Consider the following 57329-nt stretch of genomic DNA (forward strand, 5'->3'; position numbering starts at 1 on the left):
TCGCCCCCCATCTGCACAGGGGGTGCCCTTGGCGCGCCACCACCGCGCGGGCCCGGCCCGCCGGGGCCCGGCGGGCCGGGGTCCGGCGGCCGACGGGAACGCCGGGCCCGGCGTTCCCGTCGCGGCGGTGCTGGTCAGCCGGTGAAGCGCCGCGGGTGGTGCGGGTCAGCCGGTGAAGCGCCGCACGAAGGCGAGCGCGGTGTCGGCGACCTCGCGCCAGCCGCTGTCGATGGTGAGGGCGTGGCCGCGGCCCGCCATCTCGGTGATCTCGGTGACCGCGTGCTCGTTGCGGGCCTGCTTCTTGTACGAGGCGTTCGCGATGGCCCACGGCACGGTGTGATCCTTCTCGCCGGAGATCACCAGCAGCGGTCCGCGCTCGGGGTTGAGGGTGTCGACCTTCACCTCCGTCCACGGGTTGATGTTGGCGACGGCCGCCTGGAACAGCGGCTCGCCCGGCGCGGGTACGGCGAACCGCTCGTACAGCGTCCTGGCCTCCTCCTCGCTCACCGCGTTGGCGAAGGAATAGCGGAACTGGTCATAGGTCAGGGGCACCGCGCGGTGGTAGTTGGCGGGGTTGCCGAGGACGGCGCTCGCGGCGCGCAGCGAGGAGAACGGCAGCGGCAGCACACCGCGGAACGGCGCCGGGTCGATGGCGACGGACGCCGCGGCGAGTCCGCGGCCGGCGATCATCTGGGTGATGAGGCCGCCGAAGGAGTGCCCGATGACGACGGGCTTGCGCTCCAGGCGGCCGATCAGGTCGGCGAAGTGGTCGGCGACCTGACCGACGCTCTTGCCCGCGAACACCTCGGGGTGGGCGTTGGCCTCGGCGACGGTGTCGGGGTCGTCGGGCCAGCCCGGGGTCAGCGGCGCGTACCCGGCCTCGTCGAAGACGGCGGCCCAGCGGTCCCAGCTGCTGGGCAGCAGCCACAGGCCGTGGACGAAGACGACGGGGGTGCGGTCCTCGGCGTTGACGCGGGCTATGCGGTCGAGGTCGTGGGGTGTCGGCATGAAGGGTCCTCACAGGGGACGGCGCCGCACGGGTCCGGCGGCGGAAGGGCTGTCAACGGCACGCTAGACAGGAGGAGTTCGGCCGGGGTGACCACGCGCGCAGAGCCGTGTGCCAGGGGTGCACGGCGGCGGGCCGTCGATGCCAGGAATGCACGGCGGCGGGTCGGCAGTCCTAAAGGGTGTTGCAGAAGGCTTGGTGGCGGGCATTTTGGCTGTATGGGTGGGGTGTTGCGGGCCGAGCCGGTGTGGGTGGAGACGTTCACCGGGTTGCGGATGGGGCGCTTCGAGAAGCTGCTGCGGGTGGTGCGCGAGCGGGGCGGAAACGGCCCCGGTGGTGGTCGGCCGTGGTGTCTTCCGCTGGCTGAGCGGGTGCTGCTGGTGGCCGTGTACTACCGCACGAACCTCACCATGCGGCAGCTCGCCCCGCTCTTCGGCTGCTCACCCGCCACCGTCTGCCGGGTCATCCAGCGCCTGGGACCGCTGCTTGCACTGGAGCCGGCGCCCGGGCCGGTGCCGGGCGCCGACCGGTTGTGGATCGTGGACGGCACCCTGATCCCGGTGCGCGACCGGCAGGTCGCAGCCTCGTCACGCAACTACCGGTTCTCGGCGAATGTGCAGGTCATCGTCGACGCCGACAGCCGCCGCGTGGGCGACTTCCTGTGGGAGCCGCGGGGAGTCCGCCCGCTCCCACGAACGTGGCCGTACTGCGGACGCGACTCCGCGCGCGGGTCGTGCCCGAACCCGATCGAGGCGTAGCACCAGGGGCAGCACCGGCGTTCCTGCACGGCCTGCCTCCGCCTGCCGTGTCACACCGTCCCCGAGGTTGACCGCCCCTGCGCCGATGACCCCGACGACGACGTACGGGACGTACGGACTGGGCTCAGGCCCCGTCCGCCTCCAGCGAGCGGAGCAACGCGTGCTGGCGCCTCACCTGGTCGCGGCCTCGGCCGGGCTCGCGGCGGCCTTCGTACTCGCTGGAGAGCCAGCCCTGCCAGCCGGCGGTTCGCAGGGTGGTCATGATGTCCCGCCAGGGCACGTGCAGGTCGGTGAGCGAGTCGTCGATCTCGAAGAACTTGGCCTGGATGAAGTGGACGTGCGGGAGGACGTCGGTGAGGTCGGACATCGGGACGGCGAGGGGTTCGAGGAACGCCGGGCGCTTCTTGCCCTCGAAGCCTTCGTGGCCGTCGTCGACCGGGGCGGTCTGGAAGATGCCGGTGTCGATGAGCAGCTTGAAGTGGCGGCTGCCGGTGCGCTCGATGAAGTCGAGGTAGCCCTGGGTGACGGGATGCTTGATGGGGGTCGGGCTGTGGATCTCAGGGCAGATCACGATGTCGAGGTCGGCGGCCAGGTCGAGGACGCCTTCGACGGCGGGCTGCCAGATGGGGTGCGGGTCGAGGTCGGGCGTGACCACGCCGAACTTGGGGCGGACGGAGGTGAAGCCGAGCAGCTTGGCCAGGCGGAGATCGCGTTCGAGCTGCGCCCGCCCCTCCTCCGCGGTGAGGTCGCGGTCGTGCCACATCGCCGTGTCCACCCAGGCGCCGTAGTTCGTGGCGGTGAGGCCGTGCCGGTCGAGCAGTGCGTGCCAGGTGTCGATCCAGGCGGTGTCCGGGTGCGGGTAGCCGGGGATGTTGCCCTCGCCGAGGATCTCGATGCCGGTCGCGCCGAGGTCGGCGATGTCGGCCATGGCGTCCTCCAGTGTCATGGAGGTGTTGAGGTCGCCGGAGTAGCTGTAGAGGGAGACTCCGTAGCGCGGTCCGCCGTCCGCGCCGCTGTCCGGGACGATCGTGGCGGTGGTCGCGGACCGGAACACCGAGGGGCCGGCGACGGCGGGGATGTAGGGGCGGCGCAGGTGGACGGCGACCTCGACCCGGTGGGTTCCGGCGGTCAGGCCGCCCGGCCGGGGCACGTGCACCGTGGCGACCTCGTCGAGCTGCCACCGTACGTCCGTGGCGGAGCGCAGCTCGGCGAGCGTGAACGTGCGTCCCTGGAGGGTCCAGCGGACCGACTCGCGCGGGAAGGTCTCGCCGTCGACGGTGATCTCGACGCCCTCGACGAGGCTGCCGGCGATGCCGCGGTAGTTGGGATTGCGCAGGCGCAGCTCGAACCCGGTGACCCCGGTCTCGTCGGCGGTGTTGCGGAAGCCGCGCTGCTGGATGATCGTGCGTTCGAGCATGGTGAGGTCCCTCGGTGTGCGGGGGGTGCGGGGGGTGCGGGTGTGCGGGGGGTGCGGGTGTGCTGGGGGTGCCGAGTGTGTGGCGGGCGGCGCTGCGTGAATGTCGGTGGGCGGTGCGTCAGCCGGCGGCAGGGGCGGGCGCCGGCCGCTTGCGCTCCAGGCCGTAGGCGGTCATGCACGCGGCCTGCGCCAGGCAGAGCAGCACGGGCAGGCCGATGAAGGCCCACTCGATCGCGCCGGCAGCCTCGGCGGAGACGTGGTCGGCCTGATAGCCGCCCCAGGCCAGGGCCCAGGCGAAGAGCGAGCCGCCGAGCGCGGTGCCGACCTTCGTGGCGAAGCTGTAGCCGGCGTAGAGCAGGCCCTCGTCGCGGCGGCCGGTCAGGGTCTCCTGGTGGTCGATGGTGTCGGAGACGAGGGCCGGCGCGGCCACCAGGCCGAAGCCGCCGAGGAGGTTGGCGATCAGGAAGACGGCCAGGAACAGCAGCGGCTGCCCGTCGAGGAAGAACAGCGCCAGGTAGAGCGCGGCGGTGGCGAACAGGCCCAGATTGATGCCGCGGCGCTTGCCCGTGCGGCGCAGGACCAGCGGGGTGAGCAGGGAGCCGACGAGGGCGGAGGAGGAGAAGGCGAGCAGGATGTAGCTGGTGGCCCAGGCGTCGTCGAGGACCTCGCGGGCGTAGTAGACGGCGCCGGCGGTGACGATGCCGAGGCGTACGAAGGCCATCAGGGAGGCGCTGCTCACGCCGAGCCAGTGGCGGTTGCGCAGCAGCGCGGCGAGGGCGTCACGGGTGGCCGTCCGTTGTGTCGTCGACGGCGCCGGGCGTTCCTTGCACCGCAGCGCGACCACCCAGTAGAGCAGGGTGCCGACGACACCGAAGACGATCGCCATGGCGGTGAAGCCGCGGCCGCGGTCGCCGCCGCCGAGGGCGCCGACCAGGGGCATCACGGCGACCGCGACGGCGATCATGCCCACCGACGCGCCGACGAAGCGGTAGCCGCTCATCCGCAGCCGGGTGTCGGCGTCGTCGGTGAGCATCGGCAGCATCGCGCCGTAGGGGACGTTGACGAGCGAGTGGCTGACGCCGACCGCGATGAAGGTGACGGCCGCCCAGGCGACGGCCGCGCCGCCGGTGAAAGGCGCGGTGAAGGCCAGGGCGAAGAGGACGCCGAGGAGCGGGCCGGCGAAGATCAGGTACGGCCGGGCGCGGCCGAAGCGGCTGCGGGTGCGGTCGACGGCCAGTCCGACGACCGGGTCGATGATCGCGTCCGCGACCCGGCCGATCAGCAGGATCGTTCCGGCGGCGGCCGCGGTGAGCGCGGCGACGTCGGTGTAGAAGAACAGCAGGAACGCCGTCAGCGTGGTCCACGTCAGGTTGGACGCGAGGTCGCCCAGACCGTAGGCGAACTGGGCGGACCGGGGCGGGAGGTGCGGCGGGGCGGTGCGGGCGGAGGTGAGCCCGGTCGGGGAGGAGGGCACGGCACTCATCGTCGAGTCCCTTCGAAGACTGAGGGCGTGCCGCCACGAGGCGCGGGCCGGGGACAGGCGTGGCGCGGAGGGGTGGGCGGCTGCCGTTGACTACGGCGGACCTCGTCCAGGTCCGCTCGTTGTCGACGGAACTTATGTTCGCCACAGACATAAGTCAATGCCCTCTTGCCGACCTCTGTCCGCAGTGTGCGTTTCCGGCGTCCGTGACCCGCACCGGGTCAGGAGCGCTCGGTGAGCCGCTCGGGGCCGACGGATCCCGGGTGCCCGCCGGGCGTCCAGGCGGCGAGGGCGTCGGGGGAGAGCAGCGCGTCCACGGCGAGATGGGCACCGCCCGCGACACCGCCCAGATCGCCCAGGGAGGAGGCGCGGATGACGAGATCCGACGAGGCCAGCGGCAGGGCGCGGCTGCGCACGGTGTGGTCGACCACACGCAGGAAGGTGTCGCCGCCCGTCACGGCTCCGCCGCCGAAGACCAGGCTGTCGGGGTTGTAGAAGTTGACCAGCGCCGCCATCAGGCTGCCGATGCGTTCGGCCGCCCGCGCCACGGCGGTGACGCACCAGGCGTCCCCGAGCACGACTCCCTGCCCGATGTCGGCCGGAGTGATCTCGCCGTGCGCCTGGTGGAGGTCCGCCAGGTAGCGGCTGCGGCCCTCGTGCACGGCGGTGACCGCGTCGCGGGCCAGCGCCCAGCCGCCCGCCAGCGCCTCCAGGCAGCCGGTCCGCCCGCACCGGCACATCACCGAGTTGTCCTCGAGGATGCGCGCGTGGCCGATGTCGCCCGCCGAGCCCCGGCTGCCTCGGTGGACGTGTCCGCCGCTGACGATGCCGGCGCCGATGCCGGTGCCCGCCTTCACGAAGATCAGGTGGTGGTCGTCGTCGACGGCGCTGCTGCGCGCCTCGCCCAGCGCCAGCAGATTGGCGTCGTTGTCGACCCAGACCGGCACCGCGAGGCGGTCCTGGAGCCGGCCGCGGACGTCGAAGCCGTCCCAGCCCGGCATGATCGGCGGCTGGGAGGGCCGTCCGGTGGCGAACTCCACCGGCCCCGGCACGCCGACGGTGGCCGCCCAGAGCAGATCCGTGTCCCGGCCCTTGAGCAGCGCGGCGAACTGCTCGCCGAGGAAGTCGAGCGTCTCCTCCGGGCCGCGCGAGACGGGCCACTCCAGATGCCGGTGGTCCAGCACCCGGGCGTCCAGGTCGCAGACCGCCACGTCCACCGCGGCGACACCGAGGACCGCGGCCAGCACGAGCCCCCGCTCGGCCCGAAACCGCAGCCGCCGGGGCGCCCGGCCGCCGCTGGACGGACCGATGTCGGCGTCCTCCAGCAGACCGAGTTCGATGGCCTCCTCCACACGCTGGGAGATCACCGTGCGGCCCAGCATCGAGGCGGCGCCCAGCTCCGGCCGGGTCCGGGCGCGGCCGGAGCGGACGAGGCGGACGACGGTGGACAGGGCGTCGAACTGGTCGACGGCGGTGGGTGGACGTCGTGTCATGGCCGCCATCCTCTCGTACTTCCGTCCTGGCCGACCTCATCCTTGACGACTTTTGCATGTCACGTGCAATAGTGGTCGGCGACAGCGCTCCCAGCGCGCACTGCGGCTCCGGACGCGCACCGCCGAGCCTCCCCACTCCGAGACGAAAGCTGAGTCAGCCATGCCATCACCGGTCCACGCCGCCCTCGTCGGCACCGGCTTCATGGGCGCCGTGCACGCGCGGGCCATCACCGCGGCGGGCGGCCGGGTACGGCTGGTCGCCGGCAGCTCACCGGACCGGTCCCGCTCCCTCGCCGACACGCTGCCGGGAGCCGCCGCCGCGGACTTCGCCGACGTACTCGCCTCCGACGTGGACGTGGTGCACATCTGCACCCCCAACCATCTGCATCACACCATGGCGCTCCAGGCGATCGAGGCGGGCAAGCACGTGGTGTGCGAGAAACCCCTCGCCCTCACCTCCGCCGAAGCCACCGAACTCGCCGCCGCGGCCGACCGGTCGGGCCTGGTGGCGACGGTCCCCTTCGTCTACCGCTTCCACGCCTCCGTACGACGGGCCCGCGCACTCGTCGCCGCCGACGGCCACACCCCGTGGCTGCTGCACGGCTCCTACACCCAGGACTGGCTGGCCCGCGCGGACCACACCGACTGGCGTGTCGACGCGGCGCTCGGCGGCGGCAGCCGCGCCTTCGGTGACATCGGCATCCACTGGTGCGACCTGATGGAGTTCGTCACCGGACAGCGCATCACCACCCTCCAGGCCACCCTCGGCACCGCCCACCCCGTCCGCGCCGGACACCCCGTCACCACCGAGGACGGCGGCGTCATCACCTTCCGCACCGACGCGGGTGCACTCGGCTCCCTGGTGATCAGCCAGTCCAGCGCCGGACGCAAGAACCGCCTGTGGTTCTCCTTCGACGGCCCCGACGCCACCTACACCTTCGACCAGGAGGACCCCGAACGGCTGTGGATCGGCGGCATCGACGGCAACCGCGTCCTCCTGCGCGACCCTGCCGCTGCGGGCGGCCGGCCGGACGCGCTGCCCGCCGGCCACCCGCAGGGTTACCGCGACTGCTTCGCCGACTTCGTCGCCGACACCTACGAGGCCGTCCGCGGCGGAAAGCCCGACGGCCTGCCCACCTTCCACGACGGGCTGCGCGCGGCCCGGCTCACCGAGGCCGTCCTCACCTCGGCCTCCCACCACGGCACCTGGACGGAGATCCCCGAATGAAGCTCGGCATGCTCACCGCCTGCCTGCCCACCTGGCCCCTGGACCGGATCGCCGCCTGGGCCGCCGAGGCCGGCTACGAACGCCTGGAGGTCGCCGTCTGGCCCGGTACCGGCGGCCGCGACTTCGAGGCCTCCCACATCGACGTCACCACCCTCGACCGGGCCCGCGCCGACGACATCCGGCAGTCGCTGGACCGCCACGGGCTGGAGATCTCCGCGCTGGCCTACTACGAGAACAACCTGCACCCCGACCCCGCCCGGCGAACCGAGATCCGGACCCACCTCAAGCACGCCGTCGACGCCGCCCAGGCACTCGACGTCCCCTACGTCGGCACCTTCATCGGTCGCGACCCGGCCCGCAGCGTGCCCGACAACCAGCGCGAGGCCGAACGCGTCCTGCCCGAACTCGTCGACTACGCCGGTGAGCGCGGAGTACGGCTCATCGTCGAGAACTGCGTGATGGAGGGCTGGCATCCCGACGGCGGCCCCGGCAACATCGCCTACTCGCCCGAGCTGTGGGAGTGGATGTTCTCGCTCGGCCTGTACCTCAACTGGGACCCCTCCCACCTGATGTGGCTCGGCATCGACCCGCTGACGACCATCGCCCCGTACGCCGACCGCATCGCCCACGCCCAGGCCAAGGACATCGAGATCGACACCGCGGCCCGCAACCGCTACGGCTTCTTCGGGACCACCGACAAGAAGGGCGACCCCTGGGCCACGGGCTGGTGGCGCTACCGCGTCCCCGGCCGCGGCCAGGTCGACTGGCCCCGCGTCGTCGACCGCCTCTACGAGGCCGGCTTCACCGGCACCCTCTCCGTCGAGCACGAGGACCCCCTCTGGGGCGGCACCCCCGACAAGGTGTGCCAGGGCCTCACCATCGCCCACCACACCCTGCGCCCCCTCGTCATCGCCTGACCCTCCAAGGAGCCCCCATGCCCCTCCCCTCGGCGCCCGACTACGACGTCATCGTCGTCGGCAGCGGCCCCACCGGCAGCACCTACGTCCGTGAGGTCTTCGACCGGCACCCCGGCGCGCGGATCCTCCTCGCCGAGGCCGGACCGAAGCTCACCGACCCGCCCGGCGGCCACGTGAAGAACATCGCCGACGACACCCTGCGCACCCGCGCGCAGCGAGCCTCCGAAGGACCCGCGCCCGCCCCGGCCGGCCGCCCCGGAACCCGGCTCCTCGGCGCCCCGGACATGCCCGCCGCCGCCCTCTCCACCAACGTCGGCGGCATGGGCGCGCACTGGACCGCGGCCTGCCCCCGGCCCGGCGACAGCGAACGCATCCCCTTCGTCCCGGCCGACGAGATGGACCGGCACCTGACCCGCGCCGAAGAACTCCTGCACGTCAGCGCCCACGCCTTCGACGACGCCCCCTTCGCCGACGAGGTCCGGCGCAGACTGGCGGACCTCTTCGACGCCGGCCGCCCCGCCTCCCGCCGGGTCGCGCCCATGCCGCTGGCCGTCACCACCCGCCCCGACGGCACCCACGTCTGGAGCGGCACCGACGTCATCCTCGGCCCCGCCGCCCACGACCCCCGCGTCGAGATCGCCGACCGCTGCCTGTGCCTGCGCGTCCTGCACGACGACGGCACCGTCACCGGCGTCGCCGTACGCGACCTCGACAGCGGACGCGAGACGACACTCACCGCCCGCGCGGTCGTCGTCGCCGCCGACGCCCTGCGCACCCCGCAGATCCTCTACGCCTCCGGCATCCGCCCCGCCGCCCTCGGCCGCCACCTCAACGACCAGCCCCAGATCGTCTACGCCGTGCAACTCCCCGACGACCTGGTGGCCGAACACCGCGCCGTCACCGACCGCACCCGGCACGCGGACGGCGGCATCATCCCGCAGAGCGGTGTCAGCTGGGTGCCGTTCACCGCCGACCGGCCCTTCCACGGCCAGGTCATGCAACTCGACGCCTCACCGCTCCCGCTCGCCCAGGACGCGCCCGTGGAGCCCGGCTCCATCGTCGGCCTCGGCTGGTTCTGCGCGAAGGACATCACCGCCGACGACCGGGTCACGTTCAGCGACACGGAACAGGACGCGTTCGGCATGCCCGCCATCACCGTCCACTACCGCTACACCGACCGCGACCTCGCCACCGTCGAGGCGGCCAAGAAGGCCGTCGCCGAAGCCGGAGCGTGCCTCGGCGTCCCCCTCGACGAAGCCCCCTTCCTGCTGCCCGCGGGCAGTTCGCTGCACTACCAGGGCACCACCCGCATGGGCCCCGCCGACGACGGCACGAGCGTCTGCGACACCCACAGCCGGGTCTGGGGCACCTCGGGCCTCTGGGTGGCCGGCAACAACGTCATCCCGACGGCCACCGCCTGCAACCCCACCCTCACCTCGGTCGCCCTGGCGTCGCGGGGCGCGCTCTCCCTGCTGCGGCACCTCGCCGCCTGACGGCACGGCCGACGCGGTCGTCAGTCGAGCGTGAGGTGCGGCGCCGGCGCGCGCAGGAAGTCCGGCGCGTCGAAGATCTCCCCCGCGGAGGCGACGCCGACCGTCCTGGTCCGGCCGGTGAGGATGCGCTGGAGCGCTTCGACCGCCAGCGGCGCGGTGACGGCGTAGATGTCCTGCCCACGGGCCACCATGCGCCGCTCGGCGCCGCCGGAGCGTACGACGACGTCGACGAGGAAGGTCTGCGCGGACCGCCCGTGCTCGTCGACCGCGGCCGGCGTCGGCGTCTCGGGCGCCGACAGGTCCCGGGCCCTTTCCCTCGTCATACAGGTGCGGACGCGCGGGATGGACAGGTGGCTCGGGATGGTGACGACGTCCGCCATGGTGAACTCCCCGATGACCGTCCGCGGGCCCATCGGAGCGGGGAAGGACCAGGTCTCGGTGGTCGGGTCGTCGCGGCGGTAGCTCAGCTTCCCGTCGCGGTGGACGACGCGCCGGCCGCCACGCCGCTCCCGCGAGACCGCGCCGGCGACCCGCGTGCCGCCCGTCGGATGCCAGCTGCTCAGCCGGGCCCGGCCGCCCCAGGACCCGGCCCGAGCGGGTCGCCGCGGACAAGGGCCACTCGTCCACGAAGATCCGCTCCTACCTGCGCAGGCGCGGCATCAAGGCCGCCGTCCCCGAGCGGATCGACCAGATCAACGGCCGCATCCGCCGGGGCGAGAGCCTGTGCCGGCTCGACCGGGCGGCCTACCGGCGCCGCAATGTCGTCGAGCGCTGCTTCAACAGGCTCAAGCACAACAAGGCCCTGGCCACTCGATACGACAAACTCGCCCGCCACTACCAAGCCCTGGTCACCATCGCCTGCCTACGACTCTGGCTGCCCAGACTTTGCGGACACGACCTAGGGGTGCACGGCGGCGGGCCGTCAGCCCCAGGAATGCACGGTGGCGGGCCGTCAGTGCCAGGGGTGCAGGGCGGTGTGCAGGGTGTCCATCACCTGGGTCCGGGCGGCCTTCGAGGCGTCGCTGCCGCGCAGGGCGCCGAACAGGGGGAAGCCGTGCACGGTGCCGTGGTAGCGCACCGACACGACGGACACCCCGGCCTGCCGCAGCCGGGCCGCGTAGCTCTCCCCTTCGTCGCGCAGGACGTCGGCCTCGGCGGTGACGACCAGGGCGGGCGGCAGACCGGCGAGTTCGGCGTCCGTCGCCCGCAGCGGTGCGGCGGTGCTGCGCAGCCGGTCGGCGGGGTCGGGCACGTACTGCTCCCAGAAGTCGCGCATGGCCCGGCCGCCGAGGAAGAAGCCCTCGCCGTAGTCCCGGTAGGACCGGGTGTCCATGGCCGCGTCCGTGACGGGGCAGACGAGGACCTGGTGGACCAGGTCGACGCCGCCGCGCTCGCGTGCCAGGAGGGTGAGGGCCGCGGCGAGGTTGCCGCCCGCCGAGGTGCCGAGGACGGCGATCCGCTGCCCGTCCAGCCCGCGGTCCAGGCCGTGTTCGGTGAGCCAGCGGGCCACCGCGTGGACCTGTTCGACGGCCACCGGGTAGCGGGCCTCGGGTGCGCGGGCGTACTCCGGCACCACGACCGCCGCGTCGGCGCCGAGCGCGAGGTCGGTGAGGAGCGCGCCGTGCGCGGAGGCGTCCGACAGGGTCCAGCCGAGGCCGTGCAGGAACAGCACCACGGGCAGCGGCCGGCCGGCGCCGGCCGGCCGCAGGATGCGCACGGCGACCCGGTGCGGGCCGGACGCGGGCAGGGACAGCCACTCCTCGCTCACCTGCTCGTCCCGGTGCTCCCGGTCCAGCAGGGCGGCGACGTCCGCCCGCGCCGGCCCCGGATCGGCGCCCCGGGGCACCGACGGGCAGACGTGGTCGCGGACGAACTCCCGCGCCCGCGGCTCCAGTACGAGCGGCGGATGCGGCACCGGGCCGGAAGGGGACACGCGAACTCCTGGTGGGTGACGGCGTCCTGCGAGGTCGGCCGCCTCCGGGGTACCGGTGATCGCGCGCGGCACCGGGACGACGGTAGGGGTGATCGAGGCGGCGCGCATGCCTGCGGGTGCACCTCGGCATGACCGTCCGCGCACCACCGCGCGGGGCGGCCGCGGCCCGCGCGGTCCGGCCGTTCCCGGCACACCCGTCAAATGACCTAACCGCTGTGGCGCGGCCCTTCCGAGACTGGTCGGAGAGGGGCGCGGACCAGGCCGGACGGTTCGGGCGGCGCGCCCGGTGGACAGCGGACCGAGGAGCGGATGTGCAGTCCGTGGTGAGTACGGCGACCCTGCCCGACGCGGAGCGGGCCGCGGCCTGGGAGCGGGCCGTGCGGCACTGGCTGGCACCGCTGCGGGTGGCCGTCCCGCAGGGGGTGCGGTCCTTCGAGGGGACGTTGTGGTCGAGCGATCTGGGCTATGTCCGGGTCCTGTCGATGACGGCCGGTCCGGTGCGGCTGAGCCGCACCACCCGGCTGGTGTCGGCGGCTCCGGACGACCATGTGGTGCTGGCCGTGCAGGCGGCGGGCACGGCCGCCCTCCACCAGGACGGACGCGGCGCGACCCTGCGCCCCGGCGAGCTGGCCCTGTGCGACCTGCGCCGCCCGTTCTCCTTCGAGCAGCGCGACACGTTCCGGCTGCATCTGCTGCGGGTGCCGGCGCACGCGCTCGGTCTGTCGCCGGCCCGTGCCCGGCAGGTGACGGGGCGGGCCGTGCCCGGCACGGACGGGGTGGCGGCGCTGCTGGGGCCGTTCGTGTCGGCGCTGGCTGCGGAGGCGGACCGGGCGGCGGCGCCGGTCGCGGACCGGCTGGCCGGGAACATCACGGACCTGCTCGCCACGCTGATCGACGAGCAGAGCCCCCGGCAGTGCTCGGCGGCCGACACCGCCCGGGAGCATCTGCGCACGGTGGTCCGCCGGTACGTCGACGAGAACCTGCGCGATCCGGACCTGTCGCCGGCGGGCATCGCGCGGGCGCACCGCATCTCCGTCCGCTATCTGCATCTGCTCTTCCAGGGCGAGGAGACCACCGTCGGCAAGCTGATCCTGCGGCGGCGGGTCGAGGAGTGCGCGCGGGAACTCGGGCGCCGCGCGGCCGTGGCACTGACGATCTCGGCGGTGGCGCGCGGCTGGGGGTTCCGGAACGTGGCCCACTTCAGCCGGTCGTTCAAGGCGGTGTACGGGTACTCGCCCCGCGACTGGCGGGACGCGGGACCTCACGCGCCGGGAGCGGTACCGGTGGCGCGGTGACCGCGGTCCGCCGTGCCGGTGCGGATCCGGTGCCACTCGCCCGGTGAGACGCCGTACGCGGCGCGGAAACTCCGGCTGAAGTGGGCGGCGTTGGCGAAGCCCCACCGCCGTGCCACGGCCGCCAGGGAGGCGGCGTCGGCGCGGTCCGGCCGGGCGAGTTCGCGCCGGCACTCCTGGAGCCGGCGCTGCCGGATCCACCGGCCGAGGGTGGTTCCCTCGGCGGCGAACACCTTGTGCACGTACCGCACGGACACATGGTGGCGTGCCGCGATGTACTCCGGGCTCAGCCTGCGGTCGGCGAGGTTCTCGTTGACGAAGCGGCGGATCGCCCGGGCCGTCACGGCCCGCCGGTCCGGTCCGGCCGCGGCGTCGGCGGCGACCGTGGTGCCGGGGGCGGTCGGGGCCGTGGTGCGCCGCTCGGTGGCCAGGGTGCCGAGCAGCTCGGCCAGGCTGCCGGCGATGCCGTGCGCGGTGGCCGGGGCGTAGTCGGGGGCGGACTCGGCGACGGTGGTCAGCAGGGGCACGAGCAGCCGGGTGACACCGCCGCCGGACCGCCCGTGCACACCCCGCAGGGCGGTGAGGTCGGCGTCCGGCAGGCCGAGCAGGTCCCGCGGGAACACGAAGAGGTGCAGCCGGAAGTCGTCCCGTGCGCGCAGCTCCCAGGGCTGTGCCGGATCGGCCACGAAGACCTCGCCGGGCGCGCACGGCAGGAGCGTGGCGCCGTACGCGAGGACGGCGTGCCCTTCCGGCTGGGTGCCGACGTACAGCGGCGCGGTGTCGTCCGCCGGGTCCGGCGGCGGCGTCCGCAGCACGTTCCCGGCGGCGCCGGCGTGGGTGGTGATGCGCAGGGCGCCGAGCCGGTGGCGGACGGGGATGCCGCCGGAGGTGCCGGCCGAGCCGGTCTGCCTCATGTCTCCTCCTGGCGGCCCAGGGCCCGGGCCAGGCCGGCCCGGCTGGTGATGCCGAGCTTGGGATAGATCTTGTACAGGTGGCCCGCGACGGTTCTGGGCGACAGATGCAGGCGCGTGCCGATGTCCCGGTTGGTGAGTCCCTGCGCGACCAGGTCCGCGATGCGCCGCTCCTGGGGTGTCAGACGCTCGGTGGGGGCGGCGGCGGGGGCGGGCTCGGCGCAGACCCGGAGTTCCTGACGGGCGCGGTCCGCCCACGGGTCGGCCTTCAGGCCGGCGAACGCCCGGTGCGCCGCGTCCAGTTGGTGCCGGGCCTCGACGCGCCGGCCCTGGCGGCGCAGCCAGGCTCCGTGGTGCAGCCGCACCCGGGCCAGTTCGAACGGCCATCCCGAGGCGCCCGGCGTCGCGTACACGGCGGAACTCGCCGCGTCGACGTCGTCGGCCGCCAGCGCCTGCGCGGCGCGCAGCACGAAGCGGTGGTGGTCGGAGATCCGGTCCATGCGCACGGCCAGGCCCGCCGCCACGTGCCGGCGGGCCTCCTCGCGCCGGCCGGTGCGCACGGCCGCCTCGACGAGGTCGAGGAAGACCAGGTTGAGCTTGGGGACGTCGGCGGGGAAGGTGCCCGGGGGCATGACGGCCGAGGCGTGGGTGTACGCCGTCTCGTAGTCGCCGTGGGCGAGGGCGCACAGGGCCTGCATGGCGCGCAGCCGCTGGACGACGAAGGCGAGGCCGCGGGCGGCGGCCCAGGGGCGCAGGTCGGCGACGAGGTCGTCGACGGCCTGCCGCCGGCCCCGGGCGGCGGTGACGTAGCCCTCCGTGTACCGCTGGACGGCCTCGTTGAGGCGGAACGCCCGTGCGCGGGAGGCGGCGGCCTGCCGGCGGGCCCGTTCCACGCACCGGTCCCAGTGGCCGCGCAGGAAGTCCCCGTAGGCGGCGACGCTGCCGATGAAGGCCTGGGTGGCGTAGGAGTGGTGGTGGGTCAGCCGCCGGAAGAGCGGGGTGTCGTCGTCGATGCCGTCGAGTCCGGCCGCCGCCCACAGCAGCAGCCAGACCTGGCCCGGCTCGTCGTCGGCGGAGAAGTCGCGCAGCGCGGCGTCGAGGCGGTCCTGGGCGCCCTGGGCGTGCCTGGCCGGGTCGTTCCAGATGTCGTGGCCGAGCCGGGCGAGGGGCCCCGCGCCGTCCAGCCGGGCCGCCAGCGCCTGCCAGACCAGCGGGTCGGCGGTGTAGCCGGCGGCCAGGTAGAGCATGAACAGGCTCGGCAGGCGCAGGCCGGTGTCCGCCGCGCCGGAGAGCCGGTCGAGCACGGCGGGCAGCAGCTCCACGGCGGGCCCGACGTCGCCGTCCCCGTGCAGCCGCACCAGGGCACGGGCGAAGTCGAGCAGGTGGCGGCTGTCCGCCGGCACTCCGTGGGTGACGGCCTGGTCGAGGAGCCCGGACGCCAGGTCGAGGTGGCCGCCGGAGGCGGCGGCGCAGGAGGCGACCACGAGCCGGTGCCCGCGCCCGGCGGCGGTGCCGCTCAGGCCGGCGGCCCGGGCGAGGAGGTGGGCGGCGTCGGTGGCGCCGCCGCGGGCCTGGGTGCGGGCCGCCGCCTCGTCCAGTGCCGCGGCCAGTGCCTCGTCGGCGCCCACGGTGGCGGCGGCCCGGTGGGTGAGCGCGCGCAGGTCCCCTTCGGGCAGTACGTCCGCCAGGGCGGCGTGCGCCCTTCGCAGTTCGGCGCCCGAGGCGGCCTCCACCAGTGCCGACCGCACCAGCGGGTGGCGGAACCCGAAGCGCGCGGTCCGCGGGTCGAGGTGCGCCAGACCGCTGTGCGCCGCCTCCGCCAGGTCCTCCTCGGTGGTGTCCGTGCCGGCGGCCCGGGCGGCGGCCCCCACCAGGTCCAGGGGGTGTCCCTCGCGGCCGGCCAGGGCGCACAGCAGCAGGGTGAACCGGGTGGCGGGCGGCAGGGCCGCCACCCGCTGGGCGAACATCCCGCCCAGCCGCTCACCCAGGGGCAGGTGGTCGGGGAGGGGCAGCCGGCCGGTGCGTTGTGCCTCGCCGAGCTGGGCGGGCAGTTCGGCGAGGGCGAGCGGGTTGCCCGCCGCCTCCTGGAGGACGCGGCGGCGGGCCGTGGACGACAGCCTGGGGTGGAGCCGGTGCAGCAGCCGCTCGGCGCTCTCGTCAGCGAGCGGTGCCAGGTCGAGGGTCCGGGCGCCGGTGGGGTCCAGCGCGGCGACGTCCTCCGCTCGCACGGTGGCGAGCAGGACGACCGGGAGCGCGCCGAGCCCGCGCTGCAGCAGGTGCAGGACCTCGGCGCTGGAGGCGTCCACCCAGTGCAGGTCGTCGACGAGCAGCACCACGGGCTGCCGGCGGGACACGACGGCCAGCAGCTCGGCGACGGCCGCCGAGACCGTGCACGGGTCGCCGGCCTCGTCCGCGCCGAGGCCCAGCGCCCGGTCCAGGGCCGCCCTGGCTCCGGGTGACAGCTGCCGTGTCTCCTCGCGCAGCGGCCAGACCCACTGGTGCAGCGCGGCGAACGGCAGGTTCCGCTCCCCCTCGGCGCCGCTGACGCGCAGCACGCGCAGTCCGCGCCGCGCGGCGAGGTCACCGGCCTGCGCCAGCAGGACCGTCTTGCCGATCCCGGCCTCACCGCACAGCCAGACGGCGCGGCCCGCGTCGGTCACCGTCTCGACCGCCTCGCGCAACAGCCGCCATTCGGCGCCCCGTCCGAGCGTGTCCGCGTCCAGCAAGCCCGGCGTCCTCCCCTCCCCCTCCGTCACCGCACCGCCCCTCTCCTCGCTCACCGCCACCGCCACCGCCACCGCCACCGCCACCGCCGCCGACGGCGACGGCGACGGCGACATCGACGGCGTACGGCCATCCTGGTCGCTCCGTTCGGCTCCGCGAACCGCGGCCGGGCAGTCGTGCACCCTGCGGCAGGTGCTCGTCCCCGCACGTCAAGTGCGCGAGCGGCACGCGCCGGGGTGCGGTCCGGGCCGCGGCACGGCCCGCCGGACGACCACGCCCAGCCTCCGGTCCGGCGGCGGCCGGGGCATCGGCACAATGACTGCGCATTGACCGTGCGCGGCGGGCCGCCGGCCGTGCACGGGCCGGTGCGCCGCCTGGTCGCGGGTTCGGCACCGCCATGGCGGCGGCACCGGCGAACGCGCGCGCCACCGCGCGCTCGGTCCGGCGCGTCGAACGCGCGGCCGTCCACCTGGGACGCCTGGGCCCCCTGGGACACCTGGGACCCCTCGGCGGCCTCGGCGGCCTCGGCGGCCTCGGCGACGGGTGTCCCCCGGGCGTGGATAGAATGCTCCTTTCGTACAAATGCGCTGGTGGCGGGGGGTCATCGGGTGTCCGGCGACGAGCTGTTCGGCAGGGCTCGGGAGCTCACCGCTCTCGACGCGTTCGTCGGCGGTCTGCCGGGCGAGGGCTCCGTCCTGCTGCTGCGCGGCTCCCCCGGCATCGGCAAGTCCGCACTGCTGTCCCGGGCCGCCCGCGCGGCGGAGCGGTCGGGCTGCACGGTGCTCACCGCTTCCGGTGTGCAGGCGGAGACCCATCTGCCGTTCGCCGGGCTGCACCAGCTCACCCGGGGCCTGCTGGACCGCGTGCCGCAGCTGCCGCCGGCCCAGTCGGCGGCGCTGCTGGCCGCGTTCGGGATGGTGGGGACGTATCCGGAGGAGCCGGCGTCGGCGGCCGGGCACGCGCCCGCGTTCTTCATGATCGCGCTGGCCACGCTCAACCTGTTCGGCGACGCCGCGGGCGAGGCCCCGGTGCTGCTGGCCGTCGACGACGCGCAGTGGCTCGACACCCCGACCCTGGACGTCCTCGCGTTCCTCGCCCGGCGCCTCGGCGCCGAGCCGCTCGGCATGCTGGTCGGCATCCGCGACGGCCACGCGACCCCGCTGGACACCCTGGCGCTGCCCGAGCTCGTGCTCCGGCCGCTGGCGCCGAAGGACGCGGAGAGCGTGCTGGACGCCGTGGCACCGCGGCTGGAGCCGCCGCTACGGCGGCGGGTGATGGACGCCGCGGCGGGCAATCCGCTGGCCCTGATCGAACTGCCCACCGCCCTGCGCGCCCAGGGCCCCTCCGCCGACGCCCTGACGTCCCCGGCGATCCCGCTCACCGCCCGCCTGGAGCACGCCTTCGCGGCCCGGCTGCCCGATCTGCCGCCGGCGACGCGGCAGGTGCTGCTCGTCGCGGCGACCGACGACGAGGGCACCCTCAGCGAGGTCCTGGCGGCCGCGTCGGAGGCGGCGGGTGCGGCTCTCACGGCGGACGCGCTGGATCCGGCCGTCGCGAACGGCCTGGTCACGGCCGACGCCCAGCGGCTCAGGTTCTGTCATCCGCTGGTGCGCTCGGCGGTCCTCCAGGCGGCGTCGCTCGCCGAACGGCTCGCCGCGCACCGCGCGCTGGCCGCCGTGCTCGACGGGCAGTCCGACCGTCGGACGTGGCATCGGGCCGCGGCCAGCGGACAGCGCGACGAGTCGGTCGCCATGGCGCTGGAGGGGACGGCGGCCCGCGCCGAGGCGCGCGGGGCGCCGGCGGTGGCGCTCGCGGCCCTGGAGCGGGCCGTCTCGCTCGGCGAACGTGCCTCGGCCCGAGGCACCCGGCTGCTCAAGGCGGCGGAGCTGTGCCTCGAACTCGGCCGCACCGAGCGGGCCGCGACCCTCCTCCAGCTCGCCGCCCCGCTGGAACTGGGTGTCCTGGAGCGGGCCCGCATGGTGCTGCTGCGCGAGGGGCTGGAGACGGACGTGTCCGCCAGCGTCCCCCGGCTGCGGCTGCTCATCGGCACCGCGGAGGCGGCGGCCGGCGCCGGCGACCCGGAACTCGCGCTCCGTATCCTGCGGGCGGCGGCGCGCCGCTGCTGGTGGTCGGACCCGGGGCGGGAACTGCGCGAGCGCGTGGTGGCCGCCGCCGAACGGCTGCCGGTGCCCGAGCTCCACCCCGATCTGGTGTTCGTCCTGGCCGCGGCGACTCCGCTGGAGCGGGGCGCGACGGTGGTCGAGCGACTGGAGCGGCTGGAGTACGAGGGCGCGTACGACGCCCTGGGCGCCGCCACGCTGGGGACGTCCGCCACCATGGCCGGCGCCTACGACCTGGCCCCGGCCTTCCTGCGCCACGCCGCCGCCGGACTGCGCGCCCAGGGCCGGCTCGGGCTGCTCTCCCAGGTGCTGGTGTCCCTGTCGTTCACCGCGGCCCACGTCGTCGACTGGGAGTCGGGCCTGCCCAGCGTGGCCGAGGCGCTGCGGCTGGCGGAGGAGAGCGCGCTGCCCCGCTGGCTCACCGGCGCCCGGATCGCGAAGGCGCAGTTCGCGGCCGTACTCGGCGATCTGGACACGGCCCGCGCGGCCGTCAACGAGGCCGAACGCCAGGGACTGGCCGTGGCGAACCCCTCCAACCTCGCCTTCGTGCAGATCACGCGCGGTCTGATCGGGCTGGCGGCGGGCCGGCACGCGGAGGCGTTCGGCTGTGTCCGGCGGGTCTTCGACCCGGCCGACCCCGCCTGCCACCCCTGTCTCCAGTCCGTCGCGATCACGGTGCTCGCCGAGGCGGCGGTGAGCGACGAGCACCGGGCGCTGGCCCGCGACGCGTTGGGCCGGCTGGACAAGGCGGCGGCCGCCACCACCGCCCGGATGGTCAAGGCGAACCTGGGCTTCGCGCACGCCCTGCTGGCCGACGAGGACGCCGAGGCACGGTTCCGGTCGGCCCTTGCTCTGGACCTGTCCCAGGAGCCTTTCACCCGGGCCCGCCTGCTGCTCGCCCACGGCTCCTGGCTGCGGCGCAGGCGCCGCGTCATGGAGTCCCGTACGCCGCTGCGGATCGCCCGGGAGTCCTTCGCGTCCCTCGGGGCGAAGCCGTGGCACGAGCGCGCGGGCCAGGAGCTGCGGTCCGCCGGCGAGGGCGGCGCGCCGCAGCCGCCGGCGAGCTGGGATCTGCTCACCCCGCAGGAGCTGCAGATCGCCCAGCTCGCCGCGACCGGGCTGTCCAACCGGGAGATCGGACAGCAGCTGTACCTGTCCCCGCGCACCATCGGGGCGCATCTGTACCGGATCTATCCCAAGCTCGGCATCACCTCCCGCGGTCAGCTGCGGGAGAGGCTCGGCCCGCCGGGCTGACCCCGGCAGGCCGCGCGGCCCGGTGAACCGGTCACCCGGCCGGTGAACCGGTCAGGCTCCCACGTAGGCCGCCAGGTGCTCGCCCGTGATGGTCGAGCGGGCCGTGATCAGGTCCTCGGGGGTGCCCTCGAAGACGACTCGGCCGCCCTCGTGGCCGGCGCCGGGGCCGAGGTCGATGATCCAGTCCGCGTGGGCCATGACCGCCTGGTGGTGCTCGATGACGATGACCGACTTGCCGGAGTCGACGAGCCGGTCGAGCAGCCCCAGCAGTTGTTCGACGTCGGCGAGGTGGAGGCCGGTGGTCGGCTCGTCGAGGACGTAGACGCCGCCCTTGTCGCCCATGTGCGTGGCGAGCTTCAGGCGCTGCCGCTCGCCGCCGGACAGGGTGGTGAGCGGCTGGCCGAGGGTGAGGTAGCCGAGGCCGACGTCGGCGAGCCGGTCGAGGATGCGGTGCGCGGCCGGGGTGTGCGCCTCGCCGCCGCCGAAGAACTCCTCGGCCTCGGCGACCGACATCGCCAGCACCTCGCTGATGTCCTTGCCGCCGAGCCGGTACTCCAGCACCGACGCCTGGAACCGCCTGCCCTCGCAGTCCTCGCAGGGGGTGGCGACCCCGGCCATCATCGCCAGGTCGGTGTAGATGACGCCGGCGCCGTTGCAGGTGGGGCAGGCGCCCTCGGAGTTCGCGCTGAACAGCGCCGGCTTCACGTCGTTGGCCTTGGCGAAGGCCTTGCGGATCGGGTCGAGCAGTCCGGTGTACGTCGCCGGGTTGCTGCGCCGGGAGCCGCGGATCGGCGCCTGGTCCACCGAGACCACGCCCGCGTCGGCGGGCATCGAGCCGTGCAGCAGCGAGCTCTTCCCGGAGCCCGCCACACCGGTGACCACGCAGAGCACGCCGAGGGGGATGTCGACGTCGACGTCGCGCAGGTTGTTCGCCGTCGCGCCGCGGATCTCCAGCGCGCCGGTGGGCTTGCGCACGCCGTCCTTGACGGTGGCCCGGTCGTCGAGGTGCCGGCCGGTGACGGTGCCGCTGCTCCGCAGGCCCTCCAGGGTGCCCTCGAAGCACACGGTGCCGCCGGCCGAGCCGGCGCCGGGGCCGAGGTCGACGACGTGGTCGGCGATGGCGATCATCTCCGGCTTGTGCTCCACGACCAGCACGGTGTTGCCCTTGTCCCGCAGCCGCAGCAGCAGGTCGTTCATGCGCTGGATGTCATGGGGGTGCAGGCCGGCGGTGGGCTCGTCGAAGACGTACGTGGTGTCGGTGAGCGAGGAGCCGAGGTGGCGGATCATCTTGACGCGCTGCGCCTCGCCGCCGGACAGCGAGCCCGCCGACCGGTCGAGCGCGAGATAGCCGAGGCCGATCTCCACGAACGAGTCGAGGGTCTGCCGCAGCGCGGTGAGCAGCGGCGCCACCGAGGGCTCGTCGAGGCCGCGGACCCACTCGGCCAGGTCGCGGATCTCCATCGCGCAGGCGTCGGCGATGCTGATCTTCCCGATCCTCGACGAGCGGGCGCCCTCGCTGAGCCGGGTGCCGTCGCACTCGGGGCAGGTGTCGAACGTGACCGCCCGCTCCACGAACGCCCGGATGTGCGGCTGCATCGCCTCCTTGTCCTTGGACAGGAACGACTTCTGGATCTTGGGGATCAGGCCTTCGTAGGTGAGGTTGACGCCGTTGACCTTGACCTTGGTCGGTTCACGGTAGAGGAAGTCGTGCATCTCCTTCTTGGTGAACCGGCGGATCGGCTTGTCCGGGTCGAGGAAGCCGGACTGGGCGTACAGACCGACCGTCCACACGTTGTCCGACTTCCAGCCGGGGATGGTGAACGCGCCCTCCGCGATGGACTTGGAGTCGTCGTAGAGCTGGGTGAGGTCGATGTCGGAGACCTTGCCGCGGCCCTCGCAGTGATTGCACATGCCGCCGGTGCGCTCGAAGGTCGCCTTCTGCGCCTTGGTCCTGGCGCCGCGCTCGACCGTGATCGCGCCGCTGGCGCGGACCGAGGCGGTGTTGAAGGAGTACGCGCTGGGCGGGCCGATGTGCGGCTCGCCGAGCCGGCTGAAGAGGATGCGCAGCATCGCGTTGGCGTCGGTGGCGGTGCCGACCGTGGAGCGCGGGTCGGCGCCCATCCGCTGCTGGTCGACGATGATCGCCGTGGTCAGCCCGTCGAGGACGTCGACCTCGGGCCGGGCCAGCGTCGGCATGAAGCCCTGGACGAAGGCGCTGTAGGTCTCGTTGATCAGCCGCTGCGACTCGGCGGCGATCGTGTCGAAGACCAGCGAGCTCTTGCCGGAGCCGGAGACACCGGTGAACACCGTCAGCCGGCGCTTCGGGATCTCGATGCTGACGTCCTTGAGGTTGTTCTCGCGCGCCCCGTGCACGCGGATCAGGTCATGGCTGTCGGCAATGTGCGGCTCGGGCGTGGTGGTGCCCGTCCTCGTGGCCGTGCTCATCGTGTCTCCATCTGTCCAACCGGCTGCCTGCGAAGTGTTCGAATCTTTGCGGGCCGGGCGCCGTCACGCCAGCGCCCGGCGGGCGCGGCTCACTTCCGCGGCTGGGTGAAGCGCAGCATGTTTCCGGCGGGGTCGCGGAACGCGCAGTCGCGGACGCCGTACGGCTGGTCGATCGGCTCCTGGAGCACCTCGCCGCCCGCCGCGCGGATGCGTTCGAAGGTGGCGTCGACGTCGTCGGTGCGGAAGATGACTCCGCGCAGCAGGCCCTTGGCGAGCAGTTCGGCCATGGCCTGCCTGTCGGCGGCGGGGGCGTTCGGGTCGGCGAGCGGCGGTTCGAGGACGATGTCCACGTCGGGCTGGTCGGGCGAGCCGACGGTCACCCAGCGCATGCCCTCGAAGCCGACGTCGTTGCGTACCTCCAGGCCGAGCACGTCCCGGTAGAAGGCGAGCGCCTTGTCGTGGTCGTCGACGGCGATGAAGCATTGGGAGAGGTTGATGTCCATGCGCCTCACGCTACGGGCGGCGCTCGGCCTTCGCTTCTCCGTTCCTGACCGGTCGTGTGTGGATCTTGGCGACGCAGGGCGGGACGGCGGCGCCCTCCTCGTGGTCGCGGGCCCGGTAGGCGCTCGGGCTCTCGCCGACCAGCTCGGTGAAGCGTGAGCTGAAGGAGCCCAGTGAGGTACAGCCGACCTCGAAGCAGACCTCCGTCACCGTGAGGTCGCCGCGCCGCAGCAGCGCCTTGGCGCGTTCGATCCGGCGCGTCATCAGGTAGCTGTAGGGCGTCTCGCCGTAGGCGGCGCGGAAGCTGCGGGAGAAGTGGCCCGGCGACATCAGGGCTACGCGGGCCAGCGCCGTCACGTCGAGCGGCTCGGCGTACCGGCGGTCCATGAGGTCGCGGGCCCGGCGCAGCCGGACCAGGTCTTCCAACGTCGTCACCGGACCACTTTCGCACGGCGCCGCGGTCATTTCAGCGGGTCGTGGCCCCAGTTCATGAGTGAGTGCCGCCACCGGGTCTCGGTCACGTCGCCGGAGGGCCGCTGCGCGAGGTGGCGGCGGATGTAGCCGTCGACCTTGCGCATGTGCCGGTAGTCGTCGTCCGAGAGGTCGCCCTTCCTGGCGCGCAGGATCTCCACGATCCGGCGGCCCGAGGCGTGCCCGGTGGACTCGCCGCCGTCCTTGTGCTGACCGGCGTCCTGGGACGGCTCGGAGGCCAGCCACTTCTCCAGTTCGGCGGGCGTCATGTTCACCAGCTCGCGGAACGCGTCCCAGGTCTCTTTCCGCTCCTCGTCGTCCACGGCGTGCTACTTCGACTTCTTCTTCAGCGCCGACGGCTTGTGCACGGCGGAGCGGCCCGACTTGTCGCTGCGGACCTGGTACTGCGGGTCGTCCGGTGAGGCGTCCACGGTGCGGCCGGCCGCCTCCGTGCGCTCGGTGATCTTCTTCTCCACCTTGCCCTCGGTCTCACTGCCGTGGCTGCTCCAGGCGACCTGGTCGCCCTTCTTGAGCTTCCTGTCTCCACCGCGGCTCTTCGCCATGCCGCTCCTCCCTCGTACCGGTGCGCCGGCGGTGCGCCGCCGCTCCTCCAGGGTGCGGGGCGGTCGCCGGCTTCGCAGCTCGGACGGCGCGGGCGGACGACCTGGGGCCGGGGAACGGACCGGGCGGCGTCAGTCCACGGGCCAGGTGTGGGCGGGTGCGTTCATGTGCATGTAGTCGAGGTACTGCCGGGTCATCCGCCGCAGCGCCTCGTGCCGGTCGGCGTGGGCGGTGTCCTGGATGTGGTTGACCATCTCCGTCTGCCAGACCGCGCCGTTGCGGCCGGTGACGCACCGCTGCTCGATGATCCCCAGCAGCGGCTCCCGCCAGGCCGCGTCCATGCCGGCGTGCTCCAGTCCCCGGTGGGCCAGCGGCAGCAGCCGCCGCAGCACCAGCTCGGTCACCGGCACCTCGCCGACGCCCGGCCAGTACAGCTGGGCGTCGATGCCGTGCCGGGCCGCGGTGTGCAGATTGTCCTCCGCGACCGAGAACGACATCCGGGACCAGATGGGCCGGTCCTCCTCGACCAGGGCGCGGGTCAGCCCGTAGTAGAAGGCGCCGTTCGACAGCACGTCGGACACCGTGGGGCCCGCGGGCAGCACCCGGTTCTCCACCCGCAGATGCGGTACGCCGTCGACGACGGCGTAGACGGGGCGGTTCCAGCGGTAGACCGTGCCGTTGTGGAGGGTCAGCTCGGACAGCTCCGGGGTCCCGCCACGGTCGAGCGTCCGGCGCGGGTCCTCGTCGTCGCACAGCGGCAGCAGCGCCGGGAAGTACCGGACGTTCTCCTCGAAGAGATCGAAGACGGTGGTGATCCACCGCTCCCCGAACCACACCCGGGGCCGCACGCCCTGCACCTTGATCTCGTCCGACCGGGTGTCGGTGGCCTGCTCGAACAGCGGGATGCGTGTCTCGCGCCACAGCTCCTTGCCGAACAGGTACGGGGAGTTCGCCGCCAGGGCGACCTGCACCCCGGCGACGGCCTGCGCGGCGTTCCAGTACGGCGCGAACTCGTCGGGCGAGACCTGGAGGTGGAACTGGGTGCTGGTGCAGGCCGCCTCCGGCGTGATGGTGTCCGCGTAGGTCTGGAGGCGTTCGACGCCGTCCACCGAGATCAGCAGGTCCTCGCCGCGCGCGGCGAAGATCTGCTCGTTCAGCAGGTGGTACCGCGGATTCTCGGACAGCGCCGCCAGACCCACGTCCTTGCGTTCCAGCGTCGGCAGGATCCCGATCATCATCAGGTGCGTGCCGATCGCCGCGGCCTTCTCCTCCGCCTGGTTGAGCGCGTCCCGGATCTCCTGTTCCCAGGAGTCCGGGCCGCCCGTGGTGAGCCGCCGCGGCGCGACGTTGATCTCCAGGTTGAAGCGGCCCAGCTCGCTCGACCAGGAGGGGTCCGCGATCGCCTCCAGGACGTCCGTGCTGCGCATCGCGGGCTCGGCGGTCGGGTCCACGAGGTTCAGCTCGATCTCCAGACCGACCTGCGGCCGCTCGAAGTCGAACCGCGACTCCCGCAGCATCCGCGCGAACACATCGAGGCAGGTGTGCATCTTGTTCCGGAACCGGCGACGGTCCTCACGTGTGAACGCCAGCGCCGGGACGTCGCGTCCCATACGGCCCTCCCGAGTCTCCTCGGCACGCATCCCCACCTTCAGCGTCCCACTCCCCGGGCGGCCCAACCACCGAGACCGCGGGCGGCGCGGCCCTCCCGTCAGTCGCGGACCGCGCGCCGCCGCCGTACGACCACGATCGCGCCGGCGCCGACGGCGACCGCCGCGGCCGCCGCGCCCGCGAGGGGCAGGGTGGCGCCGGAACCGGTGTCCGCCAGGTCGCCGCCGGTGGCGGTGCCCGTGGTGCCGGTGGTCGAGGAGCCGGTCGTGGCGGACCCGCCGCCGGTGGAGGTGGAGCCGGTGGAACCGCCCGTGCCACCGGAGCCGCCGGTGGTGGAGCCCGTGCCACCGGTGGACGTGGAGCCGGAGCCGCCGGTGGTCGAGTCACCGCCGCCGGTCGATCCGGTGCCGGCGACGTCGAGGGTGATGTCGGCCTTGTCGTTGGTCTTGACGGTGTCGAACGGCCGGGCCGGGCCGCCGAGTTCCACCGAGCCCTTCGCTCCCGGCACCGCCTTCTCGATCTTCAGCCGGAAGGCGTAGGTGTAGTCCTCGTTCTCGTCGACCCAGGCCTGGCTGGTGCCGCACCGGTACGTGCCGGCGGACACCTTGGAGCAGAAGCCGTCGGTCTTGGTCACCTTGGTGCCGGCGGGAATCCTGACCAGCGTCTGGTTGGTGGGGCCGGGCTCGTCGGCGGGCTCCCGGTTCACCCAGCCCGGACCGGCGTTGGTGAACTTCACCGCCAGGTCGACCGTTTCGCCGACGCTGCCCTTCAACTGCGCGCCGGTCACCTTGAAGTCGGCGGTGTTCACCGCCGTGACCGGCACATTGGCCGCGTCCCAGTCCTCGTGCTCGGCGGAGCCGGGCTCGGCCGCGGGGGCGTCGGGCCGCTCGACCAGCTTGATGGCGGGGGCGGTGCCGGGCACCGGCTGCGCTCCGCTGTCGCCCGCGCCGGAGTCGTAGGTCGACACGGTCACGCGAACCTGGTCGTACAGCGCGTGGTCGCGGACGTCGACGGTGAGCGTCTTCTGCGGCGTGTAGACGACACCGGGCTCGATCGTCTGGGCGAACTCGCAGACGGCGGCGATCGCCTCGGGTGCCTCGTCGTACGAGGGGATGTCGTAGCGCACGCAGTTGGAGGGCAGCTCCTGGTGGTCCAGCCCGCGCGAGAGGGAGTACGCCAGGTAGACCTTGTCGAGGGCCTCGGTGCCGGTGTTCGTGAAGCTGGCGGGCACCTTGATGCTGCTGCCCGGCTCGACTCCTTCGAACGGTGCCGTCTCCTCCAGGACCAGTCCGGGAGCGGAGTCTTCGGCCATGGCCGGCGTGGCACCGAGCGAGATCAGCGCGACGGCGCCGATGGCGCCGGCGGTCTGTCGGAACGCGCGAAGGCCGGGAGCGGGTCGGTACATGAGGTCCTCTGATGAAGCGACGGTGACAGATGGGTGAGCTGTGCGGGAACACGAGCCCGCACAGCAGACTCCCGGCGCGACCGAAGGGTTGTACGAGAACGTCGAATTGTTGTCCGGCCGCGGGCCTGCCCCGCACGAGTACGCCCGGCTCGTGCGGGGCAGGCGGATCAGCGGGCCGCGTACGGGGAGGCGGCGGCCCGGGCGCGCAGGGCGGGCAGCTCGTCGTAGAGCTTCTGGCCCGGGCAGAGGGTGGCGTAGCCGTCGCGGTGACCGGAGACGGTGTACAGGTTCGCCCGCTCGCCGGCCTTGTACACACCGGTGTCCCCGGCCGCGGTGAGCGTCACCCGTGCCTGCGGGTCGACGCCGTCCAGGCCCAGCTTCCAGGCGGCGACGTCGGCGATGGCCGAGAGCGCGGCGGGGGTCGGGGTGCCGCCGTTCTCGTAGTCGCCGAGCAGGGAGATGCCGGAGGAGACGCCGTTGAAGCCGTAGGTGTGCGCGCCGCGCACCCGCCGGTCGACGCCGCCCGCGCGGCCCTCGAAGACGGTGCCGCACTGGTCGACGAAGAAGTTGTAGCCGACGTCGTTCCAGCCGTTCGTCTGCACGTGGTAGACGAAGATCGCGCGGATGATCGCGGGCGAGTCGGCGCAGCTGTAGTCGTTGGTGCCCGCGGTGTGGTGGACGAAGACCGCCTCGACCTTGGTGAGGTATTCGGCGGGGTCCTTCACGAGCGACTCGTCGGCACCCCAGCCGGCCCTGCTGACGATGGAGGGCGCGGCGGGCACGGCGGGCGTGCTGGGCGTGGCGGGCGCGGTGTCCGTGGGCGAGGCGGAGGGCTCGGCGGAATCCGTGGGCTCCGAGGACTGTGTCGGCTCCGTCGGCTGCGAGGGCTCCGTCGGCTCCGGCGTGGCGGTCGGGGTCTCCGCGGGGACGGACGGCTCGGCCGGGGTGACCGTGGGCTCCTCCGGGGCGGTGGTCGACGGCGTGGCCGTGGGCTCCTCCGGCGCGGTGGTCGTCGGCGGCGTGGCCGTGGGGTCCGCCGGGGCGGTGGTCGACGGCGTGGCGGTGGGTTCCGCCGGGGCGGTGGTCGTCGGCGGCGTGGCCGTGTCCTTGCCGGGCTTGGCGGCGGCCGCGCTCCTGCCCCTGGACTTCGGCGTGGTGCCGGGGTCGATCAGGTCCAGGCGCAGCCCCTCGGGTACGGCCCGCTGCTCGCCGTCGGCCAGGACGCGCGCCTCGACGGCGTCGGAGGGGCCGGTCCACAGCGGCTCGGAGGCGCCACGGGTGTCGGCCGCGCGGGTCTCGTCGGTCTCGGGGGCCACCGTGTCGAAGTCGAGGTCGCGCCACTCGGACCACCGGCCGGTCTCGGCGCTGCGGGTGCGGACCTGGGCGGTGCCGTCGAAGCGCCGGGTGTGGTCCGCCCAGGAGACGCCGATCAGGGAGAAGTCCTCGGTCCGGGTGCGCGGCAGGTCGCGCTCGGCCTTGCCGGTCCCGCCGAACGCCATGGTCTGGGCGCTCGCCGGGCGGGCCGGGTCGGTGCCGGCGGAGCCCTCGTCGGGCACCGCGGCCACCGCGGCGGTCGCGAGGCCGGCCCCGCCGAGCACGGTGGCGCCGATGGCGAGCCAGGTGCGGCGGGAGCGGGCGAGGGTGCGGCGCGCGCGGGATCTGCTGGGGCTCATGGCCCTCCCTGTCTTCGTTCGCTGTCACTTGCGGTGGTGCGTGAGGTGGCCGTGGGTCAGCCCGCGGCGGCGTCGGCCGGGTCCGGGCTGGGGCCGGCGCTGGGCAGGGCGCCGGTACAGGTGGCGCGTCCGAAGTTGCCGCTGGCGGTGGCGCTCTGGAGGTGCCGGCCCTGGACGGCGACGGCGCAGCGGGCCTCGCCGCCCTTCTCGCCGAGGACGACGTTGACGACCGCGCTGCGGCCGAGCGGCACCGGCACGGTCTTGCGCCAGGGCAGGGAGGCCGCCTTGACGACGGTCGCCTTCCCGGACTCGCTGCGCGCCTGGTAGGTGATGTCGGCGGTGCCGGTGCCGGTCACCTCGTAGGTGACGGAGGCGGTCGGGACGTGGCGTTCCTTCTTCTCCTCGCCGTCCGGGGAGAGCACGCCGTACAGCACGAGGCCGCCGCAGACGGCGAGCACCGCGGCGCCCGTGATCAGGCCGGCGCGGTCCGGTCGGCCGCGCTCGGCCCCGGTTTTCCCGTCACTCGGCCGTTCTTCCGACTTCGCGGTTTCGTCACCCATGAATTGCCCCCCTCGGCAGCTGAATTCCGGTGCGCCCGGCTCTTCGGAGCCCAGGACAGCGGGTTTATACCGCACCGCCTCATCCCTTTTCCAGCGAGCGGAGATTTCGGACAGGCGGTACCGCCCTTATGGCCGTTTTGCAGGGTCTGCCGCATCAAGTGGCGTAATTGTCGCGTCACTTGACGTGGCTTCAGCTCGATCCCTGAACCTCGGCGGCCGCTGCGAATGCCCTGGTACGAGGCCCTCCGGGGACGGCCGGAGAAATTTCGGTGGGTTCCGGCGATCGTCGACGGAAAGGGACTTGTGGCGGCCCTGGTGAGGAGTTCACTGCTGCCACAGACCGCTTATGCCATGGCGGGACATCGGCGCTTCCGGCGAGGCCCGCCCATGTCCGCGGCCCTCGGTTCAGCGCAGCGCGTGCCGGTGGGAGCGCCGGGACAGCCGGACGGCGGCCAAGGCCAGGTCGAGTGCGAAGAGCACGATGCCGATGATCAGCAGGAAGCCGAGGCCCTCCGCCGTCGCGCCGATGATCCCCAGCACCATGGCCGCGATGACGATCAGCAGGAAGAGCACCATGAGGGGAACACCTCCCCGGGACGCGACGGCCGCTCAGCGGCGGGCGAGTTGGCGCTCGCCGTGCGCCCCCGGCCGGTAGGCCATGCCGTAGTAGTGGTAGATCGCTTCCTCGCGCCCGGCGGGCAGCACGTCGTCCAAGCCGATCGAGGGCGCCTTCCGCACCCGCCCGCGGGCGAAGGAGACCTTGACGTAGTCCGGGCCGAGGACGGTCTCGTCCAGGGGCACGAAGACCAGATGCCGGCGGGTGGGCAGACCGGTCCTGACCGTGGCCATGGCCGGCAGATCGGTGGTGGTGTCCACGTAGACGGCTTCGAGTACGCCGATCTTGCGGCCTTTGGGATCGACGACGTCGTGGGCGCGCCACTCGCGGACGTCGGCTGCCTGGATCATGGTCCTTCTCCTTCCGCTCTCTCGTCCGGCGAGAGCAGGAGACCGGCGAACGACCTGCTTGCGGCGTCTTCAGCGTACTCCTGACGGGTGCGGGGGCCGTCACGCCGGCCGCTGCCGTCACGCCGATCTCCAGGCCGTCACACCGGTCTCCAGACCCCCTGGCCGTCACACCGGTCTCCAGACCCCCAGGCCGTCACACGGGTCGCCAGACCTCCAGGCCGTCACGCCGATCGCCCGGCCGCCTCCCGTCCGTCCTCCTCCGTACGCGGAGTACCGTTGGCAGTACCGAGGGCATTTCGCACACCGGACTCCACGCCGGGTCGTTCTCGGCGAACGATGAAACCCGGGCCGCCGCGAAGGCGGCTCGGAGACGGGTCCGCATCATGTCCGCGACCGTGTCCCCTCCCCTCCCGCGCGCCGCGCCCGTCGCCGGCACCGCCGCACGTCTCGCCCTGAAGGCCGACGGCAGCTCCCGAGGCCTTCTGGACGGTGCCTGGTGGCCTCGCTCCCGTGAGCTGCTCCGCGAGCTGCCCGCGCTCACCGCGGTGCTGGATCCCCTGTGGGGCCGCATCACCCGTATCGCCGTCAACCCGCGGTACTGGCCGGTCGTCCCGCGCGAGATCGCCGTGGGTGGTCACATCGTCAGGGTCGGCTGGTTCACCCCCGAACTCGACCCGCACAAGCTGCTCCTGCTCTCCTACGGCACCCTCCGCTGGGACCTGCTGGTCGTCCCGCCGGAGACCGGGGCGGCATCGGCGGCCCGCCTGATGGCTGCCGCGTCCGAGCCGGGCGGCCGGGCGCTGACCGCGAGCGAGCTCATCGCCGCGGACGACGCCCGGTACGCCGTGGTCGCGGGCGACCGGCCACTCGATCCCGACGAGGCGTGGGAGTACGAGGGCGGCGCCTCCTCGGTCCCCGCGGGCATCCGGACCGGGGCCGGCCGCGACAGCGGCCGCCCGACCGCCGACAGGTGAGGAGGCCGCCATGAACGCCTTCCTGACGACCCTGGCAGTGCTGCTCCTCATCGCGGCCGGGGCCTATCTGATCCACCGGCTCAACGCCGAGCACGCGGAACGCATCGCCGTCCACCGGTACAGCCGCGCCCTGCCCACCGGGCCGCGGCACGGCACCGGTACCGGTCCGGCGCGGTCGCGCGGCTCGACCCGCACCGTGCCGACGCCCACCGGCGACAGCCGACGCGGCCACCTCGACGGAGGCCGCGGCCGCTTCCCGGCGCGCCGCCGCCGCGACCGCACCACTCATCACGGCTGACCCGCACCAGCCGTCAGGGATGGGCGGGGCGACATCCGCCGCCCCGCCCATCCTCGGCACCTAAACCGGTTTTGTACAGGCCGATCGCCCAGCCATGTCGATCCGGGCCGTAAACCGGTCCAGACCCCTCCTCCGACCCGCTCCTCCCCGTCCCTGCACGTCACGCAGGGACAGGCAGCCGCCTCGGTAACGATTGAGTATCGCGCTGGAAATCTCAGCTTTACCGGTCAAGCGACGGCTGACATAGTGCCGCTCATCCCGCTCGAAGAGCTGAGCCGCAATCCTGGAGGAGCTGGGCACATGGGGAAGAAGAAGGCGCTCACGGGGGCACTTCTGGCCGCCGCGATCCTGACCGTCGCGGGGTGCAGCGGTCAGGGCGCGGTCTCCGGCGAGACGGCGAAGGCACCCGCCGACCCCGCCGACGTCTCGGGCACCATCAAGGTCCTGACGCACCGCACGGACCTCGTCCAGAACGGGACGATGGACAAGTACGCCGCCGAGTTCAACAAGACCTACCCCGAGGTGAAGGTGAAGTTCGAGGCCCTCACCGACTACGAGGGAGAGGTCAAGATCCGGATGAACACCGAGAACTACGGTGACGTCCTGATGATCCCGGGCGCCGTCGCCAAGAACGACTACCCGAAGTTCTTCGCCCCGCTGGGCAGCGCGGGAGAGCTGGGCGACAAGTACCGCTTCAGCGACAAGACGGAGGTGGACGGCAAGATCTACGGCATCGCCACCTTCGGTACCGCCAACGGCTTCCTCTACAACAAGGCCGTCTGGAAGAAGGCCGGCGTCACCGAGTGGCCGACCACGCCCGAGGAGTTCGTCGACGGCCTGGAGGCCATCAAGTCCAAGACGGACGCGGTGCCCTACTACACCAACTTCAAGGACGGCTGGCCGCTGACCGCCTGGAGCAACAGCATCGGCTCGGTCACCTGCGACGCCAAGGCGAACGACAAGCTCGCCGGCCCGGTGTCACCGTGGAAGCAGGGCAGCGAGCTGCACACGATCGACTCGCTGCTGTTCGACATCGTCAAGGGCGGCCTGTCCGAGAAGGACCCCAACACCACGAACTGGGAGGCGTCCAAGGACATGATCGCCCAGGGTGAGATCGCCACCATGCAGCTGGGCTCCTGGGCCATCACCCAGATGCGCGCCGCGGCCGAGAAGGCCGGCACGAACCCCGACGACATCGGCTTCATGCCCTTCCCGGCGCAGAAGGACGGCACGTACTGCTCGATCCTCGCCTCCGACTACCAGCAGGCGGTCAACGTCCACTCCGACCACAAGACCGCCGCGCGCGCCTGGATCGACTGGTTCACGGAGAAGTCCGGCTTCTCGGCGAAGGAGGGCGCGGTCCCGGCGGTGAAGTCCGCGTCGATGCCCGACACCCTCAAGGACTTCGTGGACAACGATGTCACCTTCCTGGAGCGCTCCGAGGCCGAGACCGGCGCGGTGAACGCGATCGACAACGCGGCCGAGATCGGCCTCAACAAGCCGGACTACCGGCAGTTGCTGGTCGACACCGCACGCGGTGCGCGCAAGGGCGGTCTCGACGACTTCTTCGCGGACCTCGACAAGAGGTGGAACGAGGCGGCCGCCGCCGCGGGCTCCTGACACCCCGCCGGTATCCGCCTTCGGCCCCTCCCGGCCTCGCCCGCACCGATGGGCGGGGCCGGGACGGTGGCACGACCGGCACGGCACCGCTCAGGGCGTGCCCGCCGCCGACCGCTTGGCGGTGGTGCGCTTGGCGGCCTCCTTGCCGCCGCTACCGGTGCTGCGCCCGGTCGTACGCCCGGTCGTGACGGCCGCTCTCTTCCGCGCGGCGGTCTTCGGAGCGACCTTCTTGGCGGCAGCGGTCTTCTTGGCGCCCGCGGTCTTCTTGGCACCGGCGGTCTTCTTGGCGCCCGCCGCCTTCTGCGCGCCCGCGGCGGCCTTCCCCGTGTCCGCGGATGCTGGCGCGTCCGGGGACTCCTCCGTGTCCGTGGACGCCTCCTCGTCCGCGTCCGTGGACCTCTGCGAGCGCGCGCTCCCGGCCGATGCGGTCGGCCATGAGAGCTCGATCTCCAGTTCCATCTCCCCGTCGCCGATCTCGACCTCGATCTCGCTGTGGAGGTCGTCGGGGATGCGCAGGCTCAGGGTGCCGGAGCCGAGTTCCAGTTCGGCGTCCCCGCCTGCCCTGAGCGCGGTCGCGAGCGCCGTGAGCTGGTCGGCCGCCTCGAGGCGGGACAGCGAGCGCTTCTGCTCAAACTTGAAGTCCGTCATGGGTCTCTCCGGTCCGGCAGAAACAGTGGACACGGCCCATTCTGCGGGGTGGTCCCCGGTCCCGCACCGCCGTCCGATCATCCCGCGTAGGCTTCGCTCGGCACAGAAGCGTTGGGGGGCGGGGCAGATGACGGCTGGGACGGCCCGGAGGTGGGGTTCGACCCTCGACTCGGTCGTGGTGTACGCACAGGGCGCGCTCTGCCGCCGCCTGGCCAGGGGCAGTGTGCCGCCGGACGGCCGGGTGCGGGTGACCGGACTGCCCCGCGCGCTGGACCCGGGCTCCCTGCGGGCCCGTGTCCTCGACGCCCCCGGTGTGCGGGTCACCGAGGCCCGGCTGGACTTCGAGGCCGAGCCGCACGGCACCGGCACGGCCGACGAGGTGGGGCGCGAGGTCGAGCGGCTGCGCGAGGAGTACGCGGCGGTGCAGGCGCGCCGCGACCGGCAGCTGAACCTCGTCGAGGAGGTCAGGGCCCTGCGCCCGGTGCCGCCCGCCCGTGAGAACGACGACCCGCACCGCCGTACCCCGGTCGAGGCGTGGCTGGAGCTCGCCGACTTCGTCGACGAGCGGCTGACGCGGCTGCACGCCCGCCTGGCCGAACTGGAGGAGGAGTCGCTGCGCGTCGGGCACCGGCTCGCCGTCGCCACCGACCGGCTCGCCCGCGCCTCCACCGACGCGCCCTCGGCGCACGTGGAGACCACGGTCTCCGCGCTGCTGACCCTCGACGGCACCGGTGACACCGAGGTGGAGGTGGAGGTCGAGTACGGCGTGCCGGGCGCCGTCTGGGTGCCCGCCTACCGTCTCACCCACCGTCAGGACGACGGCACCGGACGTCTGGTGCTGCGCGCCTCGGTGGCCCAGCGCACCGGCGAGGACTGGACCGGTGTGCGCATCGCCCTGGCCACCGCCGACCTGCGGCGCCGCACCGACCTGCCGAAGCTCCGCTCCATCCGGATCGGCCGCCGTCAGCCCGCCCCCGCGCCCTCCGGCTGGCGCGAGCCCCCGGCCGGACTCGCCGACCTGTTCACCGGATACGACGCGGCGGCCCGGAGTCGTCCCTCCGGCCCCGCCACCACCACCGCCGTCCCCGCCACCGCCGTACCCGCCGCCCTCACCGGCGGAACCGGACCCGTGCCGGTGACCGCCCCGGTCCCGGAGACCTCCGCGACCGGTCCCGTCATGCCGCCGATACCGCCGGGCTACGGCGGGCCGCCCCCGCCGCTGCCGACGCCCGGCGGCGGCCCCTTCCCGGCGTCTCCCCCGGCCATGGCGCCCCCGGCTCCGGTCCGTGCCGCACCGCCACCGCCGCCGAGGTCCGGTGCCGCGGCGCAGGCCGCACCGCCGCCGTTCGCGCCGGCCGCGCCCGGCATGGCCGCGCCCCCGCCGCCGAGCCCCGCGGCCCCGGCTCCCGCGCCGGTGGCCGGTCCGCCGCAGCCGAGCGGCGCGGAGCTGGACTACGCCGGCCTCGTGCTGTCCGGGCCCGACGAGGGCGGCGGTCGCAGGGGCCGGCTGTTCCCCGGCTCCCCGGCCGACGCGGCGGCGGCCGAGTGCCGTCGCCGTGCCGAGACGGTGGCCGCGCTGCCGCTGCCCGGACACGCCGTGCGGCCCCGCAGGTCCGCGGGCTCCTTCGACCACCGCTTCGACGCCGCGGCCCGCGCCGACATCCCGTCGGACGGCACCTGGCACACCATCACCGTCGGCGAGATCCCGGTCGGTCTGCGCGCCGAGTACCTGTGCGTGCCGTCCGTGGAGCAGACCGTCTACGCGACGCTGGTGCTGTCCAACGCCACCGACCAGGCACTGCTGGCCGGCCCGGTGGAGGTCACCGTCGACGACGACTTCCTGCTGACCACCGCCCTGCCCACGCTCGCGCCCGGCGCGGTCCGCCGGGTGGGGCTCGGCCCGGCCGAGGCCATCCGGGTCACCCGCCGTACCCACCAGCGCGAGTCGACCGCGGGCCTGCGCAACAACACCACCGTGCTCGACCACCGCGTCCATGTGGAGCTGTCCAACGGGCTGGCGAGGCCCGCGACCGTCGAGGTCCGCGAGCGGGTGCCGGTCACCACCGAACCGGACGTCCGGATCGAGGAACGGGCCGACTGGACGGCCCCCGAGGAGGGCGAGGGACCCGAGCGCCACGCACCGGGCACCCGCGTCTGGCGGGTGGAGCTGCCCGCCGGCGGCACCACCGCCCTCGACGGCGGCTACGAGATCCGCATCCCGGCCGGCAAGGCCCTGGTCGGCGGCAACCGCAGGAGCTGACACCCATCATGACCACGGCACCGGAGCCGATCCCCCTCCCCGTCACCGCCGTCACCTGCCTGGAGGACCGCGCCCACATCGAGCGCGCCGTCGTGCTCGACCTGGCGGCCGGGGTCCAGCGGCTGCGGCTCGGGCCGGTCAGTGCCCTGGCCGTCGACCGCACCCTGCACGCCGAGCTGACCGCCGATCACCCCGCGAGCGTGCTGGACGCGCGGATCGTCCGCACCTGGACGCCGCGCGAGCCGCGGTCGTCCGCCGCCGACGACTCCGCCCTGCGCCGGCGCGTGCACGCCCTGGAAGAGGAGCGGCGCGCCCTCGGGCAGCGGCGCGACCGCCTGGCGGCCCGCCTCGACCTGCTCGGCCGGCTCGCCGCCGACGTGCTGCGGGAGATCGCCGAGGGTGCCGGCTCCGGCGAGACCGAGACGACCCGCTGGGCCCGCGAACTGGACCGGGTGGACGAGGAGCGCGACACCCACGCCGAACAGCTCCGCGGCGTGGACGCCCGGATCGCCGCGCTCGCGGTCGAACTGCGGGAGGCCCAGCGGGCCATGGACCTCTCCGAGACCAGGCCCGCCGAGCTGGTCGGCCATGTCGAGCTGACGGTGGAGGCCGCGGTCGCCGGGCCGGTCCGGCTGCGCCTGAGCCACCTCACGCCCTGCGCGCTGTGGCGGCCGGCCTACCGTGCCGTGCTGCGCGGGGACTCGCTGACGCTGGAGAGCGACGCGATGGTCTGGCAGCGCACCGGCGAGGACTGGTCGGACGTACGGCTGACGTTGTCGACGGCACGGTCGGCGCTGGCCACCGATCCGCCGCGGCTGCGCGAGGACCGGCTGACGCTGAAGGACCGTTCCGCCGCCGAGCGCCGCACCGTCGACGTGGAACTGCGCGAGGAGGAGATCGGGGACCTCGGCCCCGCCCCGGTGCTCGGCCTGCCCGGTGTGGACGACGGCGGTGAGGCACGGGTGCTGACCTCTCCCGCGCCGGTCACCGTGCCCGGTGACGGCCGCGCCCACCGGGTGCCGGTCTCCGTCTTCACCACCGCGGCGAGCAGCGAGTACGCCTGCTCCCCCGAACTGTCCCCGCTGGTCACCCAGGTGGCCCGGTTCGAGAACCGGTCCGGGCACGCGCTGCTCGCCGGGCCCGTGGACCTGGTCCGCGACAGTGGCTTCGCCGGCCGCGGCACGCTGGACTTCACCGCCCCGGGCGCGCCCGTCGAGCTCGCCTTCGGCAGCCGCGACGACCACCGGGTGGTCCGGGAGACCGAGGAGTCCCGCGACTCCGCCGGGATCACCCAGCGGACGGTGGTCACCCGCACGGTCCGGCTGCGTCTGTCCCGGTTCTCCGCCCCCGGCGAGCAGGGTGAGCGCGTCGTCGTGCTGCGGGAGCGGATCCCGGTCTCCGAGACCTCGGCGGTGGAGGTCCGGCTGCGCGAGGACGGCTGCTCCCCCGCGCCGGACGCGGTGGACGCCGACGGCATCGCCCGCTGGCACGTCGCCCTCCCGCCCGGCGGGCGGCGCACGGTCACCCTGAAGTACGAGCTGTCGGCGAAGGCCAAGGTCGTCGGTCTCTGACCACGGGCCGCCCCCGGAGGGCGGCCCGTCCGCTGCCGGCGCCTCGGTGCCGTCCGTTTTCCCCACCCGTCCGCAGCCGAATGATTTTCTGAATTCGGCTGCTGTTCGGGTGGGGATTCTCTGCGTGTTCTCTCACCGGCGCGGTACACGGTGCGCGACCATACGGACGCCGATACAGGCACACCGAGACAGGAAAGAAGGACGGACGTGTCCGGCAGCGAAAGTGAGAACCCGGCAATCCCCTCCCCGACCCCCACACGGACTCGTCCTCGGACGAACCGGGACTGGTGGCCGAATCAGCTGGACCTTCAGGTTCTCCACCAGCACTCGCCCCGGTCGAATCCGATGGGCGAGGACTTCGATTACGCGAAGGAATTCTCCACCCTCGACGTCGACGCGCTGAAGCGGGACGTCTTCGAGGTGATGACCGCGTCGCAGGACTGGTGGCCTGCCGACTACGGCCACTACGGCCCGCTCTTCATCCGGATGAGCTGGCATGCCGCGGGTACGTACCGGATCGCCGACGGCCGGGGCGGCGGCGGTTCCGGCGCCCAGCGCTTCGCCCCCCTCAACAGCTGGCCCGACAACGTGAGCCTGGACAAGGCCCGCCGTCTGCTCTGGCCGGTCAAGCAGAAGTACGGAAAGAAAATCTCCTGGGCCGATCTTCTGGTCTTCGCCGGGAACTGCGCCATGGAATCCATGGGGTTCAAGACGTTCGGGTTCGGCTTCGGACGGGAGGACATCTGGGAACCCGAGGAAATCTTCTGGGGGCCCGAGGACACCTGGCTCGGAGATGAGCGCTACACCGGCGACAGGGAACTCTCCGGTCCTTTCGGTGCCGTGCAGATGGGCCTGATCTACGTCAATCCGGAGGGGCCGAACGGCAACCCGGATCCGGTGGCCGCGGCGCGGGACATCCGCGAGACGTTCGGGCGTATGGCGATGAACGACGAGGAGACGGTCGCGCTCATCGTCGGCGGCCACACGTTCGGCAAGTGCCACGGCGCGGTCGACCCCTCGTACATCGGCCCGGAGCCCGAGGCCGCCCCCGTCGAGCAGCAGGGCCTCGGCTGGCGGAACACCTACGGCAGCGGCAAGGGCGGCGACACCCTCACCAGCGGGCTCGAAGGCGCCTGGACCTCCCGGCCGACGACCTGGGACAACGGCTATCTGAGCAATCTGTTCGGCTACGAGTGGGAGCTGACGACCAGTCCCGCCGGCGCGAAGCAGTGGACGCCGACGGACCCGGCGGCCCGGGACACCGTGCCCGACGCCCACGATCCGGCGAAGCGGCACGCGCCGATGATGCTGACCACGGACCTGGCCCTGAAGGTGGACCCGGTCTACGGGCCGATCGCGAGGCGGTTCCACGAGAACCCGGACGAGCTCGCGCTGGCGTTCGCCAAGGCGTGGTACAAGCTGCTGCACCGTGACATGGGTCCGCTCTCGCGGTACCTCGGCCCGTGGACCGCCGAGCCGCAGCTGTGGCAGGACCCGGTTCCCCCGGTCGATCACGAGCTGATCGGGGACGCGGACGTCGACGCCCTCAAGAGCGAGATCCTCGCCTCGGGGCTGTCCCTCTCGCAGCTGGTCACCACCGCGTGGGCGGCGGCGGCGAGCTTCCGCGGCACCGACAAGCGCGGCGGGGCGAACGGGGCCCGCATCCGGCTCGCGCCGCAGAAGGACTGGGAGGTCAACGACCTGCCCGAGGTGACCGAGACGCTGGAGACCCTCGGCCGGATCCAGCAGGGCTTCGACGCGCGGCAGAGCGGCGGGAAGAAGGTCTCGCTCGCCGATCTGATCGTGCTGGGCGGCTGCGCGGCGGTCGAGCGGGCCGCGCGCAACGCCGGGCACGACATCACGGTGCCGTTCGCGCCGGGTCGTACCGACGCCTCGCAGGAGCAGACCGACGCCGCCACCTTCGCGGTGCTCGAACCCAAGGCGGACGGGTTCCGCAACTATCTGCGGGCGGGCGAGAAGCTGTCGCCGGAGACCCTGCTGCTGGACCGCGCCAACATGCTGACGCTGACCGCCCCCGAGATGACGGTCCTGGTCGGCGGCATGCGGGCGCTGGACACCGGCTTCAAGGGGTCCCGGCACGGCCTGTTCACCGACCGGCCGGGCGTGCTGACGAACGACTTCTTCGTCAACCTGCTCGACATGCGTCTGGAGTGGCGGCCCTCGACCACGGACGAGAACGTGTACGAGGGCCGGGACCGGGCCACGGGCGAGGTCAGGTGGACGGCCACCGCCGTCGACCTCGTCTTCGGCGCCGACTCCCAGCTGCGGGCCCTGTCCGAGGTGTACGGGGCCCAGGACGCGGACGAGAAGTTCGTGCACGACTTCGTGGCGGCGTGGGACAAGGTGATGAACCTCGACCGGTTCGACCTCCGCTGAGCCCGGTGTCCCGACCGGTGTCCCGGCCGGCCGTGCGCCGGCCGGCCGGGACGTCCGGTCTCACTCGCCGAGGAGGCGGCGGGCCTCTCCCAGCAGGCGCAGGAGTTCGGTGCGCGAGGGGTCGTCGGCGTCGTCCTCGGCCGGCCGGCAGGGCGCGTGGGCGGTGAGGACGTGCAGGGCGACGGCGGCCTGGCGGGCGAACAGGCCCAGCAGGTCGAGCTCCGGCAGGCCGGACCTGGCCTGCGGGGACGGGTCGAGCACCTCCAGGACACCGAGGACGCGGTCGCCGTGCAGCAGCGGGGCGGCCATGAGCGCGTCGGGGACGTAGCCGGTGGACCGGGCGATGGCCCGGTCGAAGGAGGCGCTGTCGTGCAGGTCGTCGACGACCATCGGCTCCCCGGAGGCGGCGACCCAGCCGGCGATGCCGCGGCCTGCCGGGAACCGGCGGCCCACCAGGAACTCCTGTCCCTGCCCGGAGACGGCCTCGAAGACCAGCTCGTCGGCCGCGGCGTCCAGGAGCAGGATGGAGCTGGCCTGGGCGCCGAAGATGGCGCGCGCGGTGTCGACCACGGAGTGCAGGAGCTCCGCCAGGGCCGGATCCGGCCGGGGTGCTGCGGACACGGCGGGGGCGGTCGTCTGAGCCATGGGGTTTTCCCTTCCGGCGCCGGTCGTCACCGGCGTCCGTCGACACGCACGTTGGCTGCGGACAGGTAGAGGGCGTTCTTCAGCTGGAACGGCGTCAGCCTCGGGCGGCTCGACAGGATCCGCGCGCACAGCCCCGCGACGAACGGGGTCGCGAAGCTGTTGCCGGAGCTGCGGATCGAGGTGCCGCCGAGCCACGCCACCGGGACTCGCTGGCCGGGGGCGAAGAACTCCACCGGCGGGTCGGGGTTGTAGAGGTGGAGGTCCGGGTCGTCCTCCTGGTGGCTGCCGACGGAGATCACCGAGGAGAAACGCCAGGGGAAGCTCTCCACATGGGTGTTGTGCGCCGCGGCCACGATCACGGTCCGCTGGAAGTACGCCTCGTCGGCCAGTCGGCGCAGCTCCTCCACGAAGCGGTCGCGGCTGGTGGACAGGCTGAGGTTCACCACGTCGAACCGCTGGCGCACGGCCCATCTGATCCCTTCCAGCAGTACGTCCCCGCTGCCGGAGAACCGCTCGCCGAGCACCCGGACGCTGGACAGCTCGCAGTCCGGGGCGGTGCGCCGGATGATCCCGGCGCAGGCGGTGCCGTGCCCGCAGGCGTCCCCGTCGTCCGTCTCCTCGACGCGGATCCCCTCGTCGTCCTTGACGACGCGCCACGACGCGGCGACCGGGCCGACCAGCGGGTGGTCGCGCTCGACGCCCGAGTCGACCACGCAGACGCGGACGCCGCGCCCGGTGCCGCCGGGCAGTCCGCCGTCGGGCGGGTCCGGCGGGGCGTCGGCCTCCACGGCCACGTCCTCCGGGCCCCGCCCCCGCAGGCCCCAGGTGAGACCGGGTGCCGTCTGCCGTGCGGTGGTCATCGTGGTGCTTCCTTTCCGGCTCCGGCGACGCGTCCCACGGCGGGACCGTGCTCCGGCGGGCGGCCGTGGCAGCTCGCCGCCACGGCCTCGGCCTGGCGTACGGCCGGGAGGTGGCCCTTGGCGGCGAAGTGCCGGCGGGCGCGGGCCGCCGCCTCGGCGGCGTCGGCCGGGTGTCCGAGCGCGAGCGCGGTGCGGGCGTGGTCGAGGGCGGCGAGGCCCCGCACGATGGGCGAGTCGGTGCGGGCGGCGGTGGCGAGCGCCCGGTCGGCGAGCCGGGTGGCGGTCGCCGCGTCGCCGCGGGCCGCGGCCAGTCGGGCGCGCAGTCCGTCGAGGTCGGCGGACTCGGCGCGGGCCCGTGCGGGTTCCGCCCGCTCCTCGTCCAGTGCCGTCAAGGTGGCGTGGGCGGTGGGGCCGTCGCCGAGGTCCAGCCGGATGCGGGCGGCGTCGAGCAGGGCGCCGCGCAGCAGGGCGGTGGCGCCGAGTGCGCGGGCGGCCGCGGCGGCCCGCTCCAGGTTCAGCAGCGCCTCGTCGGGGCGGCCGGCCAGGTCGGCGACGGTGGCGGTGAAGATCGGCAGGAAGGCGTCGGCCTCGGCGTAGCCGAGCCGCTTCGCCAGGTGCTCCGCCTCCGCGAGGCACGCCCGGGCGCCGTCGCGGTCGTCGTGCAGGGCCAGCACCACCGCCAGCGGGCAGTTGAGCGTGAGCCGCACGGCGCGGCGGCCGGGCCCCTGGTCGGCGAGGAGCGCGCGGCAGCGGGTGACGGCGTCGGCGACCGGCTGGGGGCCGCGCCACAGGGAGACGCCGGTGGCGCCGAGGGCCGCGGCCCGCTCGGGTTCGGCGTCGGCGCGGACCGCGTGTTCCAGGGCGCGGGTGAGCAGCCCTTCGGCCGCCCGGTGCCGGCCCTGCTCCTGGGAGCGCTGGGCGAGCCGCAGGCAGGCCCTGGCCTGGCCGAGGTCGTCGCCGGCCGCGGCGAAGACGGGCAGGGTGGCGTCGGCGGCCTCGGCGGGTGACTCGTGCGGTCCGGTGGTCCGGCCGACGGAGGCGAGGGCGAGGCGGGCGTGCGCGGCCTCCACGGCGTCCCCGTCGGCGGGCGCCTCGGCCAGCACCTCTTCGAGCAGCGCCCGGCCTTCGGTGCCGCGTCCGAGGTCGAGCAGGGTCTGGCCGAGCCGCCTGCGGGTCGTCGTACGGCCCGGCTCGCCCGCTGTGTAGCGGGCGGCGGCCCTGGAGAGGAGGTCGGCGGCCCAGACGGGGTCGGCGTGCGCCAGGGCGAGCCGGCCGGCCTCGGCGAGGGTGTCGGCGGCGCGGCGGCGCAGTCCGTCGGTGTGCGCGTCCTGGGCGCCCAGTTCGGACCGGTAGCGGTAGGCCTGTTCCAGGTGGGCGCCGACGGCGGCGCCGCCCCGCGCGCGGACCGAGTCCAGCCGGGCCGCCCGTTCGTGCCGGTCGGCGCGGTCCTGTTTGGACTGGCTGGCGTAGACGACCTCCTGGATGAGTCCTCCGGCGAAGCGGAAGGCGCCGCCGTCGGGCCTGATCAGTCGGTGGCGGACCAGCCGGTGGAGTGTGGTCCGCAGCTCGGGGCCGGTCCGGTCCTCCTCGGGGTGGCCGGCGAGGGCCGTCAGCTCGCCGGCGGTGAAGTCGCCGCCCAGGACCGACGCGAGGCCGAGGGCGCGGTGTTCGGGCGCGTCGAGTGCGTCGATCCGGGCGCCGATGAGGGCCTGGAGCGGGAGCGGGACGCTGTCGTCGGCCACCGGGGCGCCCGCGGCCAGCAGCTGTTCCAGGTGCAGCGGGTTTCCGCCGACCCGGGCGAGGACCTGGGGGCCGAGCGGTTCGCCGTGCGCGGCGGTCCCGGTCAGCTCGGCGGCGAGGAGTTGGGCCTCGACGTCGCTGAGCCCGCCGAGCGGTACGGCGTCGAGGGCCAGTTCGGGCCGGGTGTCGAAGAGCTGGGGGCGGGTGAGCAGGACGATCAGGACGGCCGCGTCGGTGAGGGCGCGCAGCAGCCGGTCGAGGGCGTCGAAGAGCGGCTGCGCGGCCCAGTGGCAGTCGTCGAGGACCAGGACCACGGGCTCGGTCCCGGCCAGCTCGGCGAGGACCTTGGCGAGTGCCGCGCTGGTGTCGGCGGGCGACGGGTTGGGGGTGCCGTCCAGGAGCAGGCCTTGGTGGAGCAGGTCCAGTTCGGGTGACGGCGCGAGGGTGCCGGCGGAGTTCAGCAGGTCGGCCACGGCGTCGGCGAGGGGGCCGAGGCTGGGCTGTTCGCCGCGGGCCCGGCAGCGGCCGACGCCGTGGCGGGGGCCGCCGGGGCCGGCCGCGGCCCGGTGCAGCCATTCCCGTACGAGCCGGGTCTTGCCCTGGCCGGCCTCTCCGCCCACCACCAGGCGGTCGGCGTGCCGGGTGCGGGCCACCCGGTCCAGGGCCTGCCGCAGGAGGCCGAGTTCGCGGGTGCGGCCGACGAAGCCGAGGTCGAAGCGGCGCAGTGCCTCCGGGTCGTCCGCCTCGTCCAGGCCGAGCAGGCGGTGGGCGGTGACCCGGTCGGTCTTGCCCTTGAGCAGCAGCGGGCCGGTGGCGGTGGTCCGCAGGCCCGGGCCGGCGGCCGCCAGGGTGCCGGGTCCGATGAGGATCTCCCCGGCGGCGGCGTTCTGTTCCAGGCGCGCGGCCACGTTGACCATCTCGCCGGAGACCATCGCCTGCCGCGCGGTGGCCGAACCCGTGACCGCCTGGCCGGTGTTGACGCCGATCCGCATCCGCAGCCGTACGCCGACGGCTTCCTCCAGCCGGGCGTTGAGTCCGTCGAGCGCCTCCCGCATGGCCAGCGCGGCGGCGACGGCCCGGCGGGCGTCGTCCTCCCGTACGGTCGGCACGCCGAACACGGCCATCACGGCGTCGCCGATGAACTTCTCCACGGTGCCGCCCTGTTCCTCGATGCGCAGCCGCATCAGGTCGAACCAGCGGAGTGTCACCGAGCGCAGGGTCTCCGCGTCCAGGGCTCCGGAGAGTGCCGTGGAGCCGACCAGGTCGCAGAAGAGGACGGTCACCACCTTGCGGCCGGTGGGCCTGGCGGTGACCGGCCCGGTGGCGCACGGGCTGCCGCACGAGGGGCAGAACCGGGCGTCGGGCGGCGTTGCGCTCCGGCACGAGGCGCACAGCATGGGTTCCTCCGGGGGACGCGGGACCGCGGGGGCGGCCGGGGTCAGAAGAGGGCGCCGCCCGCCACGTCGGCGTGGGCCTGCACCTCGGGGGCCGCCGCGTCGAGCCGTCCCCTGATGTCGACGAGGAGGGCCAGTTCCTCCGGGGTCAGCGCGCGCAGGACCTCGTGCTGCTCGTCGCTGAGGGCGTCGACGTCGAACCCGGCGGCGGTCAGCGCCTCCAGGGTCGGCCCGGCCGGGCTCCCGCCGGGCGCGGGGTCGTGGGGCGGAGCGGTGTCGTCGGTCACGGGTGTCCTCCGGGGTCAGGGACGGGGTCGGGTTCGGGCTCGGCGACGAGGGGGTCGGCGGCGAGGGGCTCGGCGGCGAGGGGTTCGGCGGCGAGGGCGAGGAAGAGCCGGGTGAGCAGGTTGGCGGTGTGCAGGGCGCTGACGGAGACGGCGGTCTGCAGGGCCGGGGCCGGGGCGAGTTCGTCGAGGACCCGGTGCAGGTCGTCGAGGTGGCCGCCGTCCAGCTCGGCGTGTTCCCTGAGGGTGCGGAAGGCGCGCTCGGGGAGTCCGGTGGCCTGGGCGAGGCGGTCCGCGAGCCGGGGTCCGGGGGCGTTGCCCTCCAGGACGGCGATGTAGCCGAGCAGGGTGACGGGGTGCTCGTGCTCGATGCGGTAGTACTGCGCCCCGGCGAGTTCGACGACGGCCGGGTGCGGCACGGCGGCCGGTCCGGCGCCGGCCGCGGCCAGGTCGTCGAGCAGCCAGGCGTCGTGATCGCGTTCCTCCTCGGCGTGGCGGACGTAGTAGGCGGCGAGGCGCCCGGCGGCCGGGTCGTCCAGGCCGGCGCACCGCTCGGCGGCCCGCTCAAGGAGCGGTACCGAGGCGCGCACGAGGGGATGCATGGCGGCCAGGTAGCGCAGGTACCGGCGACGCAGCCCGGCCGGCCGCCACAGGGCGGCGGTGGCGGCCCTGAGGACGGGTGTGGTGGGCGTGAGCTTGGTGCTCAGCGCGAGGGACGCGGTGGCGGTCATCGGCGGCTCTTCTCCTCTGCGGACTCTGCGGACTCTCCGGACTCTGCGGGAAGGGAGTCGACCAGGTGCGCGTAGCGGGCGCAGCCCATGCGGCGCACCAGGGCGGCGGGTCCGGCGGCGAGCTGCTGCTGCGCGGCGAGCCGGTCGAGGAGTTCGCCGACCCGGCCGCCGGCGTCGCGGGCGGCGCCCGCGAGGACGTCCGGGCGGTCCGCGAGCGCGTGGCAGCCGCGGCAGTAGCCGGCCGGGGCGGGCGAGGTGCCGTAGCGGGCGTGCAGCCGCTGCGGGCCTACGGCGCGCAGCATCCGCAGCACCGGGGAGCCGAGGGAGCGTTCGCGGACGGCCGGCCAGTCGTCGTCGGCGATGTGGCCGAGCCTCAGGTGCCTAGGCACGGGGCGCCGGTCCACCGTCCACTGGTTGCAACAGGCGGCCACGGTGCCGTCGAAGGCGATGACCGGCCAGGCCGCGAGGGTGCAGGGGGCCGGCCGGGAGCCGTCCGGCGCGGGTGGTGCGGCCGGGGCGAAACTCGCGCCGCGGCCGAGCGGCCGGACCTCGTTGACCAGCACGGGCATCCGGCCGGCGAAGGCGCGGCGGATGTCCGCGAGGGCGTCGGCCAGGTACGGGTCGTCGGGTCCGGTCCCGGTGAGGTGGACGCTGGCGGGGACGCCGGCGTCGAGCACGGCCCGCAGGGCGCGCAGCACCCCGGTGCGCGGGACCTCGCGCTCGTGGTGGACGTCCATGCTCGCCGAGAAGTGGTCGAGGGCGGTGATCGCGCGCATGATGCGGTCCGGGACGCGGCCGTCGCGGGCGAAGAACATCCCGCTGAGCAGGGCCACCTTGGAGCCGTGTGCGCGAGCGAGGCCGGCGAGGCGGGCGGCGAGTCCGGGCAGCAGCAGCGGTTCGCCGCCGGTCAGCATGACCACCTCGGGGCGGTCCTCGGCGCCGAACGAGCCGACGAAGCGCAGCAGATGCTCCGGGTCGGGCCGCTCGGACACCGTCATGGAGGAGCCGGTGGAGCAGTGGGCGCAGCTCATGGGGCAGCGGCGGGTGAGCGCCACCAGGAGGCCGCCGCAGGGGACCGGCCGCAGGCCGATGAGCTCCGCAAGGTCCACGTCTCCTCCTCGGTTCCTCTGTTCCTCTGTTCCTCGGTGCTCGTGCCGCGCGCACGGCAAGGGCGTCAGCGTGTCCCGGAGCGGCACGGTTCCGGTTCACGAACGCCTGGCGATCGGTTAAGTCCCAGGTCGTGGCCGGTGCGTTCGGGTGCCGGGCGGACCGCCGGGGACGGGGGCGGAGCGCGCGGCCGGGCGGCGGGGCCGGTCTCGGGGCCGCGTAGTCGCCGTATACCGGCGTCGAACCGTCGGCCAGGCGTTCGTATACCGCGGGTCCGTACGTTCCTTCTCAGCCGGCGCAGCGACGCCGTCAACCGAGGAGGACGTGCATGTCCGAGAACACGAACCCGCAGCCGATCGAGGACAACGAGGACATCGAGGTCGTCGCGCACAGCGAGGACGAGGAGGCCGAGGCGGGCTGCATCGTCAACAACTCCAGCGACCTCTCCTGACGCGAGGGCGACTCGCCCTGAGCACCGCGCGGGCCGCCCGGTTCCCGGCACCTCGTGCCGGGACCGGGGGCCCGCGGCCGTCCCCGGCACCACCGGTGCCACACCGCCCGTGACGCCCGAGGGAGCCCGCACGCCGTGAACATCCTGGTCTGCCCGCTGAGCGACGGCGGCTACCTCTACCCGGCTCTCGCGGCCGGGCGGGCGCTGCGGCAGCGGGGTCACCACGTCAGTGTGCTGGGCCGGTCCACCGCCGCTCCCGTCGTGGCCGAGGCCGGACTGCCGTTCGCGGCGGCGGAGGACTTCGGCGGGCGACGGGCGTTCTCCGCCACCTGGTGGGGGAAGACCGGGCTCGCGCAGTACCGGGCGGTCCTGCGGGCGGCCCGGGACACCCGGGCCGATCTGCTGCTCACCTCGGTGCTGTGCAACGGCGCACTGATCGCCGCCGAGGCCCTGGACATCCCGGTGGTGGTGATCGGGCTCTCGGTCCATCTGTGGGACTACCGGGCGGGCGGTGACGACGAGCCGCACCTCGGCCGGACCCGGCAGAGCCGGACCCTCGACTGCCGGATGCTCCACGCCGCCGCGCGCGAGGAGGCGGGCCTCGCGGGGCGTGCCTCGCGGTGGACCGACAGCCCGCTGCTGGGTGACGCGCTGCTGCTGCGCGGCGACCCGGCGCTGGAGTACCCGGGCGCGGAACTCCCCGGCCGGGTACGGCACGTGGGGCCGCTCGCCTGGGAACCAGCGCCCGACCCGGCGGAGCTGGCGGCGGTCCGGGACCGGCTGGCGCGCTCCGGCAAACCCGTCGTCTACGTCCATCTGGGCCGCTTCTTCGAGGGCGGCAGCCTGTGGCCCAGGCTCAACAGGATGTTCACCGGCGGCCCGTTCCAGGCCGTCGTCGAACAGGGCCGGTCCACCGATCCGCGGCCCGCTCCGGGCGCCGACATCCTGCTGGTCCGCAAGCCGTGGATGGGGCCGCTCGTCGACCTGGCCGGGATGGTGCTGGCCAACGGCACCTCCGCCCCGGTGCTGTCCGCGCTGCTGCGCGGCCGCCCGCTGGCGCTGTCGCCCAACGGCTCCGAGCAGCCGCTGCTCACCGGTGCCTGCGTACGGGCCGGCGTGGCCGTGCGCGTCCCGAGGACGCCGTCCGCGGAGCCGGCGGCGCCCCTGGAGTCGGTGTGGCACGACGAGGGCCTGCGGGCCCGCGCCCGTGCGCTCGGCGACCGGCTGGCCGCGGTGGACGGCGCGGCGCGCGCGGCCGACATCGTCGAGCGGGTGGCCCAGGCATCCGCGACCCCGAAGGAGGACCATGAGTACGCGATCACCCGGCCTTGGTGAGGCCGTGACGAGTCTGTCCGCGGGCGCGCGGCACTGGACGGGGCGGAACGCGGCCTACCTCGACTCCCCGGCGGGCCACGCCGAGCTGCCGGTGACCCCGCGGGTCAAGGCCCTGCTGCAACTGGCCCTGCTCCGCCGCTACTGGGCGCTGACCGGGCCCCCGGACGACGGCCTGAACGCGATCACCGCCGTGGTGGAACGGGCCTGGCGGCGACCGGAGTTCCCGCGGCTGCTGACCCTCGACCCGCGATACGCCCGCCAGTTCGAGCTGATGTACGCGGCGCTGGCCCCGGCCGGGGCCGGCACCGACGCGCCGCGCGCGGTGTCGGCGCGGCTGGCGTCCGACGGCTATCTGGCCCCGCGCCGCAAGCCGCCGTACCTCCATCTGGAGGCCCGGTTCTACGCCGATCTCGCGGGCGCGGAGCACCGGTTCGCCTCCTACCGGGAGCTGTACGCGGCGAGCCTCCTGGCCCGGGCGGGCATGTCGCCCGTCGCCGACCTGGACGTCTGCGTGGTCACACACACCGTCTTCTACCTCAGCGACTTCGGTCTGCGCGATCCCGGCCTGTCCGAGGAGGCCCGGAAGCAGGCGCTGGACGTCGTGGAACGGCTCACCGACCACTGCGCGGGGCTCGGCGAATGGGACCTCGTCGGAAAGCTCGTGCTCGCCCAGCACTGCCTGGGCGCGGATCCGCTGGAGACCCCCTCCGGGCAGGCGGGCCTGCGGATGCTCGCCGAGGTCCAGTCGGCCGAGGGCGCGATCCCCGGACGGTCCGTCACCCGGCGGGCTCCGGCCGACGCCTCGCCGGTGGAGTTCTTCCGCAAGTCCTACCAGGCGACCCTCGTCACCGCGCTGGCGACGCTGATCGTCACGAGCGGCCGGACCCGCGGGCTGTCCGAGGCGGGAGCGACGGCGGTGGCGACGGCAACGACGACGACGGCTACGGCTACGGCTACGGCTACTGCGGCGACGGCTACTGCGGCGACGGCGGCAGTGCGGGAGGCACGATGAGCATCGATCAGGCAGTGAGCCTCGGCCAGGCGGCGAACACCGGGCAAGCCGCTAACCTCGGCCAGGCGGCGAACACCGGGCAAGCCGCGAGCCTCGGCCAAGCGGTGGACACCGGCCAAGCCGTGAGCACCGCCCGAGCGGTGAGCCTCGGTCCGACGGTCGGCGCCGGGCCCACGGGTTCCACGGCCGCGCCGGGTGACCGGCTGCCCTCCGGCGCGCGGCTCCTGCGGGGCGAGCGGAACTGGTGGTTCCTCGGACCGGGCGGAGTGGCCCGCCTCGGCGGCCGGCACGTCACCGCCGACGGGACCCTGCGCCCCGAGGCCGAGCAGCGGCTGCGGGAGAGCGGCATGTTCACCCCGCCCCGCGACCGCGCCTACGCCCTGACCGTCCTCACCAGCACCCACTGCAACCTCGGCTGCGGGTACTGCTTCCAGAACACCGCGCAGGACGCGGCGGGCGGCAGCCGGCCGCCCCGGATCGCCCGCACCCGCCTCACCTCCGAGACGATCACCTCGGTCCTCGGCTTCACCCGGCGGCAGATGGCCGCCGTCGGCCTGGACGAGCTGCGGATCCTGCTGTTCGGCGGGGAGCCGCTGCTCAACCCGCGCGGCTGCCTGGAACTGCTGGAGCGATCCGCGGACATCGCGCGCACCTCCGCCTGGATGATCTCCAACGCCACGCTGCTCACCCCGGCCCTGGCACGCCGGCTGGCCGAGCTCGGACTGACGTCCGTCCAGGTCACCTTCGACGGCGACCGCGCCGACCACGACCGCATCCGGATCGGCCGGGCGGACGGCTCCGGCACCTTCGACAAGATCATCGGCAATATCGTCAAGGCCTCCGAGGTGTCGCCGCTCCGGTGGACGCTGCGGGTGAACGTCTCCCAGGAGACCTTCCACGGTGTCGACGCGCTGATCGACCGGCTCGCGGGCGCGCTGGACCCGGCGCGCTGCACGCTCTACTTCGCCCGGATCGGGGACGTGGGCGTCGGCTACGCCAACAGCCTGCTGCACACCGGCGAGCTCGCTGCCGCCTTCACCCGATGGCAGCGCCGGGCGCTCGGCCTCGGCTTCACCGTGAGCCGTCCCGGAGCCCGCAAGACCTGCGTCACCTGCGGTCACACCGACGGCCGCTACGGCGCGGTGGTGAGCGCGGACGGCACCCTCGCGAGCTGCTGGGAGACCGCGGGCAAACCGGACTGGGAGGTCGGCACGGTCACCGACGGCTACCTGCCCGGCGCGGCCACCCGCGACCGCTGGATCGCCTGCCAGGACCTCTACCGCTACGACGAGGACGCGCTCACCCTCGCCCGGTTCCGCGACACCGTCGACACGGCCCTGCTCGACCACCTGGACGAGACGGGGCGCCTGTAGCGATGGCCTCACCTCTTCAGCGGCTGTCCGCCGGCGCGCTCGGCTGGCTCGGGCGGAACCTGGACCACTTCGACCCGTTCCCGGCGAGCGCCCGGCCGGCCACGCACGGCAGGGCGAAGGCCGCGCTGGAGCTGGCGCTGCTCTGCCACTGCGCGGCCCGCGCGGACGGCGCGCCGGAGGCGCTGCACGAGGCGACGGCCCTGATCCGGAAGGTCTGGCAGGACCCGGAGTTCCCCCGGCTCTTCGACGAGACCCCCGCCTATGCCGCCACCTACCGGCTGATCTACGCCGCGCTGGCCCCCGACGGGATCGACGACACCCTGTGCCGGGCCGCGCTCGCCTCGCTGGGCTCCGACTTCCTCTCGCCGCGCGGGAAGTCGCCGTACCAGCGCATCGAGATCCGCCACTACGCCGACAAGGCCGGTGTCCGCCACGCCATCGAGCCGTACGCCGCGCTCGTCCCCTACAGCCCGCTGGTCGCCTTCCGGGCCGCCGGGCCCGGGGACGACGGGGCGCCCGCGGACGGCGCGCCGCTCACCACCCCGCAGGCGTACGCCCTGACGCACACCGCCTTCTACCTCGGCGACTTCGGCCGGACCGCTCCCGACCTGACCGGCGGCGATCTGGCGCACGCACGGGACCTGGTCGACCGGATGCTGCGCCACAGCTCGCGGCACGACCGGTGGGACCTGGCCGCGGAGCTCGTCCTCGCCCAGTTCGTCCTGGGCTGCGAGCCGTGGCGCACGCCCTCGGGAGCCGAGGCCCTGGAGTGCCTGGTGCGGGCGCAGCGGCCCGACGGCGCGATCCCGGGACGGTCGGCGGCGCTCGCGGCGTCCCCGTCCGCCTCGCCCGCGGAGTTCTTCGCGAAGGCGTACCACACGACCCTGGTGACCGCCCTGATGGCGCTGGTCGTCACGTCGGCGAGGCCGTCATGACGGCGCGTCCACCGGTGTCGCGCCGGCCGGTACCGCGTCTGACCCTGATCAACCGCGACTACACCCGGCTCTGGTTCGGCCAGGCCGTCTCCTCCGTCGGCGACGCCGTGTTCAGCACCACGCTGGTGCTGTGGGTGGCCACCGTGCTGGCGAAGGACGAGGCGTGGGCGCCGGTGGCGGTCAGCGGCATCCTGATGGCGTCGAGCGCCGCCGTGCTGGTCATCGGCCCGCTCGCCGGGGTCTTCGTCGACCGCTGGGACAAGCGCCGCACGATGCTGCGCACCGAGGTGCTGCGCGGCGGGCTCGTGATCGCGCTGACCGCCGTCACGTTCCTGCCGGCCGGCGCCCTCCCGGTGGCGGTCTGGCTCGCCCTCGCCTACGCGACCGTGCTGCTGCTGCACGCCGCCGGCCAGTTCTTCTCCCCGGCGCGCTTCGCGATCCTCGCGGACCTGGTGACCGGCGAGGCGGACCGGGCGCGGGCGGCCGGCATCGCCCAGGCGACCGGCGAGACGGCCTGGATCATCGGACCGCCCCTGGCCGCGCCGCTGCTGTTCACCGCCGGCCTCCAGTGGGCGCTGCTCTTCAACGGGCTGTCGTACGCCGTGTCGTACATCGCGATCCGCTCCATCGGCGTACGGCCGCAGAGCACGGACGCGCCCGAGGCCACCGGGCGGCGGCGGAAGAACCTGCGGCGGGAGTTCACCGACGGTCTGCGCTTCTTCGTGCGCAGCAGGTTCCTGGTCGCGCTGCTGCTGCTCGCCGTCATCGGGCAGTTCGGGATCGGCGCGCTGAACACCCTCAACGTCTTCTTCACCACCGACAACCTGCACGCGGACGCCCATTTGTACGGATACATCGGTATGGCCATGGGGGTGGGCGGCATCACCGGCGCGCTGTGCGCGGGGCGGGTGGTGCAGTGGCTCGGGGCGCGCCGCACCACCTGGATCAGCCTGCTGGTGAGCGGCGTCCTGCTGGTCGTCTACTCGCGGCAGTCCGGCTTCCTCGGGGGTGTCGCGCTGCTCTTCGTCTTCACCGTTCCGCTGACCGTGCTGAACACCGCGATGTCACCGCTGCTGCTCGCCGCGGCGCCGCAGGAGTACCGGGGCCGGGTGATGGCCGTGTTCTATCCGGTGACGAAGCTGGCGTCGATGCTGTCCGCGGTCCTGTCCGGCTGGCTCGCCGGTTCCGTGCTGCGGGACCTCACGGGCTCGGTCGGCGGTGTGCGGTTCGGCCCCGTCGACACCGTCTTCGCGCTGTCCGGGGTGATCGTCGTGCTGTCCGGCGTCTTCGCCTGGGCCGCTCTGCCCGGCAGGAGGACCGCCGGGGAGCCCGCCGCCGCGACCCCGCGTCCGCAGCCGGCCGGCGACCGCGGTGCCGAGGTCGTCGCGCACGGCGACGGCGAGGAACCGGCCGCCCGGGCCAGCGACCGCGCCACCGACCGCGCCACGGGACGTGTCACCGACCGCGCCACCGATCTGCGACGCCCGGACGAATGAGGGAGCGACCAGTGAACCCCGACGCCCGACCGGCCCGGCGCCGGTACCCCCACGCGGAGCGGCAGGACGTCGTCGAAGAACTGCACGGGCTGCGCGTCCCCGACCCGTACCGCGGTCTGGAGGACGCCGAGGCCCCTTCGACGGTCCGCTGGAGCGCCGAGCAGCAGGCCCTGTACGAGGCGGAGCGGGCGACCTGGCCCGGTCTGGAGCGGTGGCGGGCGGAGGTGGCGGCACTCAACGCCGTCGACCGCGCCAGATCGCCCGAGGTCCGCGGCGGCAGGGTCTTCTGGCTGCGGCAGGACGCCGGCCAGGAACATCCGGTGCTCGTGGTGGCGGACGCCGGGACGGACACGGCGGAGCGGGTGCTGGTGGACCCGGGCGCGCTGGATCCGTCCGGCCGTACCGTGCTCGACGCCTGGGAGCCCTCGCTCGAGGGCGAGCTGCTGGCCTTCCAGCTGTCCCGCAACGGCACGGAGGACTCGCTGCTGCGGGTGATCGACGTGACCACCGGCGAGATCGTCGACGGGCCGGTGGACCGGGTGCGCAGGTCGTCGGTGGCCTGGCTGCCCGGCGGCGCGGCGTTCTACTACGTGCGGCACCTGGACCCGCGGCTGCACCCCGGCGAGGAGCGCTACCACCGCCGGGTCCGTCTGCACCGGGTCGGGACGGCACCCGAGACGGACGCCGTGGTCTTCGGCGAGGGGCGGGACAAGACGCAGTTCTACAGCGTCTCCGTGACGGCGGACGGCCGCTGGCTCGGTGTCACGGCCACCCTCGGCACGGGCCGCGGCACCGACCTCTACCTGGCCGACCTGTGGGCCGGGCCGCTCGACCGCCCGCTGCTGCGGCCGGTCCAGGAGGGCATGACGGCCGCCACCCGGCTGCACGCGGTGCCCGGTACCGGCCCCCGGGACTGGGTGTGGCTGCGCACCGACCGCGACGCCGCCCGCGGCCGGGTCGTCGCCTGCCGGCCGGCCGAGCTGCACCTGGGCGCCGACGCCTGGCGCGAGGTGGTCCCGGAACGGCCCGGCGCGGTGCTCACCCATCTCGTGGTGCTGTCAGGACCGGAACTGAAGCATCCGCTCGGCTTGGCCGCCTGGACCCGCGACACCGTCGCCGAGGTGACCGTGCACGACCTGGTCGAGGGCCGGCAGGTCGGCACGGTCCCGCTGCCCGGCACCGGCGCGGTCGGTGACTTCACGGCCGGACCGCCCGGCAGCCACGAGGCCTTCTTCGCCTACACCGACTTCGTCACACCGCCGCGGGTGCTCCGCTTCGACGCCCGCACCGGCCGCGTCACGCGCTGGGAGCGCGACGCCCCGGACGCGGCGGCGGTCGGCGGCGCGATCACCCGCCAGATCTCCTTCCCGTCGCGGGACGGCACGACGGTGCGGATGTTCGTGATCTCCCCCACCGGCCGCCCGGACGTGCCGCGCCCGACGCTGCTCACCGGTTACGGCGGCTTCGGCCGGACGATGTCACCGCGCTACCGCGCCCAGGTCCTCGCCTGGGTCAGGGCCGGCGGGGTGTTCGCGTGGGCGGGGCTGCGCGGCGGCGGGGAGGAGGGCGAGGCCTGGCACCGGGCGGGCAGCGGCAGGCACAAGCAGAACACCTTCGACGACTTCGCCGCCGCCGCCGACCGGCTGATCGCGGCGGGCTGGGCCGAGCCGGGCCGGCTCGCGATCATGGGCGGCTCCAACGGCGGTCTGCTGGTCGGCGCGGCCCTGACCCAGCAGCCGGAGAAGTACGCCGCCGTGGTGTGCATGTCGCCGCTGCTGGACATGGTCCGCTACGAGCTGTCGGGGCTCGGGCCGAGCTGGACACCGGAGTACGGCAGCGCGCGCGATCCCGAACTGCTGCCGACGCTGTTCGGCTACTCGCCCTACCACCGGGTCGTTCCCGGGACCGCGTACCCGGCGGTGCTGCTGAGCGCCGCCGACGGCGACACCCGCACCGATCCGCTGCACGCCCGCAAGATGTGCGCCGCCCTCCAGCACGCCTCCACCGGCCCCGGACCGGTCCTGCTCCGGCTGGAGCGGGGCGTCGGCCACGCCGACCGCTCCGCCTCCCGCGCGGAGGCCCTCCAGGCGGAGTGCCTGGCCTTCCTGGCGTCCCACGTGGGCCTTCCGGCGCCGGAGCGTCCTGGTCCGGCGCCGGCGTGACAGGCGCGCGCCCCGCCGGCCCGGCGCGAGCGGCGGTCCGCGGCGGCGGGGCCGCTCAGCCGGAGGCCAGTACCGGAGTACCGGCGCGGGTGCCGCGGGCGTAGAGGCGTATCAGGTGCGGGAGTTCGTACTGGGCCGCGTGGGCGGTGACCTCGCCGCCGGGTGAGGTCACCATCCCGGCGTCGATGAGCGCCTCCACCACCCGTACGGCGTGCCGCTCGTCGCAGCCCAGGGCCTCGGCGGCCTCGGTGAGGCCGAAGGGGCCGTCGCCGGTGCCCGCGGCCAGCCGTCCCGCGTACCGGCCGCACTCCCTCGGCAGCGCCTCCCAGCCGCGGGCCAGCCAGCGTCGTACGGACACGTCGCCCGAGGTCAGTTCGTCCAGCGCGCCGGCGGGGTCGGTGAGCCGGTCCGCGAACTCCCGCAGCGGCACATGGCGCAGCACGGCGAGCCGCATCCCGCTCACCCGCACCGCCAGCGGCGATCCGCCGCAGGCGCGCACGATCCGCAGCGCGGCCTCCCGGTCGGCCCGCACCCGGCCGCGGCCGACCAGCCCGGCGAGCAGTTGCAGGGCCTCCGCGGTGCCGAGCGGCGGTACCGGGATCCGGTGCACGGGCGCCAGACCGCCGAGCTGGCCGCGGGCCGTGAGCAGCACTCTGCCCTGTCCACCGCTCGGGAGCAGCGGCCGTACGGCGCCTTCCTCGGGCACGTCGTCCAGGACGACCAGCACGCGGTGGTCCGCCAGCCACTCCCGCCACGCCTCCGGCCCCGACAGTCCCGCTCGGCCGGTCCGTTCGGCGAGCTCCGCGAGGACGGCGGGCAGCGGGCGGGCCGCGCCGTCGGCGTCCCGCAGGGAGACGAGGAACCGTCCGTCGGTGAAGCGGTCGCCGAGCAGGTGGGCGGCCCGCACCGCCAGGGTGGTCTTCCCGGCTCCGGCGGGGCCGGACAGCAGCGCGACACCGGCGGCGGCGTCGTCCTCCCACAGGTCCAGCAGATCGCGCAGTTCCTCGCCGTGGCCGGTGAGGTCGACGAGGTCGGGCGGCAGCGCGGCCGGCGCGATCCGCGGTCCGGCCGCGGCGGGCGCGGCGGACGCGGCCGGACCGGACCGGTCGTCACCCGCGAGGATCGCCCGGTAGCGGGCCGCCATGGCGCCGCTCGGCTCCAGGCCCAGCTCCCGGGCGAGGAGCTGCCGGTAGTCGTCGTACACGGCGAGCGCCTCGGCCTGCCGGCCGGCCTGGTTCAGCGCGCACATCCAGGCGGACCGCAGCCGCTCCCGCAGCGGGTGCCGCTCCGCCATGTCGCGCAGCCCCTCGACCGCCGCCGCCGCGCCGCCCAGCGCGAGTTCCGCCTCCGCCCAGCTCTCGTACGCGGTCAGCCGGCGCAGTTCCAGCCGCTCGGCCTCCTCGGCGAGCCGCGGGGACTGCCGCAGGTCGTCGCCGAGCGGCGGCCCCTGCCACAGGTCGAGGGCCTGCCGCAGCAGCCGGGCGGCCGGGCGGGGCGGCTGTCCCTCGGCGGCCCGCACCAGCGAGCGGAACCGCAGGGCGTCGAGCTCGTCGTCGGCCACCCGCAGGACGTATCCGCCGCAGGTGTGGGTGAGCCGCGGCCGGTCCGGGTCGTCGTCGGCGAGCAGCGCGCGCAGGGCGCTGACGTACACCTGGAGGTTCTTGCGGGCGGTCCGCGGGGGCTCCTGCGGCCAGACCGCGTCGGTCAACGCGTCCACGGACACCGGGCTGTTGGCGGACGCGAGCAGCGTCGCCAGCACGACGCGCTGCTTCAACGGGCCGAGGGGCAGCGCCCGGTCGTCCCGGTGCACGGCGAGCGGG

At 74.2% G+C, this 57329-nt stretch carries 45 protein-coding genes and 3 pseudogenes (1 of these 48 running past the window's edge); 21 read left to right on the plus strand and 27 right to left on the minus strand.

Annotated elements, in window-relative coordinates; all coding sequences use genetic code 11:
- Positions 1 to 165: 165 nt before the first annotated feature.
- Positions 166 to 1008 (minus strand): alpha/beta hydrolase, encoded by an 843-nt coding sequence (locus tag ABT232_RS33435; protein ID WP_351847195.1) that lies wholly within the window; start codon positions 1006 to 1008, stop codon positions 166 to 168.
- Between the two features lie 216 nt (positions 1009 to 1224).
- Here ABT232_RS33435 and ABT232_RS33440 point away from each other — a divergent pair.
- Positions 1225 to 1656, plus strand: a pseudogene (locus ABT232_RS33440) (transposase family protein); the annotation flags it as partial.
- Positions 1657 to 1888: 232 nt separating this feature from the next.
- Here ABT232_RS33440 and ABT232_RS33445 read toward each other — a convergent pair.
- The 3 genes from ABT232_RS33445 to ABT232_RS33455 all read right to left on the minus strand — a co-directional run bounded on the left by ABT232_RS33445 (position 1889) and on the right by ABT232_RS33455 (position 6154).
- The gene (locus tag ABT232_RS33445) at positions 1889 to 3181 is read right to left on the minus strand and encodes a C-glycoside deglycosidase beta subunit domain-containing protein (RefSeq protein ID WP_351847197.1); all 1293 of its coding nucleotides are present in this window, start codon (positions 3179 to 3181) and stop codon (positions 1889 to 1891) included.
- 118 nt (positions 3182 to 3299) lie between these two features.
- Positions 3300 to 4664 (minus strand): MFS transporter, encoded by a 1365-nt coding sequence (locus tag ABT232_RS33450; RefSeq protein WP_351847200.1) that lies wholly within the window; start codon positions 4662 to 4664, stop codon positions 3300 to 3302.
- 218 nt (positions 4665 to 4882) lie between these two features.
- The gene (locus tag ABT232_RS33455) at positions 4883 to 6154 is read right to left on the minus strand and encodes an ROK family protein (protein ID WP_351847203.1); all 1272 of its coding nucleotides are present in this window, start codon (positions 6152 to 6154) and stop codon (positions 4883 to 4885) included.
- A gap of 160 nt (positions 6155 to 6314) precedes the next feature.
- Between ABT232_RS33455 and ABT232_RS33460 the strand changes: the two genes are divergently transcribed.
- The 3 genes from ABT232_RS33460 to ABT232_RS33470 are packed head-to-tail and all read left to right on the plus strand — an operon-like array spanning position 6315 to position 9792.
- The gene (locus ABT232_RS33460; protein ID WP_351847206.1) at positions 6315 to 7382 is read left to right on the plus strand and encodes a Gfo/Idh/MocA family protein; all 1068 of its coding nucleotides are present in this window, start codon (positions 6315 to 6317) and stop codon (positions 7380 to 7382) included.
- Complete coding sequence (locus ABT232_RS33465) at positions 7379 to 8299, plus strand: sugar phosphate isomerase/epimerase family protein (RefSeq protein ID WP_351847208.1); 921 nt, start codon at positions 7379 to 7381, stop codon at positions 8297 to 8299. Before ABT232_RS33460 ends, ABT232_RS33465 begins: the two co-directional genes overlap by 4 nt.
- 17 nt (positions 8300 to 8316) lie before the next feature.
- Positions 8317 to 9792, plus strand: a complete 1476-nt coding sequence (locus tag ABT232_RS33470) for a GMC oxidoreductase (RefSeq protein WP_351847211.1) — start codon at positions 8317 to 8319, stop codon at positions 9790 to 9792.
- A 20-nt stretch (positions 9793 to 9812) separates the two neighbouring features.
- Here the strand turns inward: ABT232_RS33470 and ABT232_RS33475 are convergent.
- Positions 9813 to 10355 (minus strand): annotated as a pseudogene (locus ABT232_RS33475) (saccharopine dehydrogenase); the annotation flags it as partial.
- 2 nt (positions 10356 to 10357) lie between these two features.
- Between ABT232_RS33475 and ABT232_RS33480 the strand changes: the two are divergent.
- Positions 10358 to 10672: pseudogene (locus ABT232_RS33480) on the plus strand (transposase); the annotation flags it as partial.
- A gap of 72 nt (positions 10673 to 10744) precedes the next feature.
- Here ABT232_RS33480 and ABT232_RS33485 read toward each other — a convergent pair.
- Positions 10745 to 11725, minus strand: a complete 981-nt coding sequence (locus ABT232_RS33485; RefSeq protein WP_351847213.1) for an alpha/beta hydrolase — start codon at positions 11723 to 11725, stop codon at positions 10745 to 10747.
- Positions 11726 to 12036: 311 nt separating this feature from the next.
- Here ABT232_RS33485 and ABT232_RS33490 point away from each other — a divergent pair, with 311 nt between their 5' ends.
- On the plus strand, positions 12037 to 13020 hold the full coding sequence (locus ABT232_RS33490; RefSeq protein ID WP_351847216.1) for an AraC-like ligand-binding domain-containing protein: 984 nt from the start codon (positions 12037 to 12039) through the stop codon (positions 13018 to 13020).
- Here ABT232_RS33490 and ABT232_RS33495 read toward each other — a convergent pair.
- Both ABT232_RS33495 and ABT232_RS33500 read right to left on the minus strand, forming a co-directional pair.
- Positions 12987 to 13931: a helix-turn-helix domain-containing protein gene (locus ABT232_RS33495; RefSeq protein ID WP_351847218.1), complete on the minus strand. Its 945-nt coding sequence runs from the start codon at positions 13929 to 13931 to the stop codon at positions 12987 to 12989. The genes ABT232_RS33490 and ABT232_RS33495 overlap by 34 nt on opposite strands.
- Positions 13928 to 16654 (minus strand): ATP-binding protein, encoded by a 2727-nt coding sequence (locus ABT232_RS33500; protein ID WP_351847221.1) that lies wholly within the window; start codon positions 16652 to 16654, stop codon positions 13928 to 13930. The genes ABT232_RS33495 and ABT232_RS33500 overlap by 4 nt, the downstream gene beginning before the upstream one ends.
- Between ABT232_RS33500 and ABT232_RS33505 the strand changes: the two genes are divergently transcribed.
- Positions 16638 to 16982: a hypothetical protein gene (locus ABT232_RS33505; protein ID WP_351847224.1), complete on the plus strand. Its 345-nt coding sequence runs from the start codon at positions 16638 to 16640 to the stop codon at positions 16980 to 16982. The genes ABT232_RS33500 and ABT232_RS33505 overlap by 17 nt on opposite strands.
- A gap of 260 nt (positions 16983 to 17242) precedes the next feature.
- Complete coding sequence (locus ABT232_RS33510) at positions 17243 to 20026, plus strand: ATP-binding protein (protein ID WP_351847227.1); 2784 nt, start codon at positions 17243 to 17245, stop codon at positions 20024 to 20026.
- A 51-nt stretch (positions 20027 to 20077) separates the two neighbouring features.
- Here the strand turns inward: ABT232_RS33510 and ABT232_RS33515 are convergent, their stop codons facing one another.
- From ABT232_RS33515 to ABT232_RS33565, 11 genes are all read right to left on the minus strand, one after another.
- A complete protein-coding gene (locus tag ABT232_RS33515) occupies positions 20078 to 22471 on the minus strand; it encodes an ATP-binding cassette domain-containing protein (RefSeq protein ID WP_351847230.1) in 2394 nt (797 codons plus the stop codon).
- An 89-nt stretch (positions 22472 to 22560) separates the two neighbouring features.
- Positions 22561 to 22974 carry a VOC family protein gene (locus tag ABT232_RS33520; protein WP_351847232.1) on the minus strand — a complete coding sequence of 138 codons (414 nt, stop codon included), beginning with the start codon at positions 22972 to 22974 and terminating at the stop codon, positions 22561 to 22563.
- Positions 22975 to 22984: 10 nt separating this feature from the next.
- Positions 22985 to 23407, minus strand: coding sequence for a helix-turn-helix domain-containing protein (locus ABT232_RS33525; protein WP_351847235.1), 423 nt, complete (start codon positions 23405 to 23407; stop codon positions 22985 to 22987).
- A 26-nt stretch (positions 23408 to 23433) separates the two neighbouring features.
- On the minus strand, positions 23434 to 23766 hold the full coding sequence (locus tag ABT232_RS33530; RefSeq protein WP_351847238.1) for a DUF3140 domain-containing protein: 333 nt from the start codon (positions 23764 to 23766) through the stop codon (positions 23434 to 23436).
- A 6-nt stretch (positions 23767 to 23772) separates the two neighbouring features.
- A complete protein-coding gene (locus ABT232_RS33535; RefSeq protein WP_351847240.1) occupies positions 23773 to 24006 on the minus strand; it encodes a hypervirulence associated TUDOR domain-containing protein in 234 nt (77 codons plus the stop codon).
- A 129-nt stretch (positions 24007 to 24135) separates the two neighbouring features.
- Positions 24136 to 25614: a glutamate-cysteine ligase family protein gene (locus ABT232_RS33540; RefSeq protein ID WP_351847243.1), complete on the minus strand. Its 1479-nt coding sequence runs from the start codon at positions 25612 to 25614 to the stop codon at positions 24136 to 24138.
- 98 nt (positions 25615 to 25712) lie between these two features.
- Entirely contained in the window at positions 25713 to 27017 is a 1305-nt protein-coding gene (locus ABT232_RS33545; protein WP_351847245.1) for a hypothetical protein, read from the minus strand.
- A gap of 167 nt (positions 27018 to 27184) precedes the next feature.
- Positions 27185 to 28690: a peptidoglycan recognition protein family protein gene (locus ABT232_RS33550; RefSeq protein ID WP_351847248.1), complete on the minus strand. Its 1506-nt coding sequence runs from the start codon at positions 28688 to 28690 to the stop codon at positions 27185 to 27187.
- A 56-nt stretch (positions 28691 to 28746) separates the two neighbouring features.
- Positions 28747 to 29250 (minus strand): MmpS family transport accessory protein, encoded by a 504-nt coding sequence (locus ABT232_RS33555; RefSeq protein WP_351847250.1) that lies wholly within the window; start codon positions 29248 to 29250, stop codon positions 28747 to 28749.
- 405 nt (positions 29251 to 29655) lie between these two features.
- Positions 29656 to 29826 carry a hypothetical protein gene (locus tag ABT232_RS33560; RefSeq protein WP_351847253.1) on the minus strand — a complete coding sequence of 57 codons (171 nt, stop codon included), beginning with the start codon at positions 29824 to 29826 and terminating at the stop codon, positions 29656 to 29658.
- A gap of 33 nt (positions 29827 to 29859) precedes the next feature.
- Positions 29860 to 30216: a PRC-barrel domain-containing protein gene (locus ABT232_RS33565; protein ID WP_351847256.1), complete on the minus strand. Its 357-nt coding sequence runs from the start codon at positions 30214 to 30216 to the stop codon at positions 29860 to 29862.
- Between the two features lie 383 nt (positions 30217 to 30599).
- Between ABT232_RS33565 and ABT232_RS33570 the strand changes: the two genes are divergently transcribed.
- The 3 genes from ABT232_RS33570 (at position 30600) to ABT232_RS33580 (ending at position 33108) form a co-directional block, all read left to right on the plus strand.
- Complete coding sequence (locus ABT232_RS33570; RefSeq protein ID WP_351847259.1) at positions 30600 to 31190, plus strand: DUF5994 family protein; 591 nt, start codon at positions 30600 to 30602, stop codon at positions 31188 to 31190.
- A gap of 10 nt (positions 31191 to 31200) precedes the next feature.
- Positions 31201 to 31488 (plus strand): hypothetical protein, encoded by a 288-nt coding sequence (locus tag ABT232_RS33575; RefSeq protein WP_351847262.1) that lies wholly within the window; start codon positions 31201 to 31203, stop codon positions 31486 to 31488.
- 300 nt (positions 31489 to 31788) lie between these two features.
- Entirely contained in the window at positions 31789 to 33108 is a 1320-nt protein-coding gene (locus ABT232_RS33580; protein WP_351847265.1) for an ABC transporter substrate-binding protein, read from the plus strand.
- A gap of 90 nt (positions 33109 to 33198) precedes the next feature.
- Here ABT232_RS33580 and ABT232_RS33585 read toward each other — a convergent pair whose 3' ends face one another.
- Positions 33199 to 33756 carry an amphi-Trp domain-containing protein gene (locus tag ABT232_RS33585; RefSeq protein ID WP_351847267.1) on the minus strand — a complete coding sequence of 186 codons (558 nt, stop codon included), beginning with the start codon at positions 33754 to 33756 and terminating at the stop codon, positions 33199 to 33201.
- 127 nt (positions 33757 to 33883) lie between these two features.
- Here ABT232_RS33585 and ABT232_RS33590 point away from each other — a divergent pair, with 127 nt between their 5' ends.
- From ABT232_RS33590 to katG, 3 genes are all read left to right on the plus strand, one after another.
- Entirely contained in the window at positions 33884 to 36016 is a 2133-nt protein-coding gene (locus ABT232_RS33590) for a DUF4139 domain-containing protein (RefSeq protein WP_351847270.1), read from the plus strand.
- Positions 36017 to 36024: 8 nt separating this feature from the next.
- A complete protein-coding gene (locus ABT232_RS33595) occupies positions 36025 to 37587 on the plus strand; it encodes a mucoidy inhibitor MuiA family protein (protein ID WP_351847273.1) in 1563 nt (520 codons plus the stop codon).
- 207 nt (positions 37588 to 37794) lie between these two features.
- Positions 37795 to 39984 carry a catalase/peroxidase HPI gene (katG, locus tag ABT232_RS33600; protein WP_351847276.1) on the plus strand — a complete coding sequence of 730 codons (2190 nt, stop codon included), beginning with the start codon at positions 37795 to 37797 and terminating at the stop codon, positions 39982 to 39984.
- Between the two features lie 60 nt (positions 39985 to 40044).
- Here katG and ABT232_RS33605 read toward each other — a convergent pair whose 3' ends face one another.
- From ABT232_RS33605 to ABT232_RS33630, 6 genes are read right to left on the minus strand one after another with little or no spacing between them, the layout of a single operon-like run.
- Positions 40045 to 40629 carry a GAF domain-containing protein gene (locus tag ABT232_RS33605; protein WP_351847279.1) on the minus strand — a complete coding sequence of 195 codons (585 nt, stop codon included), beginning with the start codon at positions 40627 to 40629 and terminating at the stop codon, positions 40045 to 40047.
- Positions 40630 to 40655: 26 nt separating this feature from the next.
- Positions 40656 to 41489: a S8 family peptidase gene (locus ABT232_RS33610; protein ID WP_351847282.1), complete on the minus strand. Its 834-nt coding sequence runs from the start codon at positions 41487 to 41489 to the stop codon at positions 40656 to 40658.
- Positions 41486 to 44626 carry an adenylate/guanylate cyclase domain-containing protein gene (locus tag ABT232_RS33615; protein ID WP_450872004.1) on the minus strand — a complete coding sequence of 1047 codons (3141 nt, stop codon included), beginning with the start codon at positions 44624 to 44626 and terminating at the stop codon, positions 41486 to 41488. The genes ABT232_RS33610 and ABT232_RS33615 overlap by 4 nt, the downstream gene beginning before the upstream one ends.
- Before the next feature lie 41 nt (positions 44627 to 44667).
- Positions 44668 to 44847, minus strand: coding sequence for an aroma-sacti cluster domain-containing protein (locus tag ABT232_RS33620; protein WP_351847314.1), 180 nt, complete (start codon positions 44845 to 44847; stop codon positions 44668 to 44670).
- Between the two features lie 59 nt (positions 44848 to 44906).
- Positions 44907 to 45638, minus strand: coding sequence for an iron-containing redox enzyme family protein (locus ABT232_RS33625; protein WP_351847287.1), 732 nt, complete (start codon positions 45636 to 45638; stop codon positions 44907 to 44909).
- Positions 45635 to 46747 (minus strand): radical SAM protein, encoded by a 1113-nt coding sequence (locus tag ABT232_RS33630; RefSeq protein ID WP_351847290.1) that lies wholly within the window; start codon positions 46745 to 46747, stop codon positions 45635 to 45637. The genes ABT232_RS33625 and ABT232_RS33630 overlap by 4 nt, the downstream gene beginning before the upstream one ends.
- A gap of 326 nt (positions 46748 to 47073) precedes the next feature.
- Between ABT232_RS33630 and ABT232_RS33635 the strand changes: the two genes are divergently transcribed.
- From ABT232_RS33635 to ABT232_RS33665, 7 genes are all read left to right on the plus strand, one after another.
- Positions 47074 to 47196 carry a hypothetical protein gene (locus tag ABT232_RS33635; protein ID WP_351847292.1) on the plus strand — a complete coding sequence of 41 codons (123 nt, stop codon included), beginning with the start codon at positions 47074 to 47076 and terminating at the stop codon, positions 47194 to 47196.
- A gap of 135 nt (positions 47197 to 47331) precedes the next feature.
- Positions 47332 to 48531: a glycosyltransferase gene (locus ABT232_RS33640; protein ID WP_351847294.1), complete on the plus strand. Its 1200-nt coding sequence runs from the start codon at positions 47332 to 47334 to the stop codon at positions 48529 to 48531.
- Positions 48503 to 49543, plus strand: coding sequence for a DUF6895 family protein (locus tag ABT232_RS33645; protein ID WP_351847297.1), 1041 nt, complete (start codon positions 48503 to 48505; stop codon positions 49541 to 49543). Before ABT232_RS33640 ends, ABT232_RS33645 begins: the two co-directional genes overlap by 29 nt.
- Positions 49540 to 50916, plus strand: coding sequence for a radical SAM protein (locus ABT232_RS33650; RefSeq protein ID WP_351847300.1), 1377 nt, complete (start codon positions 49540 to 49542; stop codon positions 50914 to 50916). Before ABT232_RS33645 ends, ABT232_RS33650 begins: the two co-directional genes overlap by 4 nt.
- Positions 50917 to 50918: 2 nt before the next feature.
- Positions 50919 to 51851 carry a DUF6895 family protein gene (locus tag ABT232_RS33655; RefSeq protein WP_351847303.1) on the plus strand — a complete coding sequence of 311 codons (933 nt, stop codon included), beginning with the start codon at positions 50919 to 50921 and terminating at the stop codon, positions 51849 to 51851.
- Positions 51848 to 53347, plus strand: coding sequence for an MFS transporter (locus ABT232_RS33660; protein WP_351847305.1), 1500 nt, complete (start codon positions 51848 to 51850; stop codon positions 53345 to 53347). The genes ABT232_RS33655 and ABT232_RS33660 overlap by 4 nt, the downstream gene beginning before the upstream one ends.
- An 11-nt stretch (positions 53348 to 53358) precedes the next feature.
- Positions 53359 to 55509 (plus strand): prolyl oligopeptidase family serine peptidase, encoded by a 2151-nt coding sequence (locus tag ABT232_RS33665; protein ID WP_351847308.1) that lies wholly within the window; start codon positions 53359 to 53361, stop codon positions 55507 to 55509.
- Positions 55510 to 55564: 55 nt separating this feature from the next.
- Here ABT232_RS33665 and ABT232_RS33670 read toward each other — a convergent pair whose 3' ends face one another.
- Positions 55565 to 57329: the 3' portion of an AfsR/SARP family transcriptional regulator gene (locus ABT232_RS33670; protein ID WP_351847311.1), read on the minus strand. 62 nt of this gene lie beyond the right edge of the window; only the last 1765 of its 1827 coding nucleotides appear in the window; its start codon lies off the right edge, out of view; the stop codon is at positions 55565 to 55567.

This window comes from Streptomyces sp. NPDC001532, assembly GCF_040298625.1.
Classification (GTDB): Bacteria; Actinomycetota; Actinomycetes; order Streptomycetales; family Streptomycetaceae; genus Streptomyces.

What these genes read in the sequence shown, in the direction of transcription:
- ABT232_RS33435 (WP_351847195.1), bottom strand. Translation starts at nt 1,008, where the DNA reads ATGCCGACACCCCACGACCTCGACCGCATAGCCCGCGTCAACGCCGAG.
- ABT232_RS33445 (WP_351847197.1), bottom strand. Translation starts at nt 3,181, where the DNA reads ATGCTCGAACGCACGATCATCCAGCAGCGCGGCTTCCGCAACACCGCC.
- ABT232_RS33450 (WP_351847200.1), bottom strand. Translation starts at nt 4,664, where the DNA reads ATGAGTGCCGTGCCCTCCTCCCCGACCGGGCTCACCTCCGCCCGCACC.
- ABT232_RS33455 (WP_351847203.1), bottom strand. Translation starts at nt 6,154, where the DNA reads ATGACACGACGTCCACCCACCGCCGTCGACCAGTTCGACGCCCTGTCC.
- ABT232_RS33460 (WP_351847206.1), top strand. Translation starts at nt 6,315, where the DNA reads ATGCCATCACCGGTCCACGCCGCCCTCGTCGGCACCGGCTTCATGGGC.
- ABT232_RS33465 (WP_351847208.1), top strand. Translation starts at nt 7,379, where the DNA reads ATGAAGCTCGGCATGCTCACCGCCTGCCTGCCCACCTGGCCCCTGGAC.
- ABT232_RS33470 (WP_351847211.1), top strand. Translation starts at nt 8,317, where the DNA reads ATGCCCCTCCCCTCGGCGCCCGACTACGACGTCATCGTCGTCGGCAGC.
- ABT232_RS33495 (WP_351847218.1), bottom strand. Translation starts at nt 13,931, where the DNA reads ATGAGGCAGACCGGCTCGGCCGGCACCTCCGGCGGCATCCCCGTCCGC.
- ABT232_RS33515 (WP_351847230.1), bottom strand. Translation starts at nt 22,471, where the DNA reads ATGAGCACGGCCACGAGGACGGGCACCACCACGCCCGAGCCGCACATT.
- ABT232_RS33520 (WP_351847232.1), bottom strand. Translation starts at nt 22,974, where the DNA reads ATGGACATCAACCTCTCCCAATGCTTCATCGCCGTCGACGACCACGAC.
- ABT232_RS33535 (WP_351847240.1), bottom strand. Translation starts at nt 24,006, where the DNA reads ATGGCGAAGAGCCGCGGTGGAGACAGGAAGCTCAAGAAGGGCGACCAG.
- ABT232_RS33540 (WP_351847243.1), bottom strand. Translation starts at nt 25,614, where the DNA reads ATGGGACGCGACGTCCCGGCGCTGGCGTTCACACGTGAGGACCGTCGC.
- ABT232_RS33545 (WP_351847245.1), bottom strand. Translation starts at nt 27,017, where the DNA reads ATGTACCGACCCGCTCCCGGCCTTCGCGCGTTCCGACAGACCGCCGGC.
- ABT232_RS33550 (WP_351847248.1), bottom strand. Translation starts at nt 28,690, where the DNA reads ATGAGCCCCAGCAGATCCCGCGCGCGCCGCACCCTCGCCCGCTCCCGC.
- ABT232_RS33555 (WP_351847250.1), bottom strand. Translation starts at nt 29,250, where the DNA reads ATGGGTGACGAAACCGCGAAGTCGGAAGAACGGCCGAGTGACGGGAAA.
- ABT232_RS33560 (WP_351847253.1), bottom strand. Translation starts at nt 29,826, where the DNA reads ATGGTGCTCTTCCTGCTGATCGTCATCGCGGCCATGGTGCTGGGGATC.
- ABT232_RS33565 (WP_351847256.1), bottom strand. Translation starts at nt 30,216, where the DNA reads ATGATCCAGGCAGCCGACGTCCGCGAGTGGCGCGCCCACGACGTCGTC.
- ABT232_RS33570 (WP_351847259.1), top strand. Translation starts at nt 30,600, where the DNA reads ATGTCCGCGACCGTGTCCCCTCCCCTCCCGCGCGCCGCGCCCGTCGCC.
- ABT232_RS33575 (WP_351847262.1), top strand. Translation starts at nt 31,201, where the DNA reads ATGAACGCCTTCCTGACGACCCTGGCAGTGCTGCTCCTCATCGCGGCC.
- ABT232_RS33580 (WP_351847265.1), top strand. Translation starts at nt 31,789, where the DNA reads ATGGGGAAGAAGAAGGCGCTCACGGGGGCACTTCTGGCCGCCGCGATC.
- ABT232_RS33585 (WP_351847267.1), bottom strand. Translation starts at nt 33,756, where the DNA reads ATGACGGACTTCAAGTTTGAGCAGAAGCGCTCGCTGTCCCGCCTCGAG.
- ABT232_RS33590 (WP_351847270.1), top strand. Translation starts at nt 33,884, where the DNA reads ATGACGGCTGGGACGGCCCGGAGGTGGGGTTCGACCCTCGACTCGGTC.
- ABT232_RS33595 (WP_351847273.1), top strand. Translation starts at nt 36,025, where the DNA reads ATGACCACGGCACCGGAGCCGATCCCCCTCCCCGTCACCGCCGTCACC.
- ABT232_RS33605 (WP_351847279.1), bottom strand. Translation starts at nt 40,629, where the DNA reads ATGGCTCAGACGACCGCCCCCGCCGTGTCCGCAGCACCCCGGCCGGAT.
- ABT232_RS33610 (WP_351847282.1), bottom strand. Translation starts at nt 41,489, where the DNA reads ATGACCACCGCACGGCAGACGGCACCCGGTCTCACCTGGGGCCTGCGG.
- ABT232_RS33615 (WP_450872004.1), bottom strand. Translation starts at nt 44,626, where the DNA reads ATGCTGTGCGCCTCGTGCCGGAGCGCAACGCCGCCCGACGCCCGGTTC.
- ABT232_RS33625 (WP_351847287.1), bottom strand. Translation starts at nt 45,638, where the DNA reads ATGACCGCCACCGCGTCCCTCGCGCTGAGCACCAAGCTCACGCCCACC.
- ABT232_RS33635 (WP_351847292.1), top strand. Translation starts at nt 47,074, where the DNA reads ATGTCCGAGAACACGAACCCGCAGCCGATCGAGGACAACGAGGACATC.
- ABT232_RS33645 (WP_351847297.1), top strand. Translation starts at nt 48,503, where the DNA reads ATGAGTACGCGATCACCCGGCCTTGGTGAGGCCGTGACGAGTCTGTCC.
- ABT232_RS33650 (WP_351847300.1), top strand. Translation starts at nt 49,540, where the DNA reads ATGAGCATCGATCAGGCAGTGAGCCTCGGCCAGGCGGCGAACACCGGG.
- ABT232_RS33655 (WP_351847303.1), top strand. Translation starts at nt 50,919, where the DNA reads ATGGCCTCACCTCTTCAGCGGCTGTCCGCCGGCGCGCTCGGCTGGCTC.
- ABT232_RS33660 (WP_351847305.1), top strand. Translation starts at nt 51,848, where the DNA reads ATGACGGCGCGTCCACCGGTGTCGCGCCGGCCGGTACCGCGTCTGACC.